This window comes from Amycolatopsis pithecellobii (assembly GCF_009707865.1).
In the GTDB taxonomy this organism is placed as follows: domain Bacteria; phylum Actinomycetota; class Actinomycetes; order Mycobacteriales; family Pseudonocardiaceae; genus Amycolatopsis_E; species Amycolatopsis_E pithecellobii.
On sequence record NZ_WMBA01000012.1, the window covers coordinates 1 to 57,671 of the forward strand.

51 protein-coding genes and 1 riboswitch (1 of these 52 running past the window's edge) are annotated in these 57,671 nt (G+C 68.4%); of the genes, 29 read left to right on the plus strand and 22 right to left on the minus strand.

Going from position 1 to position 57,671, the window contains the following annotated elements:
* Both GKO32_RS10530 and GKO32_RS10535 read right to left on the minus strand, forming a co-directional pair.
* Positions 1-362: oxidoreductase (locus GKO32_RS10530; protein ID WP_446680215.1), on the minus strand; the 362-nt coding region annotated here is incomplete at its 3' end.
* Entirely contained in the window at positions 359-1,156 is a 798-nt protein-coding gene (locus tag GKO32_RS10535) for an alpha/beta fold hydrolase (protein WP_154756636.1), read from the minus strand. The genes GKO32_RS10535 and GKO32_RS10530, both read right to left, overlap by 4 nt.
* A gap of 153 nt (positions 1,157-1,309) precedes the next feature.
* Between GKO32_RS10535 and GKO32_RS10540 the strand changes: the two genes are divergently transcribed.
* The gene (locus GKO32_RS10540) at positions 1,310-2,602 is read left to right on the plus strand and encodes an MFS transporter (protein WP_154756637.1); all 1,293 of its coding nucleotides are present in this window, start codon (positions 1,310-1,312) and stop codon (positions 2,600-2,602) included.
* Positions 2,603-2,656: 54 nt separating this feature from the next.
* On the opposite strand, the gene GKO32_RS10545 is transcribed toward GKO32_RS10540, so the two are convergent.
* Both GKO32_RS10545 and GKO32_RS10550 read right to left on the minus strand, forming a co-directional pair.
* A complete protein-coding gene (locus GKO32_RS10545; protein ID WP_154756638.1) occupies positions 2,657-4,066 on the minus strand; it encodes an amidase in 1,410 nt (469 codons plus the stop codon).
* Complete coding sequence (locus GKO32_RS10550; RefSeq protein WP_246243448.1) at positions 4,063-5,217, minus strand: pyridoxal phosphate-dependent aminotransferase; 1,155 nt, start codon at positions 5,215-5,217, stop codon at positions 4,063-4,065. Before GKO32_RS10550 ends, GKO32_RS10545 begins: the two co-directional genes overlap by 4 nt.
* Before the next feature lie 171 nt (positions 5,218-5,388).
* Between GKO32_RS10550 and GKO32_RS10555 the strand changes: the two genes are divergently transcribed.
* From GKO32_RS10555 to GKO32_RS10575, 5 genes are all read left to right on the plus strand, one after another.
* The gene (locus GKO32_RS10555; protein WP_154756639.1) at positions 5,389-6,522 is read left to right on the plus strand and encodes a CapA family protein; all 1,134 of its coding nucleotides are present in this window, start codon (positions 5,389-5,391) and stop codon (positions 6,520-6,522) included.
* Positions 6,519-7,412, plus strand: coding sequence for a polysaccharide deacetylase family protein (locus tag GKO32_RS10560; RefSeq protein WP_312867778.1), 894 nt, complete (start codon positions 6,519-6,521; stop codon positions 7,410-7,412). Before GKO32_RS10555 ends, GKO32_RS10560 begins: the two co-directional genes overlap by 4 nt.
* Positions 7,409-8,599: a M20 family metallopeptidase gene (locus tag GKO32_RS10565; protein ID WP_154756640.1), complete on the plus strand. Its 1,191-nt coding sequence runs from the start codon at positions 7,409-7,411 to the stop codon at positions 8,597-8,599. The genes GKO32_RS10560 and GKO32_RS10565 overlap by 4 nt, the downstream gene beginning before the upstream one ends.
* A gap of 36 nt (positions 8,600-8,635) precedes the next feature.
* The gene (locus GKO32_RS10570) at positions 8,636-9,412 is read left to right on the plus strand and encodes an IclR family transcriptional regulator (RefSeq protein ID WP_312867779.1); all 777 of its coding nucleotides are present in this window, start codon (positions 8,636-8,638) and stop codon (positions 9,410-9,412) included.
* A gap of 77 nt (positions 9,413-9,489) precedes the next feature.
* On the plus strand, positions 9,490-10,320 hold the full coding sequence (locus tag GKO32_RS10575; protein ID WP_312867780.1) for an HTD2 family dehydratase: 831 nt from the start codon (positions 9,490-9,492) through the stop codon (positions 10,318-10,320).
* Between the two features lie 3 nt (positions 10,321-10,323).
* Here the strand turns inward: GKO32_RS10575 and GKO32_RS10580 are convergent, their stop codons facing one another.
* Positions 10,324-11,268, minus strand: coding sequence for a LysR family transcriptional regulator (locus GKO32_RS10580; protein WP_154756642.1), 945 nt, complete (start codon positions 11,266-11,268; stop codon positions 10,324-10,326).
* A gap of 87 nt (positions 11,269-11,355) precedes the next feature.
* On the opposite strand from GKO32_RS10580, the gene GKO32_RS10585 reads away from it, so the two are divergent.
* The 11 genes from GKO32_RS10585 to GKO32_RS10635 all read left to right on the plus strand — a co-directional run bounded on the left by GKO32_RS10585 (position 11,356) and on the right by GKO32_RS10635 (position 26,769).
* On the plus strand, positions 11,356-12,513 hold the full coding sequence (locus GKO32_RS10585) for an acyl-CoA dehydrogenase family protein (protein ID WP_154756643.1): 1,158 nt from the start codon (positions 11,356-11,358) through the stop codon (positions 12,511-12,513).
* Between the two features lie 24 nt (positions 12,514-12,537).
* A complete protein-coding gene (locus GKO32_RS10590; RefSeq protein WP_154756644.1) occupies positions 12,538-13,671 on the plus strand; it encodes a CaiB/BaiF CoA transferase family protein in 1,134 nt (377 codons plus the stop codon).
* 124 nt (positions 13,672-13,795) lie between these two features.
* Positions 13,796-14,554, plus strand: a complete 759-nt coding sequence (locus tag GKO32_RS10595) for a DUF899 family protein (RefSeq protein ID WP_208024362.1) — start codon at positions 13,796-13,798, stop codon at positions 14,552-14,554.
* Between the two features lie 148 nt (positions 14,555-14,702).
* Positions 14,703-15,509: a type I methionyl aminopeptidase gene (gene map, locus GKO32_RS10600; protein WP_312867781.1), complete on the plus strand. Its 807-nt coding sequence runs from the start codon at positions 14,703-14,705 to the stop codon at positions 15,507-15,509.
* Positions 15,510-15,653: 144 nt separating this feature from the next.
* Positions 15,654-17,666 carry an alpha/beta hydrolase gene (locus tag GKO32_RS10605; RefSeq protein ID WP_154756646.1) on the plus strand — a complete coding sequence of 671 codons (2,013 nt, stop codon included), beginning with the start codon at positions 15,654-15,656 and terminating at the stop codon, positions 17,664-17,666.
* Between the two features lie 65 nt (positions 17,667-17,731).
* A riboswitch (S-adenosyl-L-homocysteine riboswitch) is annotated at positions 17,732-17,802 on the plus strand.
* 16 nt (positions 17,803-17,818) lie between these two features.
* Positions 17,819-21,424, plus strand: a complete 3,606-nt coding sequence (gene metH, locus GKO32_RS10610) for a methionine synthase (RefSeq protein ID WP_312867782.1) — start codon at positions 17,819-17,821, stop codon at positions 21,422-21,424.
* Between the two features lie 155 nt (positions 21,425-21,579).
* Positions 21,580-23,058: an MFS transporter gene (locus GKO32_RS10615; protein WP_312867783.1), complete on the plus strand. Its 1,479-nt coding sequence runs from the start codon at positions 21,580-21,582 to the stop codon at positions 23,056-23,058.
* A 170-nt stretch (positions 23,059-23,228) separates the two neighbouring features.
* Positions 23,229-23,786 carry a nucleoside 2-deoxyribosyltransferase gene (locus GKO32_RS10620; protein ID WP_154756648.1) on the plus strand — a complete coding sequence of 186 codons (558 nt, stop codon included), beginning with the start codon at positions 23,229-23,231 and terminating at the stop codon, positions 23,784-23,786.
* 16 nt (positions 23,787-23,802) lie between these two features.
* Complete coding sequence (locus GKO32_RS10625) at positions 23,803-24,666, plus strand: beta/alpha barrel domain-containing protein (protein ID WP_208024363.1); 864 nt, start codon at positions 23,803-23,805, stop codon at positions 24,664-24,666.
* Positions 24,663-25,433: a creatininase family protein gene (locus GKO32_RS10630; protein ID WP_154756649.1), complete on the plus strand. Its 771-nt coding sequence runs from the start codon at positions 24,663-24,665 to the stop codon at positions 25,431-25,433. Before GKO32_RS10625 ends, GKO32_RS10630 begins: the two co-directional genes overlap by 4 nt.
* A 22-nt stretch (positions 25,434-25,455) precedes the next feature.
* Positions 25,456-26,769, plus strand: a complete 1,314-nt coding sequence (locus tag GKO32_RS10635) for an NtaA/DmoA family FMN-dependent monooxygenase (RefSeq protein WP_154756650.1) — start codon at positions 25,456-25,458, stop codon at positions 26,767-26,769.
* Positions 26,770-26,979: 210 nt separating this feature from the next.
* On the opposite strand, the gene GKO32_RS10640 is transcribed toward GKO32_RS10635, so the two are convergent.
* From GKO32_RS10640 to GKO32_RS10695, 12 genes are all read right to left on the minus strand, one after another.
* Positions 26,980-27,159 carry a hypothetical protein gene (locus GKO32_RS10640; RefSeq protein WP_154756651.1) on the minus strand — a complete coding sequence of 60 codons (180 nt, stop codon included), beginning with the start codon at positions 27,157-27,159 and terminating at the stop codon, positions 26,980-26,982.
* A gap of 12 nt (positions 27,160-27,171) precedes the next feature.
* A complete protein-coding gene (locus GKO32_RS10645; protein WP_154756652.1) occupies positions 27,172-28,548 on the minus strand; it encodes an amidase in 1,377 nt (458 codons plus the stop codon).
* Between the two features lie 11 nt (positions 28,549-28,559).
* Complete coding sequence (locus GKO32_RS10650) at positions 28,560-29,969, minus strand: amidase (protein WP_154756653.1); 1,410 nt, start codon at positions 29,967-29,969, stop codon at positions 28,560-28,562.
* Complete coding sequence (locus GKO32_RS10655; protein ID WP_154756654.1) at positions 29,966-31,384, minus strand: MFS transporter; 1,419 nt, start codon at positions 31,382-31,384, stop codon at positions 29,966-29,968. Before GKO32_RS10655 ends, GKO32_RS10650 begins: the two co-directional genes overlap by 4 nt.
* Positions 31,381-32,970 (minus strand): amidase family protein, encoded by a 1,590-nt coding sequence (locus GKO32_RS10660; protein WP_154756655.1) that lies wholly within the window; start codon positions 32,968-32,970, stop codon positions 31,381-31,383. The genes GKO32_RS10655 and GKO32_RS10660 overlap by 4 nt, the downstream gene beginning before the upstream one ends.
* 29 nt (positions 32,971-32,999) lie before the next feature.
* Positions 33,000-34,607, minus strand: coding sequence for an ABC transporter substrate-binding protein (locus GKO32_RS10665; RefSeq protein ID WP_312867784.1), 1,608 nt, complete (start codon positions 34,605-34,607; stop codon positions 33,000-33,002).
* Between the two features lie 213 nt (positions 34,608-34,820).
* The gene (locus tag GKO32_RS10670) at positions 34,821-35,771 is read right to left on the minus strand and encodes an ABC transporter ATP-binding protein (RefSeq protein ID WP_154756656.1); all 951 of its coding nucleotides are present in this window, start codon (positions 35,769-35,771) and stop codon (positions 34,821-34,823) included.
* Positions 35,771-36,757 (minus strand): ABC transporter ATP-binding protein, encoded by a 987-nt coding sequence (locus tag GKO32_RS10675; RefSeq protein WP_154756657.1) that lies wholly within the window; start codon positions 36,755-36,757, stop codon positions 35,771-35,773. Before GKO32_RS10675 ends, GKO32_RS10670 begins: the two co-directional genes overlap by 1 nt.
* Positions 36,754-37,632, minus strand: a complete 879-nt coding sequence (locus tag GKO32_RS10680) for an ABC transporter permease (protein ID WP_154756658.1) — start codon at positions 37,630-37,632, stop codon at positions 36,754-36,756. The genes GKO32_RS10675 and GKO32_RS10680 overlap by 4 nt, the downstream gene beginning before the upstream one ends.
* A gap of 43 nt (positions 37,633-37,675) precedes the next feature.
* On the minus strand, positions 37,676-38,620 hold the full coding sequence (locus GKO32_RS10685; RefSeq protein WP_154756659.1) for an ABC transporter permease: 945 nt from the start codon (positions 38,618-38,620) through the stop codon (positions 37,676-37,678).
* On the minus strand, positions 38,620-39,384 hold the full coding sequence (locus GKO32_RS10690) for a GntR family transcriptional regulator (RefSeq protein WP_154756660.1): 765 nt from the start codon (positions 39,382-39,384) through the stop codon (positions 38,620-38,622). Before GKO32_RS10690 ends, GKO32_RS10685 begins: the two co-directional genes overlap by 1 nt.
* A 233-nt stretch (positions 39,385-39,617) precedes the next feature.
* Positions 39,618-40,451 carry an alpha/beta fold hydrolase gene (locus GKO32_RS10695; protein WP_154756661.1) on the minus strand — a complete coding sequence of 278 codons (834 nt, stop codon included), beginning with the start codon at positions 40,449-40,451 and terminating at the stop codon, positions 39,618-39,620.
* 150 nt (positions 40,452-40,601) lie between these two features.
* On the opposite strand from GKO32_RS10695, the gene GKO32_RS10700 reads away from it, so the two are divergent.
* From GKO32_RS10700 to GKO32_RS10710, 3 genes are read left to right on the plus strand one after another with little or no spacing between them, the layout of a single operon-like run.
* Positions 40,602-41,366, plus strand: a complete 765-nt coding sequence (locus tag GKO32_RS10700; protein WP_154756662.1) for a FadR/GntR family transcriptional regulator — start codon at positions 40,602-40,604, stop codon at positions 41,364-41,366.
* A 13-nt stretch (positions 41,367-41,379) separates the two neighbouring features.
* Positions 41,380-41,736 (plus strand): 2Fe-2S iron-sulfur cluster-binding protein, encoded by a 357-nt coding sequence (locus GKO32_RS10705; RefSeq protein ID WP_154756663.1) that lies wholly within the window; start codon positions 41,380-41,382, stop codon positions 41,734-41,736.
* A 10-nt stretch (positions 41,737-41,746) separates the two neighbouring features.
* Positions 41,747-42,658, plus strand: a complete 912-nt coding sequence (locus tag GKO32_RS10710) for a catechol 2,3-dioxygenase (RefSeq protein ID WP_154756664.1) — start codon at positions 41,747-41,749, stop codon at positions 42,656-42,658.
* Between the two features lie 27 nt (positions 42,659-42,685).
* Here the strand turns inward: GKO32_RS10710 and GKO32_RS10715 are convergent, their stop codons facing one another.
* Positions 42,686-43,687 carry an alpha/beta fold hydrolase gene (locus GKO32_RS10715; protein WP_312867785.1) on the minus strand — a complete coding sequence of 334 codons (1,002 nt, stop codon included), beginning with the start codon at positions 43,685-43,687 and terminating at the stop codon, positions 42,686-42,688.
* 81 nt (positions 43,688-43,768) lie between these two features.
* Here GKO32_RS10715 and GKO32_RS10720 point away from each other — a divergent pair, with 81 nt between their 5' ends.
* The gene (locus GKO32_RS10720; RefSeq protein ID WP_312867786.1) at positions 43,769-44,674 is read left to right on the plus strand and encodes a LysR family transcriptional regulator; all 906 of its coding nucleotides are present in this window, start codon (positions 43,769-43,771) and stop codon (positions 44,672-44,674) included.
* Between the two features lie 158 nt (positions 44,675-44,832).
* A complete protein-coding gene (locus GKO32_RS37945; protein ID WP_166459483.1) occupies positions 44,833-44,988 on the plus strand; it encodes a DUF6131 family protein in 156 nt (51 codons plus the stop codon).
* A gap of 101 nt (positions 44,989-45,089) precedes the next feature.
* On the opposite strand, the gene GKO32_RS10725 is transcribed toward GKO32_RS37945, so the two are convergent.
* Positions 45,090-45,887: an enoyl-CoA hydratase-related protein gene (locus tag GKO32_RS10725; protein WP_154756666.1), complete on the minus strand. Its 798-nt coding sequence runs from the start codon at positions 45,885-45,887 to the stop codon at positions 45,090-45,092.
* A gap of 155 nt (positions 45,888-46,042) precedes the next feature.
* Here GKO32_RS10725 and GKO32_RS10730 point away from each other — a divergent pair, with 155 nt between their 5' ends.
* Positions 46,043-46,849, plus strand: a complete 807-nt coding sequence (locus tag GKO32_RS10730) for a TIGR03084 family metal-binding protein (protein ID WP_312867787.1) — start codon at positions 46,043-46,045, stop codon at positions 46,847-46,849.
* On the opposite strand, the gene GKO32_RS10735 is transcribed toward GKO32_RS10730, so the two are convergent.
* Complete coding sequence (locus tag GKO32_RS10735) at positions 46,846-49,728, minus strand: amidohydrolase family protein (RefSeq protein ID WP_246243446.1); 2,883 nt, start codon at positions 49,726-49,728, stop codon at positions 46,846-46,848. The genes GKO32_RS10730 and GKO32_RS10735 overlap by 4 nt on opposite strands.
* Positions 49,729-49,811: 83 nt before the next feature.
* Between GKO32_RS10735 and GKO32_RS10740 the strand changes: the two genes are divergently transcribed.
* Positions 49,812-50,450, plus strand: coding sequence for an 8-oxoguanine DNA glycosylase OGG fold protein (locus GKO32_RS10740; RefSeq protein ID WP_154756667.1), 639 nt, complete (start codon positions 49,812-49,814; stop codon positions 50,448-50,450).
* 182 nt (positions 50,451-50,632) lie between these two features.
* On the opposite strand, the gene GKO32_RS10745 is transcribed toward GKO32_RS10740, so the two are convergent.
* Both GKO32_RS10745 and GKO32_RS10750 read right to left on the minus strand, forming a co-directional pair.
* Positions 50,633-50,950 (minus strand): antibiotic biosynthesis monooxygenase family protein, encoded by a 318-nt coding sequence (locus GKO32_RS10745; protein WP_154756668.1) that lies wholly within the window; start codon positions 50,948-50,950, stop codon positions 50,633-50,635.
* A complete protein-coding gene (locus tag GKO32_RS10750) occupies positions 50,947-51,777 on the minus strand; it encodes a mycofactocin-coupled SDR family oxidoreductase (RefSeq protein ID WP_154756669.1) in 831 nt (276 codons plus the stop codon). Before GKO32_RS10750 ends, GKO32_RS10745 begins: the two co-directional genes overlap by 4 nt.
* Before the next feature lie 309 nt (positions 51,778-52,086).
* Between GKO32_RS10750 and GKO32_RS10755 the strand changes: the two genes are divergently transcribed.
* The 5 genes in view from GKO32_RS10755 to GKO32_RS10775 are tightly spaced (at most 56 nt apart) and all read left to right on the plus strand, a layout consistent with a single transcriptional unit that may run on beyond the window.
* Positions 52,087-52,461 carry a nuclear transport factor 2 family protein gene (locus tag GKO32_RS10755; protein WP_154756670.1) on the plus strand — a complete coding sequence of 125 codons (375 nt, stop codon included), beginning with the start codon at positions 52,087-52,089 and terminating at the stop codon, positions 52,459-52,461.
* Entirely contained in the window at positions 52,458-53,165 is a 708-nt protein-coding gene (locus tag GKO32_RS10760) for an ABC transporter ATP-binding protein (protein WP_154756671.1), read from the plus strand. The genes GKO32_RS10755 and GKO32_RS10760 overlap by 4 nt, the downstream gene beginning before the upstream one ends.
* Positions 53,166-53,201: 36 nt before the next feature.
* Positions 53,202-55,889 (plus strand): branched-chain amino acid ABC transporter permease/ATP-binding protein, encoded by a 2,688-nt coding sequence (locus tag GKO32_RS10765; protein WP_154756672.1) that lies wholly within the window; start codon positions 53,202-53,204, stop codon positions 55,887-55,889.
* Between the two features lie 56 nt (positions 55,890-55,945).
* Positions 55,946-57,154, plus strand: a complete 1,209-nt coding sequence (locus GKO32_RS10770; RefSeq protein WP_154756673.1) for an ABC transporter substrate-binding protein — start codon at positions 55,946-55,948, stop codon at positions 57,152-57,154.
* Positions 57,155-57,187: 33 nt separating this feature from the next.
* Positions 57,188-57,671, plus strand: partial view of an SDR family NAD(P)-dependent oxidoreductase gene (locus GKO32_RS10775; RefSeq protein WP_312867788.1) — the 5' portion only. Its footprint extends 293 nt past the window's final position; the window shows 484 of its 777 coding nt (coding positions 1-484); its start codon is at positions 57,188-57,190; the stop codon falls past the right edge of the window.

The window sequence follows — 57,671 nt, forward strand, 5'->3', positions numbered from 1 at the left end:
GGGGTGCGGGGGCGGGCGTTGTCCCAGGGCGCGCCGTGGGAGCTTTTGCGTCCCGCGACGCCGAGCTGGACCGCGGGGATCGAGCCGATGGACCGGATGGCCGCCGCGAGCCGGTGATGGCCGGCCACTTGGTCCCCGGTGTACAGGCCGAGATCCCGGGCGGTGGTGCGCATATCGGGGGCGACGCCGGTGCATTCGACGACGACCATGCCCACTCCGCCGGCCGCCCTGGACCCGTAGTGGGCGAGGTGCCAGTCGGTGGGGGTGCCGTCGTCGGCGGAGTACTGGCACATCGGGGAGAGCCACACCCTGTTCGGGATCGTCAGCTCCCTGAGGCGAAGCGCGGACCAAGCCGTCGTCATCGGATGGCGGCCATGAGCAGCTTGGCGGTTTCTTCGGGTTGTTCGATGAGGAAGTGGTGGCTGCCGAGCTCGTGGACGACGAAGTCGATCCGGTCGCCGTAACGCGCGACGGCCTCCGGGTCGAGCAGGCCACGGACGGCGAGTGTGGTGACCGGTTGCGACACGGCTTGCAATGCTTCGTCCATGTCCCAGCGCAACATCCCCGCGAGGGCCGCGACGCCGACGGACTGCGGGATGCCGGACATTTTCCGGAAGATCGTTTCGCCGAATTCGGGGTCTGTCCCGGGAATGGAGCCCATGGTGACCAAGCCCCGTACGGCTGCGGGGAAGTCGGTCTCGAAGCCTTCGAGGAGGGGACGGGCCGCGGCGTCGTCGATGGCGGGGTAGAGCGCGAGGTAGTGGTAGGCGTCGAGCCCGATGACCCGGGTGACCACGTCGGGCCTCAGCCGCGCGTATTCGATGGCGACGGCGCCGCCGAGGGAGTGCCCGACCACCACACAGCGATCGACGTGTTCGGCGTCCGTGACCGCCGCGACGTCGCGGGCGAACTCCTCCATCGTCCAGCTGTCGCGTGCCGTGCGGGAGCCGCCGTGCCCGGGGAGATCGATCGTGATCACCCGGTGGTCGGCGGGGAGAAAGGCCGCGACGGGAGCGAAATCGGTGCGCCGGCATCCCCAGCCGTGGATGAAGACCCAGGTCAGGCCCGTGGGCGGACCTGTCACCGAGTAGCAGATCGACGTTTCCCCGGTGCGCCGCACCGTGCGGACGGTGCCGGTATCGGTCGGTAGGGACATGGTGCCTCGTTCCGTAATAGTGAACGACGTCTCGATTCACGGGACGATAAGACACGGTTGCCGGACCGTCAACCGTCGACACCGGCCCTACACTGACGTACCGTTTCGCAGCACATTGTTCCGTGATGCAGTACATCACGTTGAGGAGCTGTGATGCACAAGAAAATCCTCGGCGCCGCAATGTTCGGGCACGCCGTTGAGTCCTACGACTTCGTGATCTACGGGTCGTCGGCGACGATCATCGCCAGACATTTCTTTCCCGCCGGAAACCCCACCTTGGCGATCCTGTCGACGCTGGCCGTCTACGGCATCGCCTTCGTGGTGCGCCCGCTCGGCGCCGCCGTATTCGGCAGCATCGGCGACCGCCTCGGCCGGCGCACCGCACTGTCCACAGTGGTCCTGATCATGGCGGTGTCGACGATCGCCATCGCGGTACTGCCCAACTACGCACAGGCCGGGATCGTGGCCCCGTTACTGTTGCTGTGTTGCCGGCTCGCCCAGGGGATCTCGATGGGGGCCGAGTACACCAGCGCCGCTTCGTACGTGATGGAACAAGCACCCCCCGACAAGCGCGGACTGTGGATCAGCGCCGTCGGGAGCGCCACCTTCGTCGGTTCCGCGCTGGCCACGTTCGCGCTGCTCGCCCTTCAACTCGCGTCGCCGGCGGCCTACGCGGACTGGAGCTGGCGGATCGCGTTCCTCTTCGGGGGCCTCATGGCGCTCGTCGGGCTCTACATGCGCCTGCGCCTGGAGGAGACCAGTACCTTCCGGGCACTCGAGGCGCAGGGCGAGACGTCGACGAGGCCGGTCCGGGAGTCGTTCCATAACTGGCGCGTGTTCCTCCTGCTGTTCGCGGTCTTCGCGCTGCTGGCCGTGGTCGTCCACAATTTGCTGGGCTATCTGCCCACCTATCTCATGACCACCGGCGGCATTCCCGGAACCACGGTGCTGGTCGCCGGTGGCGTCGCGCTCCTGTTGTGCACCGGTCTTTCCGTCCTCACTGGTGCCCTTTCCGACCGGCTCGGGCGCAAACCGCTGCTGATCGCCGGCGTCGCCATCGCGGTCGGTGGTTCGGTTCCGGCGTATGTCCTGGCGCGGGGCGGCACGCTGGTGTCCACATTGGGCGCAGAGTTCCTGCTGGTCATCCCGGCCGCGGTGGTCGGCATGGCGGCGACGATCGTGGCGGTGGAACTCGTCCCGCCGCGGGTACGGGCGACCAGCACGGCCCTGGCGTACAACGTCGCTTATGCGGTGTTCGGCGGCACCGCACCCGTGATCGGCGCGTTGCTGACCGCGCGGTTCGGCAAGCTGGCGCCCGGCGGTTACATCACCGTGGTGGCGGCGATCGCGCTCGTCATCGTGCTCGTCGCACTGCCGGAAACCCGTAACCGCGCCGCGGTCGTGCCCGGGGTTCGGGCGCCGGAGCGCCTGCCCGAAGCTTCCTGATATGCGACTCTGCCCACCAGTGCACGCACTGGTGGGCAGAGTCGCACTGGAGAATCAGCCGCTGACCGGGGTCAACGTCGTCCCGATCCAGCGCGCGATGGCGGCCATTTTCGCGTCCGTACCCGGCTGTCCCATCACCTGGAGGCCGAACGGGAGACCGCCGACCGCCATCAGCGGCACGTTCACCGCCGGTGCGCCCAGCAGCGAACTCGGGAAGTTGAAGGCCGGATCCCCGGTCGGCCACCGCGCGGGCTCGTGGCCAGGTATGTCGCCCAGCCACTGCGGCGCGGAGCCACTCGACGTCGGCGCGATGACCGCGTCCACCCGTGGGCCGAGGAGCGCATAAGCGGATTTCACGGCGGCGCGATCGCGCAATGCCTCCTCATAGCCCGCCGCACCCAGCTTTTCCGCCGCCTCGATGAAGAACCGCTTGCCGCGCGCACTCACCCCGTCGGGATTGTTCGCCACCACGTCGCGGAACGCCCAGAAGTGTTCCCACGCCAGGATCGCGCTGCCGAGATCGGTCACGCCCCGCAACGCGCGCTCGAATCGTGCCACGACCGCGTCCTGGCTCCGGCGCAGTACGGTCACCCCGCGCGATTCGAGCTGTGCGAGGACCTGTTCGAAGACGCCACGGCTGACGTCGTCCAGGCGTTCCCAGCCTTCGGTTTCCATCACCGCCAGGGTGCCGGGCTGCCGTGCCGCCGGGGGTGCGGCCGGGCCGGAAAGCGCCGGCCAACCGGGGTCACCTCCGGCGCGTGAGGCGATCGCGATCGCGACCAGCCACATGTCCTCGGGACAGGCGGCGAGCACGCCGTGGGAGGTCATGCTCGCGGTCTGCCGTTCACCACGGTTGATGGCTCCCTGAGACGGTTTCAGACCCCAGTTCCCGTTGAAGCTCGCCGGCCGCATGAGCGAGCCGCCGGTCTGCGTCGCGATGGTGACCGGAACCATCCGGGCCCCGACGGCGGCTCCCGAACCCGACGACGAACCGCCGGGAGTGTGCTTCGGATTGAACGGGTTCCGCGTCGGACTGGGTTCCGGACCGCCCAGTTCCGTGGTCACCGTTTTCCCGAGGATGACCGCGCCTGCCTGACGTAGTGCCCACACCGCGGCGTTGTCCCGCTTCGGAAAGTTGCCGGTGAACGCGGCGCATCCCATCTGGGTCGGCATATCCCGGGTTTCGAGGAGATCCTTGATACCCATCGGGATGCCGTCGATCGGCGAACGCGGTTCCCCGTTGCGCCACCGCGCGGTGCTGGCATCCGCCTGCTTGCGTGCCTCCTGTTCGTTGAGCACGACCCAGGCCCGTACGGCGGGTTCACGCTCGGAAATCGTGGCGAGGCACCGTTCCAGATATTCGCGCGGTGAGTCGGTGCCGTCGCGGAAGGCGCTGACCGCGGTGTGGAAGCGCAGGCCTTCGAAGGTGGCCGGATCGTATTCGACGACGTCGTCAGTGCTCATCGGTGCTCTCCTTGGATAGCGATGCGGTGGTCCCGGCCGGGCAGGTGGCGTCCGAGGCGGTCGAGCGCTTCACGGATGTCTTCGGTCGCGCCGGCGAACGAAAGCCGGATCCAGCTATGACCGTCGACCGGATCGAAATCGATGCCCGGCGCCACCGCGACCCCGGTCTCGGCGAGAAGCCGCCGTCCGAAGGCGAGGGTGTCGCCGGTGAGGTGGGCGATGTCGGCGTACACGTAGAACGCCCCGTCGGCCGGTGCGAGCCGCGTCAACCCGATCGAGGGCAGCCCGTCCAGGAGCAGCTTGCGGTTCACGGCGTATCGCGCGACATGCGCGTCAGCCTCGGCATACGACGAATCGGTGAACGCGCCGAGTGCCGCCCGTTGCGCCGGCACGGGAGGGCAGATGGTGAAGTTCCCGGAGATGACCTCGACGGCTCGCCGCAGCCGCTCGGGCACCAGCAGCCAGCCGAGCCGCCAGCCGGTCATGGACCAGTACTTGGAGAACGAATTCACGACGATCGCCTCGTGGCTCGTACTCCACGCGCTCGCCGACGGCGGCCCGTAGCCGTACTCGATGCCGTGGTAGATCTCGTCGCTGACGAACTGGGTGCCGTGCTCGTCGCACCACTGCGCGAGCGCGGCCAGCTCGGCCGGTTCGATGACCGAGCCGGTGGGGTTGGCTGGGCTCGCGACGATCAATCCGGCCGGCACCTCGTCGAGTTCCTCCAGCATCGCGACGGTCGGTTGGAAGCCGGTCTCCGGCCCGCACGGCAGTTCCACGACGCGGCAGCCGAGACTCGAAAGAACGTTGCGGTAGCAGGGATATCCCGGCCGCGCGAGCACGACGGTGTCGCCCGCGTCGAAGGTGGCGAGGAAGCTCAGCAGGAACCCGCCCGACCCGCCGGTGGTGACGACGACATCGTCGGCCGTGACCGTGTCGTCGCCGTAGCGGCGGCGGTGATGACCGGCGATGGCCTCGCGCAACTCGCGGACCCCGAGCGGGTCGGAGTAGCCCAGCACCTGCCGGTCGATCGCCCGGATTCCGGCGGCGCGGACATCGGCCGGGGCCGGGGTGGAGGGCTGGCCCGCGGAGAGGTTGACCACGTCGCCGTGCGTACGCCCGCGCTCGGCGGCGGCTGCCCAGACCTTCATGACGTGAAAGGGCGGTACCTGGGCGCGGAGGGCCGAAGCGTTCAGTCTTGTTTCGTAATACGGCACGCCGTGCATCATAATGGAACGATCGCCGATATCCACGGCTCTTTACCGAAGCTCATCGTCGGTCTACTATCCAGCACATCGTGTCGCATTGTGGAACGGAGTCGTATGGATCTGACCATCGTGGGAGACGTCGTCGTCTCGGGGTGGCCACGGCGGCCAGTCCTCGATCCGGCCGGCCCCGGGAGTTCGGCGCTCGGGCTGCTGCGCGACGGCGACCTGACGATCGGCAACCTCGAGGTGCCCCTCACCGAATCCGGGCAGCGCGCCGAGAAGCTGGTCGCCATGCGTGCGCCTGCTTCGGGGGCGGCTGAGCTGGCGGGCTTCGGCTTCGATCTGGTGTCACTGGCCATGAATCATGCGCTCGACTACGGCGTGCAGGGCATGCGTGACACGGTGCGCGCGCTGGACGCCGCGGGCGTGGGGCACGCCGGGTTCGGCGAGACGATCACGGAGGCGAGGACCCCCCGTGTGGTGTCCGCCGCGGGAAAAAGCTTGGCCTTCTTCAGTTTCTGCTCCGCGCTTCCGCTGGGCTTCAACGCGACCGCGGACCGGGCGGGCATCGGCGCGATCAGGGTGCGCCAGAAGTTCGAGTACGACAGCGGCTTCCTCGACGAAACTCCAGGCACGCCACCGTTCGTGCACTCCAGCGCCCATGAACCGGATGTCCGTGCGGCCGAGTCACTGATCCGCGAAGCCAAGCGGCGCAACGACTTTGTCGCCGTCGCGCTGCATTGGGGCGTTCCGTTCTGCTACCTGCCCGAGGCGCAGGGACCGCTCGCGCGGTACCAGCAACCGTTGGCGCGGCGCCTGATCGACGCCGGGGCGGACCTGATCATCGGGCATCACCCGCATTGCCTGCACCCGGTCGAGTTCTACGCACACGGCCTGATCCTGTATTCCACGGGAAACTTCGTCTTCGACTGGTGCGACGGGTGGAGCCGGGATTCCATGGTGGCGAAGGAAGACGCGCACCCGTTCGCCCCCTACAAACCCGCGCTGCTGCAAGGGCCCTGGTTCGAGAGCGCCGTGTTCCGGGTGGGGCTGGGCGGGGCCGGCGGGCCGACACTTCGCCTTGACCCGATCGAGCTCGACTCCGACAGCCAGCCGATCTTGCCGAGGCCCGAGGTGGCGGCGTCGATTCTGGCCAAGTTCGCGGCGGCGTCACGGGAACTGGATCCGTCCATTGTGGTCGAAGACGACGGGCGGGTACTGCGGAACACCATTGTGGAGGAAGCGTGACCGAGCAACAGCCGTGGCAGTGGACCGAGCCGACCTGGCGCGGTCACGTCGAGCGAGTGCGGGCCGGGCGCCCGTTGCGGCCGGAGTCGTGGCCGGGTGGCGCGAAAGTCGCCGTGGCGCTGTCGTTCGACTCCGACCACGAGACACCCGCCTTGCGGGACGGCGACGTGCTGCCCGGCAAGTTGTCGCAGGGGGAGTACGGCGCACGCGCCGGCGTGCCGCGGATCTGGAAGCTGCTCGAACGGTTCGAAGCACCGTCGACCTTCTTCATGCCCGCGGTGTCCGCACTCCTGCACGACGACGAAGCGAAGTCCTATGTGGACGGTGGGCACGAGGTCGCGCTGCACGGCTGGATCCACGAACGCAACACCCAGCTGCCGCCCGGCGTCGAGCGCGACCTGATGTTCCGGGCCGCCGACACGCTCGAGAAGCTCACCGGGACGCGGCCGGCCGGCATCCGCACCCCGTCGTGGGATCTGTCCCCGGACACCCTGGAAATCACCCGCGAACTGGGCTTGACCTACGACTCGTCGCTGATGGCCGACGACGACTGCTACGAGATCCTCGCCGACGGCGAACCCACCGGCCTCGTCGAGCTGCCCGTCGAATGGATCCGGGACGACATGCCGTACTTCATGATGGAGCGGTTCGGCCCCCACCGGCCGTACACGCCGCCGCGGGGGGTGCTGTCGATCTGGCGCGACGAATTCGACGTCGCCTACGCGGAAGGCGGGGTCTTCCAGCTGACGTTGCATCCGCACGTCATCGGCCACCGTTCGCGGATCACGATCCTCGCCGAACTGCTCGAACACATCGCGGCGCACGAAGGGGTCTGGTTCGCCACGCACGCCCAGATCGCCGAGCACGTCCTCGCCGGGGGTGCCCGATGACCGACTTCACCGCGCGCATCGAGCGCGAGTTCGAACGGAATCTGGACTCGGTTGTCGAGCTGTCCCACCGGATCAACGCCAACCCCGAGCTCGCTTTCGAGGAGCACGAAACCTCGGCGTCGATCATCGCGTGCCTCGAGCGCGGCGGGCTGTTCACCGTCGAGAAAGGGGTGGCCGGTCTGCCGACGGCGTTCGTGGCGTCCGCGGGATCCGGTGATCTGGTGTTCGGGCTCTGCGCGGAGATGGACGCCCTTCCCGGTATCGGGCACGGTTGTGGCCACAACGTCATCGCCGCGGCGGCCGTGGGTGCCGCGCTGGCGCTGGCCCCATTCGCCGCCGAACTCGGCCTGACGGTCCGGGTTTTCGGCACTCCCGCCGAGGAAAGCGGGACCGGTAAGGAAATCATGGTCAACCGTGGCGTCTTCGACGGGACCCACGCGGCGATGATGGTCCACCCGTCGCTCAAGGACGTCGTCACCCCGCAGCTGCGCGCCTCGCGGTCATGGCAGGTCACCTACAGCGGCCGTGGCGGGCACGCGTCGCGACCGTGGAACGCGCTGAACGCCGGGGACGCCGCGGTCGTCGCGCAGACCGCGATCGGCTTGCTGCGCCAGCAGTTGCGCGACGGGATCCGGGTGCACCACGTCGTGCGGGAAGCCGGGGCTGCCGTCAACGTCATCCCGCACCGTGCGGTGGTCGATTGCATGATCCGCTGCGACACCATCGCCGAGGTCGACGAGGTGTGGGAGAAGGTGCGGCGGTGCTTCGACGCGGGAGCCGTCGCCACCGGGACCGGCGTCGAGTACACGTCGCTGCCGTCGATCTACCGCGAGTTCCGGCACGACCGGGATCTGGCGTCCGTGTTCGAAGCCAGCGCGACGGCCGTCGGGCGGACGTTCCCGGACTACCCGGACAAGATGTTCGGGTCGACCGACATGGGGAACGTTTCGCTGCGCATCCCCGCGATCCACCCGATGCTCTCGTTCGACCTGCCGCCCGAGGACGGTAACCACACCGCCGCCTTCGCGGCCGCCGCGGCGGGCCCGGAGGGCGATCGGTTCGTCCGCGACGGGGGACTGGCGATGGCGCTCACCATCGCGGACATCGCCCGCTCCGAACCGATCCGGTCACGCCTGAGGTCCCGGCGCGGCGTGCCGGGATGCGAGACAGCATCCCGCGCCGGTTGATAAGGTTCAGGTCCGATCGGCAGCGAGGGCGTCAAGGTGACCGCGACGGACAAGACCAGCAGCAGCGCGATGAACAGCGTGTTGAGCACGCTCCGGGTCCTCGAGGAGGTCGCCGCACGACAACCGATCGGTGTCTCCGAACTCGCGCGCGTCACCGGCATCCCGAAAAGCTCCGTTCAGCGGTGCCTGGTGACGCTCCAGCAGGCCGGCTGGCTGCGGATCGTCGACCCCGAGCGCACCCGGTGGGGTGTGACGATGAAGGCGCTGGCCATCGGGCTGCGCGGGGCCGGTGAGGAGGATCTGCGCGAGCTCGCCCGTCCGGTGATCAAGCGCCTCGCCGCGGACACCGACGAGACCGTCCACTTCGCACTGCGCGACGGCGACGACGTGATCATCACCCTGCGCGAGGACAGCACCCACGCCGTCCGGGTGTTCGTGGAGATCGGCGCGCGGCTGCCGCTGCAGGCCACCTCGGCGGGCGTCGCGATACTGGCGCGGCTCGAGCCCGACGAGGCCGACGAAGTACTCAAGCGCGACGTCAAGGGTTTCCCGGAACCGCTGCCGAGTACCCGCGAGCTCCGGAAGGAGATCGCCAGGACCGCCGAGCGCGGGTATGCGGTGAACATGTCCGCCTGGTACCGCCCGCATGTCGCGTCGATCGGCGCCGCGGTCACCAGCTCGGCGGGACGGCCCATCGCCGCGATCACCTTGTCCATCCCGGAGCTGCGCTTCGACCCGGCGCGGGAGAGTGAGCTGGCGCAGCTCGTGGTCGCCGCCGCCGACGAGGTCAGCCGGCAGGTCTCGGCGGTCTGACCTCCATCAGGGGGGCGAATGCCGGCATGCCGGATCGGTATTTCCCCTCACCGGCCATCTCCGCGAATGATGGCGGGGTGGGAAACACAGAAACGGGTGTCGCGACCCGCACGGAGTTCCTCCTCCCGGGGCCGGCCGAGGCGCTGGGCTCGCTGCTCGGGGTGCCGGTGCCGGACCTGGCCGGCGAGGGACTTCCGTTGCTCTGGCACTGGATCTACCTCCTCGACCGGCCCGCGCAACGCGATCTCGGTGTGGACGGCCATCCGGTGCGCAACGCGGTGCCCGCCCCGCCAGGACCGGGGCGCCGCCGGATGTGGGCGGGCGGCCGGGTCCGCACCCTGGGGCCACTTCGGTGCGGGGAAGAAGCCACCAAGCACACCCAGGTTCTTTCGGTACGGGAAAAGAACGGCCGATCGGGTCCGCTGACCTTCGTCGTGGTGGGACACCGGATCGAACAGCGCGGGCAGGTCGTGGTGGACGAGGAGCAGGACATCGTCTACCGGCCGTCCGCGACCGGACCGTCCACATCGGACGGTGATGCCCCGGTGGTGCCTGTCGCCGCGGACGAGTGGTCGATCGAAGTGTCACCGACGTTGCTGTTCCGCTTCTCGGCGTTGACCTACAACGCACACCGCATCCATTACGACCGGGACTACGCCCGCGACGTCGAGGGATATCCGGGTTTGCTGACCCACGGCCCGTTGCAGGCCATCGCCATGGCGGAAGCGGTGCGGCGTAACGGGATCGCGGGCGGCCGACGGTTCGAGTACCGGCTGACCGCGCCGTTGTTCGACCATCAGGGCCTGGTGGTGAAGGCGACCCCGGAAGCCGGCTCGGTGCAGACCGCCGTGCGGAACAGGTACGGCCGGCAGACCGCCGCCGGCACGCTGTGGCCACTGGACGGATAACCGTTACGGGGCACCATTTCCCGGGACTGGTTCGGTGGAGGGCCAGCGGCCCGCGCCGGCGACCAGGCGTACCTGCCTGATCAGCTCGCGCGCCACCACGTCGACGGCGGTGGGCACGCGTCCCGTCCGTGGGATGCCCAGCACGATCGACCGCCAGATCTCGGGTTCGCACACGGGTGCCGAGCTGAACGCGCCCGTCCCGGCGTCGTCGGCGAGCCCGGACGGCGGCAGGATCGTCCAGCCGTGTCCGGCGAGCACCAGTTGTTTCTGCAAGGCCATGGAGTTGGTCTGCACGCGCGTATCGAGGTCGGCGCCGGCCTGTCCGGCGGCGGCCTCGATGAGGGTCCGCAGGCCGTGGCCCGCCGAGGGCATGATGAAGGCGCGGCCCGTGAGGTCGGCGAACGGCACGGGATGCGCGGGGTCGAGGCCCTCGGCTGCCGGGGCCACCACCCACAACCGTTCTCGCACCAGCGGGGTCACGTTCAGCGAAGGCGAACTGCTGAGGTTGTACAGGAGACTCACGTCGAGGTCGCCCTCGTCGAGCCACCGTTGCAGGTGCCCGGAATAGGCGGTGTGCAGCCGAAGTTCGATGCCCGGGTGGTCGCGCCGGACCGCCGAGACGAGGGGTTCGGCGATGAGGACGGCGACGCTTTCCAGGAGGCCGACGGTGACGATGCCGGATACGACGTCCGGCGCGGGACTCACTTCGGCACGCGCGCGCTCCAGTTCGGTCAGTGCCCGCCGTGCCCGCTCGACCATGGTGGCCCCGGCCGCGGTCGGGCGCATGCCCTGACGGGTGCGCTCGAACAGCGGCACCCCCAGTTCCTGCTCCAGCATCTTGATCTGCCGGGTCACCGCGGGCTGGACCAGGTGCAGCAGCTCCGCCGCCCGCGTCACGCTCCCCACCTCGGCCACGGTGACCAGAGCCTTGAGCTGCTTGAAATCCATCGTCGTCCCCTGGACATCGCGTGGGTGCATGGAAGTATCAGGAACTGCTATTTCACTCCGACTGTCATGAGGACTCATGATAGGACAATGGACGGTTTGACTGAGGAAGAGCACGCGATCGTCGAGACGGTCGGCGAGTGGGTCGACCGCGAGGTCCGGCCCGTGGTCCAGGAACTGGACCACACCAACACTTATCCCGAGAAGCTCATCGAGCAGATGAAGCAGATGGGCGTCTTCGGCCTGGCGATCCCCGAGCCGTGGGGCGAAGCGTCGGTGTCGGCCCAGTGCTATGCGGCGGTGGTCGAGGAGCTGGCGCGCGGCTGGATGAGCCTCGCCGGCGCGATGGGCGGCCACAGTGTGGTCTCCAAGCTGCTCGTGGCGTTCGGCACGCCGGAGCAGCGTGACAAGTACCTGCCGAGAATGGCCACGGGAGCGCTGCGGGCCACCATGGCGCTGACCGAGCCGGGAGGCGGATCGGACCTGCAGGCGTTGCGCACCACGGCCCGCCGCGACGGCGACGAATACGTGCTGAACGGCTCGAAGACGTGGATCTCCAACGCGCGCCGGTCGGATCTGGTGGCGGTGCTGTGCAAGACCGACCCGAAAGCCGATCCGCCACACCGTGGGATCAGCGTGCTGCTCGTGGAGAAGGGCCCTGGCTTCTCGGTGTCCCGCGATCTGCCCAAGCTCGGCTACAAGGGCGTCGAAAGCTGTGAACTGTCCTTTGAGGACCTACGAGTGCCGGCGACGGCCGTACTCGGCGGGGTGGAGGGCAAAGGGTTCGCGCACATGATGCGCGGTCTGGAGATCGGCCGCATCCAGGTCGCCTGCCGGGCGCTCGGAGTGGGGCGCGCCGCGTTCGAGGATTCGCTGAAGTACGCCCAGGAACGCGAGACGTTCGGCAAGCCGATCTGGCAGCACCAGTCGATCGGCAACTACCTGGCCGATATGGGTACCAAACTGGAGGCCGCGCGGCAGCTCGTGCACCACGCCGCCCGCCGTTACGACTCGGGGGAGCGGGCCGATCTGGAGTGCGGCATGGCGAAGCTGTTCGCCTCCGAAACGGCGATGGAGATCGCGCTGAACGCGGTGCGCATCCACGGTGGTTACGGCTACTCCACGGAGTTCGACGTCGAACGGTATTTCCGCGACGCGCCGCTGATGATCGTGGGCGAAGGCACCAACGAGATCCAGCGCAACGTCATCGCCAGGCAACTGGTGGGCCGGCACCGCATCGCGTCCTGACCGGATCCGGGAAAGGAACCCGATATGCGCCACCCGCTCGACGGCATCACCGTCGTCGCGCTCGAACAGGCCGTCGCCGCACCGTTCACGACCCGCCAGCTCGCGGACCTCGGCGCCAGGGTGATCAAGGTGGAACGCCGCGGTGCGGGAGACTTCGCCCGCGGCTACGACCGCACCGTGCACGGCGAGTCGAGCTACTTCGTGTGGCTCAACCGCGGCAAGGAAAGCATCGAGCTCGACATCAAGGATCCGGCCGATCGGAGCCTGCTCGACGCGATACTGGCGACCGCGGACGTCTTCGTGCAGAACCTGATTCCCGGCGCGGTGGAACGCCTCGGCCTGGATGCCGACTCGCTGCGCGCCACCCGGCCCGAGCTGATCCACTGTTCGATCTCCGGTTATGGACCCGAGGGGCCGTACCGGTCGAAGAAGGCCTACGACCTGCTGGTGCAATGTGAAACCGGGCTCGTGATGTCGACGGGCACGGCGGAGGCGCCGGCCAAAGCGGGGATCTCGATCGCCGATATCGCCACCGGGATGTATGCCTACAGCGGGATCCTGACCGCGCTGTACGACCGGCAGTGCACCGGAAACGGCGCGAGCCTGCACGTCGCGATGATCGACGCGCTCGGCGAGTGGATGAGCCAGCCCGCGTATTTCGCGCGTTACGGTGACGAGCCGCCCCGCCGGACCGGCGCCAGGCACCCGTCGATCTCGCCCTACGGTCCTTATCGGACGGGAGACGGCCAGGTTTTCCTTGCGGTGCAGAACGATCGCGAGTGGACAGTCCTGTGCCGGGACATTCTCCGGCGGCCGGAACTCGTGGCAGACCCACGTTTCGTGACCAATCCGGAGCGGGTGGCGCACGACGCCGATCTGGCCTCGATCCTGGAGAGCGTCTTCGCGACCCACAGTGCCGAGGACGTCGCGGGGCTGCTCGACGCGGCCGGCATCGCGAACGCCCGGCTGCGCACGCCGGAGGAACTCACCCGCCACCCGCAGTTGCAGGCGCGGGACCGGTTCCGCCCGGTGGACACCCCGGGCGGACCGATGTTCGCGTTGCTGCCGCCCGTCGAGGTGGCCGGCCAGGAGCCGGTCATGCGCGCGGTGCCGGCGCTGGGTGAACACACCGCCGCGATCCGCGCCGAGTTCGGCTGATTCCGCCTCGCCGCCCTCGTGTGCGAGCTCCCGGAACCGGGCCGGGATCTCGGCGCGATGAGTTTCGACCGGGCCGCGGGTCTGTTCTGGTGACCGGCCCATGACGAGAGATCCCGGAGGACTCATGACGACCACGCCGGACCGCCCGCCTGTAGTCGACCTGGAGACCTGGCAAGCCGCCCGTGACGAGCTGCTGGTCCGCGAGAAGGCCCACACGCGGGAGGGCGACGCCATCGCCGCGGCCCGGCGCCGGCTGCCGATGGTGGAGTTCGACGGAACGGTCGAGGTCGTCGGACCCGACGGCCCGGTCCCGTTCCTGCAGCTGTTCGAGGGCCGCGACGAGCTCGTGGTCTACAAACACATGTGGTACGACGGCGCACCGCACCAGGGGCAGTGCGAGGGCTGCACCACCGTGGCCTGGCACCTCAAGGACGCGGTCTACCTCAATGCCCGTGGGGTATCGTTCGCCATCCTGACCACCGGCCGGTGGGACGAGGTGGCCGCGTACGTCGAGTTCATGGGCTACACCCAGCCTTGGTACTCGGTACGCGACGTGCCCGCGCCGGTCGGGGACAACATGGGGTACCTCACCAGCTATCTGCGCGACGGCGACCGTGCGTTCCTCACCTACTCCACCACCGGCCGCGGCGACGAGCGCGCCAACGCCTCCCTCGGCCTGCTCGACATGACCCCCTACGGCCGCGGCGAAGCGTGGGAGGACAACCCCGAGGGCTGGCCCAAGGGACGCGACGCGTGCTGGTTCTGGCGTACGGACGCGGACGGCAATCCCGCCTGGGGGCCGACGAGCCGCCCCGTGCCGCAATGGACCCGGCCCGGCGCGACCCCCGTGCAGACCCTCGGCCGCGAAGGCCACCACCACTGACCGCCTCCTTGAGCCGGCTCCATGATGCGCACGCCGAGTTGCATTACGCGACTCACCACTCGTGATCACCAGGCGATCGGTATTACTATACCGGCACATGCTACGGTTCCGGTATAACTATACCAACAGTCTGTGAAGCGAGGTATTCGTGATCGAGCTCAAGACGCCTGCGGAGATCCAGCGCATGCAGGTGACCGGCCGTTTTGTCGCCGAGGTGCTCACCGAGGTCGGCCGGCTCGCGGACGTGGGCGTCAACCTGCTGGACCTGGAGCACCACGCGCGCGGCATGATCAAACGGCGTGGCGCGGAGTCGTGCTACTGGGACTACGCCCCCTCGTTCGGCAAGGGCCCGTTCCGCAACGTCATCTGCTTGTCGGTCAACGACGCCGTGCTGCACGGCCTGCCACACGACTACACGCTGCGCGACGGGGACGTGCTCACCGCGGACCTCGCGGTCACCATCGACGGCTGGGCGGCGGACTCGGCGCGCACGATTGTCGTCGGCACCGCCGCCGAGGAGGACCTGCGGATCATCCGGGCCACCGAGGAAGCACTGGAGGCGGCGATCGAGGCGGCGCGTCCGGGCAACCGCGTCGGCGACATCTCGGCGGCGATCTATGCGGTGGCGAGCGACTACGGGTACCCGGTCAACACCGAGTTCGGTGGGCACGGCATCGGCCGCACCATGCACGAGGACATCCACGTTTCCAACAAGGGCAAGGCAGGCCGCGGCTTGAAACTCCGGCCGGGGCTGACCCTCGCGCTCGAACCCTGGTTCGCCCGCACGACGGACCGGATCAGCTATGACGAAGACGGCTGGACCATCCGGTCGGCCGACGGCTCCCGCACGGCCCACTCCGAGCACACGGTCGCCATCACCGAGGACGGCCCGTTGGTGCTCACCCGCCGCGCACAGGAGAACCCCGCCGCTCGTCCATCCACAAAGGACGCCTAGCCGGGGCCGGCGCCGGCGTCTTGACGGGGCAACGGGGCAACGGGGCAGTGCGCGTTCTCCTATTGTGCCTGTCGCGGAGGAGTTCGCCAGTTTCTCACTACGATCGCCTCGATCACCATCACTGCGGCGGCCGAGGAGAATCCGATGCGCAACAAGGGCCTTACCCGGCCGAGGATCGTGGCTCTGGTGGTGATCGGGCTGGTCCTGCTCGGTCTTGTCTACATCGGACTCCCGAGTGGACCGAAAGCCGTGGTACCGGAGGGCGCGCGGGCCGGGGACCTGAGCATGCACTCGTGCAGCTACGACACGGAGAAGGGCACCCTCGGCGCCGACTGTGGCACGTTGGTCGTCCCCGAGAACCGCGACAAAGCCAACTCGCGTCTCATCGCCCTGCCGGTCGTGCGGATCCGGGCCACCGGCGCGAACCCCGCCGAACCCGTTTTCCGGCTGACCGGCGGTCCCGGCGCCACCAACATGTCCTTCCCACAGGCCGGCCGCCTGACCGCCAACCACGACGTCGTCCTCGTCGGCTACCGCGGCGTCGACGGCTCGACGGTCTTGGACTGTCCCGAGGTGACGGCGGAACTACGCAAGTCGGCCGATCTCGTGAGCCAGGAATCGTTCGACCGCCGCGGTGACGCGCTTGCGTTGTGCGCCAAGCGGTTGACCGCGCAGGGCGCCGACCTCGACGGATATTCACTGCCGCAGCGGGTCGACGACCTGGAGGCCGTGCGCACCGCACTCGGGTACCAGCAGATCGACCTGGTCAGCACGAGCGCCGGAACCCGCACCGCGATGATCTACTCCTGGCGCCATCCCGAGTCGATCCGCCGGTCGGCGATGATCGGCGTGAACCCGCCCGGCCACTTCCTGTGGGACCCGAAGGTCACCGACGAGGAGCTCGGCTACTACTCGCAGCTGTGCGCCCGCGACGCCGGATGTGCGGCCCGTACCAACGATCTCGCCGGCTCGATGCGTGCCACCGCCGCGAATCTGCCGGGCCACTGGCTGTTCCTGCCGATCAAGGACGGCAACGTCCGCGCCGCCGCGATGTGGGGTTTGTTCCACGCGACCGACGCGGCCGCGCCGCTGTACGCACCGGCGACGTTCGATGCGTGGCTGTCCGCAAAGGACGGTGACGCGAGCGGATTATGGGGTATGTCGACGTTGGCCGATTTGATGTTCCCGGAAATGGCCGTGTGGGGCGAGTTCGCCGCGACGAGTTCGATCGACTCGGAGGCGGCGAAGGCGTACTACAACGCCGGTGGTGACCCGGGTTCCATCCTTGGCAACGCGGGCGCGGATTTCCTGTGGGCCGGTGGGAAGGTGACCGGCGCGTGGCCGGCGAGCCCCGACTACGCCGGTTATCGCCAGGTCCAGCCGACGAACGTGGAGACGTTGCTCGTCAGCGGCACCGTCGACTTCTCCACCCCGAGGCAGGTGTCCGCCAAGGAGTTGCTGCCGGCGCTGCCGAACGGGCATCAGGTCGTGCTGTCGGAAATCGGGCACAACACCGACTTCTGGGCCTTCCAGCCCGCGGCGAGCGAACAGATGCTGACCGCGTTCTTCGACCGCGGCCAGATCGACACCTCCGCCTACCAGTCCCGCCCGGTCGATTTCGATCCCGGCTTCCTCAACTGGTCCACGATCGCCTGGACCATTCTCGGTGTCATGGCCGGTTTCGCCGTCGCCGCGCTCGCGCTGCTCGCCGGGATGGCGCGCCGCGTCCGTCGCCGCAGGAGCCTCGGGGAGAAGGCGAGTATCTGGCTGCGCACGCTGGCACCGGTCGTGCTGGGTCTGGGCGGCTGGTTCCTGGCCATCCTGGTGGTGCGGTCGCTGTTCCCCGGCACGTTCCTCGGCAACCGGCTGCTGGTGAGCGTCTCCATGGGAATCGCCATCGGGCTCGGTGTTTTCCTGGCCTGGGTCAACCTCGACTGGGCGCGCGCCCGGCGCCGCCGTGGTCTGACGGTGGCGTTGGCCGGCTCGCTGCTCGGTGCGTGGCTCGGTGGCTTCGCGGGTGACGGGCTGATCGGCGTGCCGACGGCGCTCGTCTGCGCGGCCGCAACGAGCAACCTCGCGCTCATCGTGTTCGACATCATCACGGACGCGCGCACCCCGCGCGTCGCGCCCGAGCCGGTCACCGCCGAGATCGCATGATCCGCGGGACAGTTGTGCTGCCCGGACGCCGGTGGCCCTGACGGACTTCGTTCAGTATCGTGGGTCGGGCCGAGAGGCGCTGCAACGGACCTCGCGTCCGCCACGCTCGGCCACGGAACAAGGGCGCCTTCCTTGAGACGAGGGAGGCGTGGGTGGACAAGACCGCGACATTGCGCGAGCTGCTGGACCAGCGGGTGGCGGTGCTGGACGGCGCGTGGGGCACGATGTTGCAGGCCGAGAACCTGACCCCGGCCGACTACCGCGGGAATGTCATCACCGACCACCCCCGGGATGTCACCGGCGACCCGGACCTGCTCAATCTCGCCCGGCCCGATCTCATCCTCGACGTGCATCGCCGGTATCTGGCGGCGGGCGCGGACATCACCACCACCAACACGTTCACCGCGACGAGTATCGGCCAGGCCGACTACGGACTGCAGCCGCTCGTGCGCGAGATGAACATCCGCGGTGCGCAGCTGGCGCGCCAGGCGGCGGACGAGGCCGGCGGCCGGTTCGTCGCGGGCTCGATCGGGCCGCTGAACGTGACGTTGTCGCTGTCGCCGAAGGTCGACGAACCGGCCTACCGCGCGGTCAGCTTCGACGAGGTCCGGGACGCCTACGCCGAGCAGATCGCGGCACTCGCCGAGGGCGGCGTGGACCTGCTGCTCGTCGAGACCATCTTCGACACGCTCAACGCGAAGGCCGCGATCGCCGCCGCCCGTGAGGTCGCCCCGCAGCTGCCACTGTGGATCTCGGTCACGATCGTCGATCTGTCGGGCCGCACGCTGTCGGGGCAGACCGTCGAGGCGTTCTGGAGCGCCGTCGAACACGCGCACCCGCTGGTCGTCGGGGTGAACTGCTCGCTGGGCGCGGCGGAGATGCGCCCGCATGTCGAGCAGCTGTCCCGGCTCGCGGGCACCTACGTCGCCTGCCATCCGAATGCCGGGCTGCCCAATGCGTTCGGTGGTTACGACCAGACCCCCGACGAGACCGCGGGAATGCTGCGTGACTTCGCGGGCAGCGGGCTGGTCAACATCGTCGGCGGCTGCTGCGGCACAGGCCCCGGCCATATCGCCGCGATCGCGCGAGCGGTGTCGGACGCCGCGCCGCGCGCCGTCCCGCCGCGGCGCGCCGGCACCCGGTTCAGCGGCCTGGAACCGTTCGAGATCGGCGCCGACACCGGTTTCGTGATGATCGGTGAGCGCACGAACGTCACCGGCTCCGCGAAGTTCCGGCGGCTGATCGAGTCCGATGACCACCAGGCCGCCGTCGGCGTCGCGCTCGATCAGGTGCGGGGCGGCGCGAACCTGCTCGACGTCAACATGGACGCCGATCTGCTCGACAGCGAGCAGGCCATGACGACGTTCCTGAACCTGATCGCGACCGAGCCCGAGGTCGCGCGCATTCCGATCATGATCGACAGTTCGCGCTGGAGCGTGCTGGAAGCCGGCCTCAAATGCGTGCAGGGCAAGGGCGTGGTCAATTCGATCAGCCTCAAGGAAGGCGAGGACGAATTCCTGCGCCAGGCCCGGCGGATCCGCGACTACGGGGCCGGTGTGGTCGTGATGGCCTTCGACGAACAGGGCCAGGCCGACACCGTGGAGCGCAAGGTCGAAATCTGTGGCCGTGCCTACGATCTGCTCACCGGGGAAGCGGGTTTTCCGCCTGAGGACGTCGTTTTCGACCCCAACGTGCTCGCGGTCGCGACCGGCATCTCCGAGCACAACGGGTACGCGAAGGCGTTCATCGACGCGCTTCCGCTGATCAAGCGGCGGTGTCCGGGCGCGCGCACCAGCGGTGGGATCTCGAACCTGTCGTTTTCCTTCCGTGGCAACGATGTCGTGCGTGAGGCGATGCACTCGGCGTTCCTGTTCCACGCGGTGCGCGCGGGGCTGGACATGGGCATCGTCAATGCCGGTCAGCTCACCGTGTACGAGGACATCCCGGCCGATCTGCTCGAACTGGTCGAGGACGTGTTGTTCGACCGCCGCGAAGACGCCACCGACCGGCTCGTCGCGTTCGCCGAGACGGTCAGCGGGCGCGGCCGCAAGCGCACGGTGGACCTGTCCTGGCGTGACGCGCCGGTCGAGCAGCGGCTGCGGCACGCGCTGGTGCACGGAATCGTCGACTACATCGAGGAGGACACCGAAGAAGCGCGGCTGGCCTTCGCCCGTCCGCTGGAGGTCATCGAAGGTCCGCTGATGGACGGGATGAAGACCGTCGGCGACCTGTTCGGCTCGGGCAAGATGTTCCTGCCTCAGGTGGTCAAGAGCGCGCGGGTGATGAAGCGTTCGGTGGCCTACCTGGAGCCGTTCATGGAGGCGGAAAAGGAACAGGCGCGGCTGACCGGGGTCGTCCAGGAGCGGCAGGGGCAGGGAAAGGTCGTGCTGGCCACGGTCAAGGGCGACGTGCACGACATCGGCAAGAACATCGTCGGCGTCGTGCTGGGCTGCAACAACTATGAGGTCATCGACCTCGGCGTGATGGTGCCCGCGTCGGTCATCCTGGACACCGCGGTCGCCGAAAACGCCGACGCGATCGGGCTTTCCGGGCTGATCACGCCGTCGCTGGACGAGATGGTGAACGTCGCGACCGAGATGCGGCGGCGCGAGCTGAAGCAGCCGTTGCTGATCGGTGGTGCCACGACTTCCCGTCAGCACACGGCGGTGCGCATCGCCCCGGCCTACGACGAGACGACCGTGCACGTACTCGACGCCTCGCGGGTGGTCGGGGTGGTGTCGGATCTGCTCGATCCCGACCGCGCCGCCGTGCTCGACAAGGAGAACCGCGCCGAGCAGGAACGCTTGCGGGAACAGCATTCCGCGAAGCAGCGCCGCCCGATGTTGACGCTGGAACGGGCGCGGGCCAACCCGGAGCGGGTGCCGTTCGACGAGCTGCCGGTACCGACGTTCACCGGCGTGCGGATTGTGGAGCCGACGCTGGGCGAGCTGCGTGCGCTGATCGACTGGCAGTTCCTGTTCCTGGCATGGGAACTGAAAGGCAAGTATCCCGCGATCCTCGACCAGCCGGTGGCGCGGGAACTGTTCGACGACGCGAACACGCTGCTGGACGAGATCGTCGCCGCCGAGAGCTTGCAAGCCCGTGGTGCGTACGGTTTCTGGTCCGCGCACAGCGAGGGTGACGACATCGTGCTGGACAACGGGGTGCGGTTCCCGATGCTGCGGCAGCAGACGTCCAAACCGGACGGACGCGCGAACCGTTGCCTCGCCGACTATGTCGCCCCGGCCGGTGATCACCTCGGCGGCTTCGCGGTGACCGTGCACGGCGCCGATGAGCTGGCGCGCCACTACGAGTCCGAGCATGACGACTACCGGGCGATCATGGTGAAGGCACTGGCCGACCGGCTCGCGGAAGCCTTCGCCGAGCATATCCACCTGCAAGCGCGGCGAGACTGGTTCGAACCCGACGTGCAGCCGTCACTGGAGGACCTTCATGCCGAGCGGTTCCGCGGCATCCGCCCGGCACTCGGGTACCCGGCAAGTCCGGACCACAGCCAGAAACGCGAGCTGTTCGACCTCCTCGGCGCGGACCGGCTCGGGATCGGCCTGACCGAATCGTTCGCCATGACACCGGCCGCGAGCGTCAGCGGCCTGATCTTCGCGCACCCGGCGTCGCGGTACTTCACCGTGGGCCGCTTGGGGCGCGACCAGGTCGAAGACTACGCGATCCGCCGGGGCATCGCGCGCGCCGAGGTGGAGAAATGGTTGCGTGCCAACCTGGACTACAGCCCGGGATAGTTCCGCCTGGTAAACCAAAAACACGCGAACGTCTGCACGATGTGACATTGACAGTGCACGCCTGAATGCGCGACAAATGCAGGGTGCGCAAGCCGTTTCCAACCGGTGCGGATAGCCCTGGAACCCCGTCGGACCGCCGTTGGCCGGTACTCGCCGTGCTGTGCACCAGCCTGCTGCTCGCCGGTCTGGACCTCACGGTTCTCCATGTGGCGGTGCCGAGTCTGTCGCGTGAGCTGACTCCGAGCGGGCCCACATTGCTGTGGATCGTCGATGTCTACTCGCTCGTGGTGGCCACGTTCTTGATCGTGTGCGGCGCGCTGGCCGACAAGCTCGGGCGCAAACGGATCGCGTTGAGCGGGTTCGCCCTGTTCGGTCTGTCCTCGCTGGCCGCGGCGTTCGCGCCGAACGCGGAACTGCTGATCGCCGCGCGCGCGGTACTGGGCCTGGGGACCGCGCTCATCATGGCCGCTACGGTGGCCATCATCCGCAACGTCTTCACCGATGACCGGGAGCGGGCGTTCGCGATCGGCGTGTGGACGGCGTCGCACAGCGTCGGCACCACGCTCGGCCCGCTCATCGGCGGGGTGCTCGTGGAGCATTTCCGGTGGGGCACGGTGTTTCTGGTCAACGTGCCGATCGTGGCGGTGGTGCTGGTCGCCGGTGTGATCGTGATCCCCGAGTCCTACAACCCGCAACCGCGGCCGTGGGACGCGCCCAGTGTGGTGGTGTCGGTGCTGGGACTGGCCGGCTTCGTCTACGGCTTGAAACAGGCCGCCTCGCCGGGCGATCTGACCCCGTTCGCGGTGATCGCCGGTGTTGCCGGGCTCGCCATGCTGGTGTGGTTCGTGCTGCGGCAGCGGCGGGTGCGCCACCCGCTGATGGACCTGACCCTGTTCCGCAACCGGCGTTTTTCGGTGGCGGTGCTCGCGGTGTTCGGCTGCTTCGGTTCGTATGTGGCGATGCTTTTCCTGCTGATGCAATGGTTGCAGCAGACGCGTGAGTTCAGTCCACTGGACGCCGGGCTGGCGATCGTGCCGCTTGCGGTGGCGAACGCGCTGGGCGCGACACTCGCGCCCGCGATCGCCGACCGGCTGGGGCATCGCGCGACCATGACCGTCGCGCTGGCGGCGTTCGGTGTCGCGCTCGCCTTCTTCGCGCTGAGTTCCACCGGATACCCCATGCTGGTCGCGGTATTGGTGGTGGCCGGATTCGGCGCGGGAATCATCATGACCTCGGGCGCGGATTCCATCACGGCGGCGGTGCGCCCGGAACGCGCCGGGGAGGCCGCGGCCATTCAGGAAACGTCGTTCGAGCTGTCTTCGGGAGCCGGGGTGGCGGTACTGGGCAGCGTGCTTGCCCTGGTTTACCAATGGCGATTCTCGGCGCCGGTTTCGCCGGACGTCGCGGCGTCCGCGCGTGAGACGATCGGCAACGCCGAGCGGGTCGCCGCCGGGTTGCCGGCACGTGACGCGGGCCTGGTGCTGAGCGCGGCGGAACACGCCTATGACGACGGAATCCGGGTGGCACTGGGCATGGCGGCGGTGGTGCTGCTGGTCATGGCCGCGGTGGTCGCCGTGTTGCTGCGACCGCCGGCGTGGTCGAAATCGAGACCGGGGGAGCCGCTTCCGGCTTGATTCACGCGGTGTGATTCCCGCTTCGCGCAGTGGAGCGGGAATTTCGGCGCGCATTTTTTCTTTTCGGAATCAGGGTGAACTAATTGGTCCGATCGGTGGTTTTCCGCTCATTTCGGTGAACTTAACATTCTTTTCCCGGGGTTGCCGGGCGGTGAGCCGAAAGGAAACTCATGTTTTCAGCAGACAAAACGGTTTCCGGCGTGTTGTCCGGACTGGACTTGTTCGTGGGCGGCCCCATTCAGCACGCCATCCGGCCGGATGGCTTCACGGTTGCCTTGCAGGAGACCATTCAGCTGGCGTTGTCCACTTTGGGCGGCCACGGCGCGCACCTGTTTTCCGCGCACACGGTCGAAGAATTCGGCGACCGCACCGCGCATTACACGCCGGAGCAGGTGGCGGCGCGGGACCTGCGGTGGATGTCGAAATGCGACGTGTTCGTGCCGGTGCTGCCGGTCGGGGCGGACGGGGTGCTCATGCGCACCGACGGCACCCATGTCGAACTGGGCTGGGCCACCGCGCTGGGCAGACCGATCGTGCTGCTGACCCGGCAGCCGGTGGTCGAGTCGGCGAGCCACCTGCTCAAGGGGCTGCCGGTGATCGGTGACGTCCAGCTGCTGGACATCGACCGGTTCGCGCGCTCGCCGTTCCTGCTCGTCGAATGTGTCCTGCGGGCCACCCAGCGGCAGCGCGAGGCCGTGCTGAGCAGCCGGCTCGCCGTCCACGCCTGAGCGGCCGGGAGAAACCGTGTACACACCCGATGAGGTCGATGTGCTGGGTCTGCGACTGGAGAACCCGGTCGTGGTCGGTTCGGGTCTGCTGACCGACCAGGCCCGCACCATCCGGCGGCTGCTGGAAACCGGCGCGGGCGCGGTGGTGACGAAGACGATCCATCCGAGCCCGCCGCAGGGTCTCGACGAGCGAATTTTCCGGCTGCCGACCGGAATGCTCAACAGCACCACCTACTCGAAACGTCCGGTCGAGGAGTGGCTGGGCCACCTGCGTTCCTTCGCCGGTGACCGGCTACCGGTGATCGCCTCGGTGCACGCGGACACGCCCGCGGAGCTGGCCGAGCTGGCGTCGGCGGTCACCGGGGCGGGCAGTCCCGCGCTGGAACTGGGCATTTCGTGCCTGAACGAGGAGGACGGGCTGCAGGACACGCCGGAACGGGTCGCGGCCTACACCGCGGCGGTGCGGCGGGTGACAGACCGGCCGTTGTCGGTGAAGCTCGCGGTCGGTGAGGGACTGCTGAGCCGGGCGCGTGCCGCGGTGGCGGCGGGCGCGGACGCGCTGAGTATCAGCGACACGATCCCGGGCGCGGCGGTCGCCGCCGGGGGCGGGCTGGAACTGGGCGGGGTGTTCGGTTACTCGGGCCCGGCGATCAAGCCGCTGGTGCTGGCGGCGTTGTGGACGTTGCGGCGGCAGGGAATCACGGTGCCGGTGCTCGCCATCGGCGGGGTGAACACCGCCGAGGACGTGCGGGACTATCTCGCGGTCGGTGCGTGTGTGGCACAGGTCTATACCGCGCTGCACACCGACATGTACGGCACGCTCGCCCGGATCGTCGCGGGTGTCCGCGCGCTGGCGGATCCCGCGCGGGTGGGCGCATGACGGCGCGAATCTACGCCGAGTTCACCAGCGCCGAGGTGGTCGAGGCGGTACGCGGGGCGACGCTGGTGTGGCCGGTCGGCAGCACCGAACAACACGGACCGCATCTGCCGCTGAGCGTGGACGCGGTGCTGGCCGAGTCGTTCGCGTACGGTCTGGCGGACCGGCTGGACGCGATCGTGCTGCCCACTGTCACCGTCGGCGCCCGATCCCTGCCACAGAGCGGAGGCGGGCTCGCGTTCCCCGGCACGCTCTACGCGGCGGGCCCGGAACTGATCCGGTACCTGGCCGAGGTGCTGCGCTCGCTGGCGCGGTTGCCGTTCGCACGGTTGGTGGTGCTCAACGGCCACTTCGAGAACGAGGCCCTGCTGCTGGAGGCGCTCGACGAGGCCTGCCGCGACGGCGGGCTCGCCGACCGTGAGGTCCTCGCGTTCTCGTGGTGGAGCCTGGTGGACGAGCAGTGGGCGCGCGCTCAGGACGAGCATTTCCCGGGCTGGCACGCCGAACACGCCGGCCACACCGAGACCAGCCTGATGTTGCACCTGCGCCCGGACCTGGTGCGCCCGGCGCGGCCCGAGCACAAGAACCCGCCACCCGCGGGCGTGTACGTCCACCCGATCGACGTGGCGGCGGCGAGTACCGACGGGGTGCTGTCCCGCACCTCCGGCGCGAGCGCCGAAGCCGGGGCGGCGCTGTTCGAGCATGTGGTGCGCCGCGCCACCGAACGAATCGCCACCGGCTTCGACCTCATCCGGCGCGCCCACTCCTGATCCCGAAAGGAAGCCGCACACGATGGCCTCTCCCTTCCACCTGGCGTTCATCCTGAACTTCACCACCGACGACTGGCGTGGCCCGTTCGGCACCGGCGGCAGGCCATGGGACGGTGATTTCCACATCGGGGTGGCGCAAGCGCTCGAACGGGCCTGCCTCGACTACGTGATCATCGAAGACAAACTGATGGTGCCGGAGATCTACGGCGGCAGTGCGGCCGCGTCGCTGCGGCAGGCGGCGATCGCGCCCAAACACGACCCGGTGCCACTCGCCGCGGCGATGGGCAAGGCCACCACGGAGCTGGGCATCGTCGCCACACTGTCCACAATGGCCTATCCGCCGTTCATGACCGCCCGTCTTTCGTCTACAATGGACAGCTTGTTGCGTGGGCGCTTCGGGTGGAACATCGTGACCAGCGCGGAGGACCTGGCCGCGCAGAACTTCGGGATGGACCGGCTGCCCTCCCGTGAGGAACGCTATGAGATGGCCGACGAATACGTCGACCTGGTGCGGCAGCTGTTCGAATCGTGGGACGCAGACGCGCTCGTGATCGACCGGGAGAAGGGGATCTACGCCGATCCGGACAAGGTCCGGCCGATCAACTTCCGCGGCAAGTACTTCTCCTCGCGCGGTCCGCTGAACACGGTGCCTTCGCCGCAGCACCGGCCCGCGTTCGTGCAGGCGGGTGCCTCACCGCGGGGACGCCGGTTCGCGGCGCGCAACGCGGACTCCGTCATCGCCATCGCCAACGGTGTCGAGGAGATGAAACGGTTCCGGGACGACGTGCGCGCCGAGGCGGTGAACCAGGGCCGCGACCCGGACGGTATCAAGATCCTGTTCTGCGTCACGCCCGCGCTCGGGGAGACCGACCGGGAGGCGCGGGAACGGCATGAGCGGATGGTGCAGGCCGACGAGTTCATCCAGGACGTGCTGGTACAGGTCTCCGCGCTGACCCAGATCGACTTCGCGCGGTTCCCGCTCGATGAACCGTTGCCCCGCAAGCTGGAGACCAACGGGGAGAAGGGGACGCTGGACCAGTTCCAGCAGTGGGGCAGCGGGAAGACGTTGCGGCAGCTGGTCACCGACAACGCGGGCGGGCTGGTGTCGTCGGTCGAGCTGATCGGCACGCCCGACACGGTGGCCGCCCGCATGGGCGAGGTGATGGCCGAGGTCGGCGGGGACGGGTTCATGCTGACCACCCCGCTGCTGCGACTGAACCGCCGCTACATCGCCGACCTGACCGACGGCCTGATCCCGGCCCTCCAGCGCCGCGGCCTCGCCCGCGCCGCCTACGAACCGGGCCGGACACTGCGGCAACGCCTGCTGGAATTCTGACCGCGGCCTCCGGGCCGGACTTGACCTCAAGCCGACAACCTCGCCGGTTTCGTGTGGGCGGCAAGTTCGTCCTCGGCCCGGTGGTCGACCGGTTCGGCATACGACGGCCCGGGCACTGTCGCGTGGCGATAACCAGTCCGGGTTTGCCCGGAAGGCCAAGGAAATCCGGCCGGAAGCCACCCTCCGTGGGCCCGGAGGGTGACGCGGCGGTCAGAGTTCGGCGCGGAAGATCAGACCCGGCTCCTCGTACCTCGCTTCCGCGACCGCGTACAGTTTGTCGATTTCGGTGGCCCTGGCGGGGAAGCTCGCGATCATCAGCGCGACTTCCTCGGTCAACGGGTTCAGTCCGGCCGCGGCGAGCAGAGCCGGGACGACGACCGTGGGATCCATGCGTTTTCCTTTCTACAGCGCGGGTGTCCGCAGATGCCACGAAGTACGTTGCTGGTAGGCGTAACCGGCGGCCAGCACCGCCGCCTCGTCGAACGGCCGGCCGATGATCTGCAGACCCAGCGGCAAACCATCGCCGGTGAAACCCATCGGCACCGACATCGCCGGGTTGCCCAGCGCGTTCCAGTACGCCGTGTGCAGCGCGCCGACGATGTCGTCCAAGGTCAGCTTGTCGACTTCGGGGGCCCCGCACGCGCTGGTCGGTGTCAGGATCAGGTCCACGTCGTCGAACACGGCCGAGACCTGGCGTTGCCCGGCCCGGCGAACCCGTTGTGCCTGCACATAATCGCCGGCACTGACGAGCGCACCGGTGGCGACCGCCAGCCGGGTGCCGGCGCCGTAGTCCAGCCACCGGCTGCGCAGGTCCGGCCGGTGATAGGCGTAGGCCTCGGCGGTCAACCCGATCATGGTGGCCGACGTGAGCTCGTCGTAGAGCGGCAATCGCACGTCGACGACCGTCGCGCCGGCGGCCGTCAGCTCGCCGACCGCGGCCTCCAGTGCCGGGGCAAGCTCCGGCACCGTCATCGGCGAGCGGTCCAGCAGCATGTCGATCCCGATCCGCATTCCTTGCAGGGAACCGGTAAGCGCGCCCGTGTAGTCGCCGACCGGACGGTCGACGGAGGTCGCGTCGCTGGTGTCGTGTCCCGCCAGCACCGCCAGCATCACCGCGCAGTCCTCGGCACTGCGCGCCATCGGTCCAATGTGGTCATAGCTGTAGCCGAGCGGCACGCAGCCTGCCTTGGGTACCCGGCCGAAGGTCTGCTTGAGTCCGGTGATCCCGCAACTCGTTGCAGGGTAACGGATACTGCCGCCGGTGTCGGTGCCGAGGCCGCCGAGGAACAACCCGGCCGCCACGCCGTTGCCGGTACCCGAGCTGGAGCCGCCGGGATAATGCTTGGTATTCCACGGGTTGCGCGGGATCGGGAACGGTTTTTCCGGATCTGGCGTGCCGATCGCGTATTCCATCGTCGTGGTCTTGCCGGTGATGACCGCGCCCGCGGCCCGCAGCCGCGCCACCACCGGGGCGTCACCGCCGGCACCCCACGCACGGTCCAGGACGAGGCTTTGCGCGGTGGTTTCGCCCTCTTCGGTGGCGATGATGTCCTTGACTCCCAACGGGATTCCGTGCAACGGCCCGCGGTCGGTGCCATCGGCCAGCTCCGCGTCCGCCTTCGCCGCGGCTGCGAGCGCGCTCTCGTCGAACCGTGACAGGTACACGCCGAGCTTCTCGTCGTGCGCGTCGGCGGTCGCGAACGCCGCTTCGGTGAGCGCGACCGACGTCGTCTCTCCCGTGCGCAGCGCGGCCGCCGCTTCGGTGATGGTCAGATACATGACATTCCTCCTCAGGCGGCGGCGGGCAGGGCCGGCCGGCGCAGGTGATGGGCGGTGGCGGCCTGGTAGGCACCGCCGAGCGCGAACAGACTCGCCTCGTCCCGGGGGCGCCCGACGAACTGCAGGCTCACCGGCAGCCCGTCCACCTCACCCGAGGGCACCACGAGCGCGGGGGACCCGGTGAGGTTGAACGGGACGCTGACCCGGCAGGCGGCGTCCAGCCACGGCACTTCCCGGTCCCCGAGATCGGATGTCATCTCCGGGGCGATGAGCGGAGGGAGCGCCGTCATCGCGGGGCTGACGAGCGCGGCGCAACCGTCCATTGCGGACTCCAGCTCCCGCTGGAAGACCGGGCGCAGGCGCAGGGCCCGCAGGTAGTCGGCGGCGCTGACGAACGGGGCCGCGCCGAGCAGCGAGGCACCCATCTCGTCACGGTCCTCTATTGTGGACAGATGTTCTTCGTGCAGGGACAGCATTTCCGCGTAGATGATCCACCAGCCGGCGACCGCGGCGAGGTCGAACGAGGGTAGCTCGACGTCCACGATCTCCACCCCGAGCGCAGCCAGCTCACCGAGCGCCGCCTCGTACGCGGCGGCCACCGCCGGGTGCATCTCGGCTTCGAGGAAACCGCGGTCACGCGCCACCCGCATCCCGGCGACGTCCTGGCCGAGCGCCGCGGTGAACGGGACCTTCTCGGCCGGTAATGCCGTGGGGTCAAGGGGATCCGGCCCGGCGATCACGTCGAGCATCAGCGCGGCGTCGGCGACGCTGCGGGTCATCGGCCCGGCGTGGTCCATCGTCCACGACAGACCCATCACGCCGTGCCGCGGCACCCGCCCGTAGGTGGCCTTGATCCCGGTGATCCCGCAGAACGAGCTCGGGATGCGGATCGAGCCACCGGTGTCGGTGCCGATGGCGAGCGGGACCTGGCCCAGCGCCACCGCGGCGCCGGACCCGGACGACGAGCCACCGGTGGTGCGCCGGTGATCCCACGGGTTCAGCGTGGGCCCGAACGTCTTGTTCACCGCGCCACCACAGGCGAACTCGAACGTCGCGAGCTTCGCCAGCAGCACGCCGCCCGCCTCGGCCAGCCGGGTGGCGAGCACGGCGTCGGTTTCGGGCACGTAATCGCGGTACAGCGCGGAACCACCGGTGGTGGGAATCCCCGCGGTGGCCACGATGTCCTTGAGCCCGTAGGGAATTCCTTCCAGCGGCCGCGGCGTGCCGTCGCGCCAGCGCGCGTCGGACTCGGCCGCTCGCCCGAGCGCGGATTCGGCGAGCAGCGTGATGATCGAGTTGACGCCGGGGTCGGTGGCTTCGATGCGGGCGAGGCAAGCGGCGGTGGCTTCGCTGGGCGTGGCGGTCCCGGCGGCGAACGCGGCGAGCAGTTCGGTCGCGGTGAGATCGGCGAGGTCGCTCATTCCTTGTCTCCTCCTGAAATCCAGGCGAGCGCGGTCGCGGGCTCGGTGACCGGTTCGGTGAACGGCAACGGGAGTGCCCGCAGCCGCTCCAGGTCCGGCCGGTACCGCGCATGTGTCGCGTACGCCTGGGAAAGTCGTTGCGGGGTAAGGGAAATGTCCGAATTCGTGGCGAGCGCGGTGAATTCCTCGGGGCTGGGCATGGGCACGAGTTCCTCCTGGGGTGCGGGCAGCGTTTCACGGACGGAAAGGGTGAGCAGCAGACCGCCGAACAACAGGGCGGCCGTGGCCGCGAGCGCGGTGTGCACCCCGCCCACGGCGATCCCGGCGCCGGCGAACAGCCCGCCGGCGAGCATCCCGATATCGCAGGCGATCCGGTAAGCGGCGACCGCGGTTTCCGGTGTTTCGGCCAGATCGATCGTCATCGTGGCCGGGACCACCCACGTCGCGCCGACCGTGACGCCGGTGGCGAGCGCGCCGAACGTGAACGCGACCGGCCCGCGTACGACGGTGGCGAGCGCGGTGACCGCGACCGTGCCCCACGCCAGTGCCGCGGCCAGCGGCAGCAGCCTGCCGTACCGGTCGGACAGCCCGCCGCCGAAATGCATCGTGGCCACATCGGTGACCGCCAGCGCGAACAGTGCGAGGCCGAGCGGGACCCAGCCCATCCCGAGCTGTTCGCCCAGCAGCGGCACCAGCGTGAGTGCGAGGCCCGCTCGCACGGCCTGGCCGAGCCCGGTGAGCACCAGCACCGACCACATCCGCCGCCCGCGCACGCCGAGCCCGGCGGGCAGCCCGAGCCGCGGCCGGACGGCGGAAACCCAGCGGGGCGCCAGAAACCACGCCGCCACCGCACCGGCAAGGTTCACCGCCCCGCACACGCCGAACAGCAGCCGCAGCCCGTCCGGCCCCGGCGCGGCCGCCGCGATCAGCCCGCCGCCGAGCGGCCCGGTGGCCACGCCGAGGAACCAGAACGCATTGAACGTGCCGATCGCGCGACCGCGGGTGTGCTCGCCGACCAGCCGGACCGCGAGCGCGATCCCGCCGCCCATGAACAGCGAGGTGCCGAAGCCCTGCAGCACCCGTGCGAGCCCGACGACCTCCCAGCTGGTGGTGGCCGCCGAAAACAGGCACCCGACGCCGAACACCAGCAGCGAGACGGTCAGCGCGGTGCGCGAGGACACCCGCGGCACGAACCGGGTGCCGAGGAAATCCACCAGCAGCAAGGACAATCCGATCGAGGACACCACATAGGCCGCCCAGGACGGGGAGCCGCCGAGACCCACCACGAGCAGCGCGGTGAACGGCGCGGTGAGCCCGAAGCCGACCCCGGCCACGAGGACGACGAGGTGGAACCGTTGCCGGGCGCCCAGTTCGACGGGCGCCCGGACGGGCAGTTCCGCCGCGACGTCGATCACCGCGACCCGGCGGGTGCGACGTCCGCCGCCGCGCCGCCGGGCATGACCCCGGCCGCGTCCTCGATCACCGCACCGGCGCGGAAGGTCAGCGCGTCCTGCCACAGCGGCGCGATGATCTGGATCGACGTGGGCATCGCGGTTTCCGGGTCGACCCCGCTGGGCACCGCGAGCGCCGGGTGCCCGGACAGGTTGAGCACACACGTGTTGGCGACCATCGTGGTGCCGCGCGCGAGCAGTTCCGGGTCCTCGGCGGGACGGTCGAGCAGCACGGGCGCGACCTGCGGGGTGGTCGGTGTGACGAGCAGGTCGAACTGCCCGAATGCCGCGTCGATCTGCGCCATGAGGGCACGGCGCAGGTTGGCCGCCTTGGCGAAGTAGGTGGAGAAGTACTTGTCGTGCAGGTACCGGCCACCCATCAGCCACACCTTGAAGAACGGCGGGAACGAATCGGCTTCCATGCGCCGCACGAGGCCGAACGCGTGGGTCCGCTCGACGTCGACCTCACCGAGATGCGAGTAGCCGGTCCCGTCCGACTGCGCGGTCAGCCACGCCAGATGCAGCAGCAGCGTGGTTTCGATCGCCCATGCGTCCGTCCACAGCGGAATGGAAACCGGGGACACGGTCGCCCCGGCCGCGTCCAGCGCCGCGCACGAGGACTCGAACGCGGCGAGCACACCCGGTTCGCACAGCCCCGGGTCCCGACCCTCGGTGACGACGCCGATCCGCAGGCCCGCCACGCCTTCGCCGAGAGTGGCGGCGGCGCTCGTCGGCGACGGTTTGCCCCGGACCCACTGCGGATCCCGGTCGGAGTGCCCGCTCATCACGTCGAGCATCCGGGCGGTCAGCTCCACAGTGGACGCCATCGGGCAGACGGCGTCGATCGTGTGGTCCATGTAGGTCAGCCCGTGCGAAGGCACCAGACCCTGGCTGGGCTTGATGCTCACGATCCCGTTGAAGGACGCGGGAATCCGGGCCGAGCCGCCCTCATCGACCCCGATCGCGAGATCGACCGCGCCGGAGCGGACGGCCGAGCCGGACCCACCGGACGAGCCGCCCGCCGACCGGGTCGGATCGACGGCGTTGCGTGCCGGGCCGTACCAGCTCGACTCGCCGGTGCCGGACGTGGAGAAATCGTCCAAATTGGTCTTGCCGACGATATCCGCACCGGCGGCCAGTAACCGCGACACCACGACCGCATCCGTCGTCGGCGTGTAGCTCAGGGTCCGCGACGCGTTCGTGACCGGCACCCCCGCGACCGCCAGATTGTCCTTGACGCCTACGGTCAGTCCATTGAGGACACCCTCGGCCGCACCTTTGACGTGACAGCGCCGGATGAACGCGTGGAACGGGTCGTCGGTGTCGCTGACCGGACCACCGGGATCGCGGTCGGTGTAGATCAGCGGCGGGGTCGGCGCGGGCAGTTCGTCGACCCGGTCCACCCCGGCGAAGGTCTGGTCGAGAATCCGCGCGTACTGCTCGGCTTCGCGTTCGGTGAGGTTCAGATACTCGGCCGCACCGAGCCCGGTGACCTCTTCCGGGGTGGGGCGCCGCACGAAACCACGGATGCGTCCACGAGGCATCGCCATGGGAATCTCCTTTCACTGGCGGGAAAAGCTCAGCCGACCGTCAGCTGGGTCAGATCGGCGAACCACGACTGGGGTTGCACGAACCCGTGCACGCTGGAGGCGAGGACCCGCGGGTTTCGGTCGTCGACCACGACGAGCCACGGGGAGTCCTTGCCGAGGATCTGCGCGACCTGCGAGTACAGGCTCGCCCTCGCCTTGTCGTCGCCGACCGTCCTCGCCTTGGCGAACAGGGCGTCCACCTGCGGGTTGGAGTACTTTCCGGCGTTGATCCCGGAATCGGTGCCGAACCAGCTGCGCCAGAAGCCTTCCTGCTGGTAGCTCAACGAGATGTTGAGTGCGTCGGCGTTGTCCGGGATCTTGCCTGCGAAGTAGTCGTTCAGCATGGCCGCCCATTCGATGGGCTTGAGCTCCACCTTGACGCCCACCGCGGCCAGATCGGTCTGCAGCGCGGTGTTCATCGGGGTGGGCACCATGTTGCCCGAGCCGCTCGTCGGATAGGACAGCGTCATCGAGAAACCGTTGGGGTATCCCGCTTCCGCGAGCAGCTGCTTGGCTTTCGCCGGGTCGTAGCCGTACACGTCGTCGGCGGGTTGGTAGGCGGCGTTGGCGTGCGGCACGTAGCCCAGCGCCGGTTCCGCGGTGCCCTTGAGGATGTTGTCCACCAGGGCTTGCCGGTTGATGGCCCAGTTCAGCGCTTCGCGCACCTTCACGTTGTCGAACGGCGCTTTCGTCATGTTGTAGACCCACGGCCAGATGTGGTCGTAGGAGTTGGTGAGCACCTGGAACCCTTGCGACTTCAGGTTCGGCACGTCGTCCGGCGGCGGCACCTCGATCCAGTTGACCTCACCGGACCGCAGCGCCGCGACGCGCGCGGTCGGGTCCGGGATCGGGCGGAGGATCACTTTGTCCACTTTGGGCTTTCCGTTCCAGTACTTGTCGTTGGCCAGCAAGACAAGGCGCTGGCCGCGCACCAGCGAGTCGAACTTGAACGGCCCGGTGCCGACCGGCTTGTCGGCGAAGCCCTGGTTGCCTTCGGCCTTGATCGCGGTGGGGCTGCCGAAGTAGACGGTCGCGAGGTCACTCGGCAGGTACGCCCACGGCCCGTTGGTGTCGATCTGGAGGGTGAGATCGTCGATCTTCTGGTAGCTCTTGACACCGGCGATCGAGAGCCCGCCCTGTGCGTTGAGTTCCTGGTAGAAGTCCGGGCTCTTCTTGTTGAGGTAGCGGTCGAGATTGAAGATCGCGGCGTCGGCGTTCCACGGGGTGCCGTCGTGGAAGGTGACTCCGGGGCGCAGCTTGAACGTCCAGCTGGTCAACTCGGCGTTGGGCGTCCACGACTCGGCCAGATCCGGGATGATCTTCGGGATCTCGTCGCCTTTGGACAGATCGAATTTCGTGAGACCGTCGTAGAGCTGGTTGCCGACGAAGCGCAGACCCTCGTAGCCCTGCCCCTGGGCGAGCCCGGTGTCCAGGACGGGGATGTCGGACGCGGTCATCCCGATGATCAGCGTGTTCCCACCGGCGCCGCCGGCGGAGGTGGCGCTGCCGCCGCACGCGGACACCACGAGGGACAGCACGGCGAGCAGCGCGCCGACGACAGTGAATCGTCTCTTACGACGGGTGGGGTAACGGGGCACGGACTTTTCCTCTCAGGGCAGGTTTTCGGAGCAGGTAACCAACGCGCGAGTTGCGCGTTCCGGTGGTGCGAGTTGCGTGTTCCGGTGGCGCGAGTTGCGCGTTGCGGTGGCGCGAGTTGCGTGTTCCGGTCGCACGGAACGCACAACTCGCGCGCGTGGAACGTGCGACTCACACGCAGGGAACGCACAACTCGCGCGCACGGAACGTGCGACTCACGCGCGTGGAACGTGCGACTCGCGCGGGCGCACGTGGACACAGGACGCGAGCTGTCCCGGTGCCGCTTCGGCGAGTGGCGGCCATTCGGTCTGGCAGGCGTTTTCCGCGACGGGGCAACGGGTTCGGAACCCGCAGCCGGACGGCGGGTCGGCGGGGTTGGGCAGGTCACCGGTGAGCACGATGCGTTCGCGTCCCTGTCCCGGGGTCGCCGAAAGCAGGGCCTGCGTGTACGGGTGCCGCGGATCGGCCCACAGTTGCCGCGCCGGGGCGAGTTCCACGACCCGGCCCAGATACATCACCGCGACGCGATCGGAGATGTGCTCCACCACGGCCAGGTCATGGGAGACGAACAGGAACGCCACCCCGGTCTCGGCCTGCAGGTCCGCCAGCAGGTTCAGCACCTGCGCCTGCACGCTTTTGTCCAAAGCGGACACTGCCTCGTCGCACACCACGAGATCCGGCGAGGTGGCCAAGGCCCGCGCGATCGCGACCCGTTGGAGCTGACCACCGGACAGTTCGTGCGGGAACCGCTCGGCGTGCGCGGCGGTCAGCCCGACCCGTTCCAGCAGCTCCAGCACCCGAGGGCGCCGGGCCGGGCGCTCGGCCCCGTGTGCCCGCAGGTTGAACTCGATCGACTGGCGCACCCGCAGCCGGGGGTTGAGCGAGGTCTGCGGGTTCTGCGGCACGACCTGCAACCGCGCGCGCAGCGCCCGCATCCGGGCTCGCGGCAGCCCGGCGAGCGGCACGCCGTCGAACGTCACCGAGCCGCTGTCCGGTGCGAGCAGGCCCAACAGCATCTTCCCGGTGGTCGACTTCCCGCAGCCGGACTCACCGACCACGCCGAGCGTCTCTCCTTTGTGGACGGTCAAGGACACGTCGGACACGGCGCGCACCCCGTTGCCGAACGTCTTGGTCAGGTTCTCCGCTTCCAGCAGAACGTCGCTCATCACGCCACCACCCGTTCGGTATTCACCACAGGACACGCGGCGACCCGGTCGTGCGCGATGGTGACCAGCAGCGGGTCGTCGTAACGACACGAAGGACGCACGTGCGGGCAGCGCGGCGCGAACGCGCATCCGGCAGGGAACGCGCCGACCGGGGGCGGGGAACCGACGATCGAGCGTAGTGAACCACGTGCCGCGCCGGGCATCGGCAGCGAGTCCAGCAGCCCTTCGGTGTAGGGATGCCTTGGGCTGGAAAGGACTTCGCTCGCCGGGCCCTCTTCCACCAGGCGCCCGGCGTACATCACGCCGACCCGGCCACCGAAGTCCGCGGCCACCCCGACGTCGTGGGTGACCATGAGCACCGCCATCCCCAGGCGCTGCTGGAGTTCCGCGAGCAGCTCCAGGATCTGGGCCTGCACCGTCACGTCGAGCGCGGTGGTCGGCTCGTCGGCGATGAGCACCTGCGGATCACAGCTGACCGCGATGGCGATCACCGCCCGCTGCCGCATCCCGCCGGACAGCTCGTGCGGGTAACTGCCGGCCACCCGCTTCGGATCCGGGATGCCAACCATCGCCAGCAGCTCCTCCGCGCGCCGGTGTGCGGCGGTCTTCACCCGCTCCACGCCGTGCACGGCGAGCACCTCGGCCAGCTGGGAACCGATGCGGCGCAACGGATCCAGCGCCCCCGTCGGGTCCTGGGGCACGAGCGCGATCTGCCCGCCTCGAATGGCCCGCAGCTTCGGTTCCGCCAGCCCGACCAGTTCCTGTCCTGCCACCCGGACGCTGCCGCCGAGTTCGGCCGACGAGCCGTAGAGCCGCATGATGGAGCGCGCGGTGACGGATTTCCCGCTGCCGCTTTCGCCCAGCAGCATCATGGTTTCGCCGCGGCCGATGGTGAACGACACCCCGCGCACGACTTCCGTCCGGCGGCGCCGGGACACGAACGTGGTGGTCAGGTCGGTGACTTCCAGCGGTGGGATCACCGTCATGCCCGCACCTCCCCGCGCACGTCGAGAAGGTCGCGCAGGCCGTCCCCGAGCACGTTGAAAGCGACCGACGCGATGAGGATCGCCAGCGCCGGAATCGCGGCCAGGAACGGGGCCGAGTAGATGTACTGGGTGTGCTCGCTGACCATCAGGCCCCATTCCGCGGTCGGCGGCGAGATGCCGAGCCCGAGAAAACTGAGTCCCGCCGCGTACACAATGGACAGTCCAATGAGGGCGGTGCAGTAGACCACGACGGGCGGTGCCACGTTGGGCAGCACCTGCCGTAGTGCGATCGCCGAGCGGCGCGCACCGCTGGCCCGCGCCGCCTCCATGTAGTCGAGATCGACCAGTCGCCGCGTCTCGGTCTCGGCGACCCTGGCCACCGGTGGCACCAGGATCACTGCCAGCGCGATGATCGCGTTGGACAGCCCGGAGCCGAGCGCCGCCGCGATCGCGACCGCCAGCAGCACTGCCGGGAACGCGTAGAACACGTCCAGCGTGCGCATGATCAGCCGCTGGCCCCATTTGCCGGAAAGCCCCGCCGTCACCCCGAGCGCGGTGCCCACGAGTGCGGCGAACAGCACCGGAATCAGCCCGGCCAGCAAGGAAAGCCGGGTGCCGTCCACGAGCCGCGCGAGCACGTCGCGGCCCTGGCCGTCGGTGCCGAGCACGTGCCCGGCGGTCCCGGCCGGCAGCAGCCGGTGCGCCGTGTCACCGGCCAGCGGGTCGCCGGCCAGCAGCGGCCCGATCAGTGCGGTGAGCGCGATCAGCAGGACCACCGCACCGGCGACGGTGGCACTCATGGTCATCCGGCGGCGCCGGGGTTTGCTCGCGGTCGTGGTATCGGGCAGGGACGCCGCTTCGGTCAGTGCGGTCATCGGGACTCCTCGTTGACGGGGACGGGGATCGGCTGCACTGCCGTCAGGTGCGGATGCGCGGGTCGACGAGCCCGTGCAGCGCGTCGACCACGAGGTTGATGAGCACGAACGCGAACGCGGACACGAGCACCCCGGCCTGGATCACCGGCAGGTCCCGCTGGGTGATCGACTGGTAGACCAGCAACCCGATCCCGGGCCAGGCGAACACCGCCTCGACGAACACGACCCCGCCGAGCAGGTACCCGATCTGTAGTCCCGCGACCGTCAGCAGCGACGGCACGGTGTTGTGGAAGGCGTGGCGCATGACCCTGGCCCGTGACAGCCCCCGCGCGGTGAGCGCCTCGATGAAGTCCATGCCCATCACGTCGAGCACCGATGAACGGAACATCCGCGCGATGATCCCGGCCGGCACGAGCGCCGCCGTGATCGCCGGCAGGATGAGATGGTTGAACAGATCGGTGAAACCGCCGTTGCCGCCGGGATTGTGCATACCGCTGACCGGGAACAGGCCCGCGTTCGAGGCCAGGTAGATGATCAGCAGCAGGCCGATGGAGTATTGCGGGACGGAAATCGAGAACAGCGCGAACGCGTTCCCGATCCGTGCCGCGATACCGGTGCGGCGCAGTCCGGTCACTGCCCCGATGAGCAGTCCGAGCACGATGGCGAGCGCCCCGGCGGCGACGGTGAGGATGAGGGTGTTCACCAGCGCGTCGAACACGATCGGCGCGACCGCGTCATGCCGGGCGAGGCTCGTGCCGAAGTCGCCGGTGACGCTGTGCGAAAGCCACGAAAAGTATTGCACCGGAAGGGGATCGTCGAGCCCGAGGCGGGCGTGCAGCGCGGCCCTGGCCTCGGGGCTGCCGGTCGGGCCGAGCATCGAGGCGACCGGGTCACCGGGAATGATCTTGATGGTGATGAAGATGACGATGGACACGCCGACGAGGATCGGGATCGTCATCAGCAGCCGTCGTCCGAGATAGCCGGCCATCAATCCTCCAAAGTGGACGGATGCGGGCGGCGTTGCCTGCGGTGACGGGGAAGTTGCGCCAGTAGCGCCATGCGATCGCCGCGCACCCTGGCGAAGGCGTATTCCAGTGGGCGGCCGGTGTGATCGCGGACGAGCCGTTCGAACAGCATCAGCGGGGCCCCGGGCAGCACATCGAGCAGCGCGGCTGCGTCGTCGTCGGCGAGGATCGCTTCCACCGCCTGGTCGGTGACGCCGAGCTCGAACCCGGCGGCCTCGTAGACGGCGTACCACTCGGTGACTTCCTGCCCGTGCTTGACCACGCCCACCAGCGGCAGCGGTACGTAGGCGGTGCAGGCGTAGTACGGTTCGGCGCCGAGCACGGCGAGGTATTCGATGACGCCGCATTCGGTGCCGGGCGGGAGGCAGAGCCGGTCCGCGACACGCGGCGCGGCGATCTCCTTGCTGATCGCGAGAATCCGGTGGGACACCCGCTCCATCGCGGGTTCCGGCCCGTGCAGGTGACTGAAGGAATGCCGCACCTTGGAGGCGACCGAGAAGGTACCCGTTCCCTGCACACGCTTGACGAGGCCCTCCTCCCGCAGTAGCGCCAGCGCGTCGCGAACCACCTGGCGGCTGGCGGAAAAGGACAGCATGAGTTCGGCTTCGCCGGGCAGCGCGCCGGCGGGGAACTCCTCGTGCACAATTGCCGCCCGGAGCAGATCTCGTACCCGGCGGGCAGCACTCAGGCGGCGTTTGGTCCGGGGATCCATCCTGGCCTGCTTCATGCCGGTAGCGTGCGCCGCAAGCCAATTCGACCGGAAGGCCGAACGCGTAACGCCGTCGTTAAGCCGGGAGAAGCAGCACGCCGCACGGCCTGACCTGCGTGAACCCTGGCGGCGGCGCGCCGAAACGCCGGATGGCCACCCCGTCCGGCCGGAAGATCAGTCCCGCCGCGACGGTGGTGGCCGCTTTGTGTTGGCCCGCCTTATCCGGCTGGTTTATTGCCGTCAGCCGCGGATCATGCCGGCAGGAACCCCCGCAGTAGATGCACGAACTCGGCGCGCTTCTCGATCTGCGCCCAGTGCCCGCACTGCCCGAACACGTGCAGCTGTGCCCGCTCGATCAGCTCCGCCAGTCGCAACGACGACGACAGCGGGATCACCTTGTCCTCCCGGCCATGCACGATCAGCGTCTCGTGCGGCAGCGCCCGGATCCCGTCTTCCGGCAGGGCAAGCGCGTCGACCCCGGCCTGGCGTGGGGCGGGGAACATCGCGGAGTACGACTCGTGCACGCCCGCGCGGATCGACGCCTCGTAACGCAGCCGCGCGAGATCCGGGCTCAGCAGCGACTGGTCGTAGGCGAACAATTCCAGCAGCCGCGCCATGTTCGCGACCGACGGCTGGTAACCCCACACCGCGTCGAGGCCGGGGGTGAGGTCGAAACGCGTGCCGGCACTGCCCATCAGGACCAGTTTCGCCACCCGCTCCGGGTGCCGGCCGGCGAGCCACAATGCCAGCGCACCGCCGAAACTGTTGCCCACCACGGAAACCGTCGGCAAGTCGAGCGCGTCGAGGAACGCGACGAGGTGGTCGACCCATGCCTGCTGGGAAAACACGAAGCCGGCCGGGCGCTCGGTGTACCCGAAACCGACGATGTCCGGCGCGAGCACCCGCCGGCCGGCCGCCAGCTCCGGCAGCACGCCGCGCCAGTTGGCCCAGGCGGACACCCCCGGCCCGGAACCGTGGATGAGCAGCACCGGTTCGCCGGTGCCGTGGTCGTGGTAGTTGGTGCGGATCCCGGCCGCATCGATCGTCCGGCCGATCTCGGGATTGGTGGCCACGGTCTGCGTCATGAGGCGAACAATAGCAAGAAATATGACGGCTGCCAGCGGGTGTCTACCGGTGCTGATCCAGAGAATCTGCTGGTAGCAGCGATATTTGACACCTTAGGACAGTCGCCATATTGTTAATGCAGGATTGCAAACCTTCGCTGGAGGGCTTCGATGAGTAAGGACGCTGGCGCGAAGGCAGGGTCACGTGCGGAGGACGTCGCGGCCAGGCTGGAGATGGAGATCCTGCGCGCCGGTCATCCCGAGGGCACCCGGCTCGGGCTGCGCACCGAGCTGATCAACCGGTTCGAGGTCAGCCCCGGCGTGATGAACGAGGCGCTACGGCTGCTGCGGGACCGGGAGCTGATCACGGTCAAACCCGGGCCCAGCGGTGGGGTCTTCACCGCCGATCAGCCGCCGGGCGTCCGGCTGGGCGCGCTCGATTTGTGGTTCCAGGGGCTGACCCTGCCACCGCTGGAAATCTTCGAGTCACGCATGCTGCTCGAGGAGATGTTCAACAACCTGGCGTTGGCGAACTCCACCCCGGCCGACCATGCGGAGATCGAGCGCGCGCTGCAGCGGATGAACGTCAACGCCGGTGATCCGCGCGGGTTCTTCGAGTCCAATGTGGACTTTCATCGTGCCATCGCGAAATCCACCAGGGTCACCGTCCTCACCGGCATCTACGACAGCCTCGTCACGGTGCTGATGGGAGCGCTGGTCCGCGCGGCCTGGACCACCGGCCACGAGCAGGTCGTCGACCACAACCTCCGCGTGCACGGGCAGATCTTCGAGGCCATCCGGGCGAAGGACCGCAAACGACTCGAGACGGCCGCGCGGCTGCATCGGGTCGACATGGTGAGCCTGGCCCAGCCGGAGAAATCCCCGGTGCGCCGTCACGAACTCGACGCGGTCGGCGACGACACGCGGGCCGGCTGAGGAAAAGGAAGACATGAGCGACGACATCGAGGTCACCGTCAATCCCTCGGGCACGGTGCTGACCGTGCGGCCCGGTGAGGCGCTTCTCGACGGTATGCGCCGCAACGGTTATTCCCACCGGCACGGCTGCCGTCGCGGCGGCTGCGGCCAGTGCAAGCTCGACCTGCTTTCCGGTGAAGTCGAGTACGAGAGTGTCGTCGCCGAATCTGTTTTGAGTGCGGAAGACCGTGCCGCGGGCACCGCTCTGTCCTGCCGGGCGCTGGCCCGGCGCGGACCCATCGTCGTCGCCCTGCGAGACGAGACCATCCGCCGTTTCGCGCCGTGGGTCACGTCCGCGGCGCGCTCCGGTTCCACCCCCACCACCACGTAAGGAGCTCGTCATGGGCGTCATGCGACTCGGCTATGTGCACGTACGGGTCACCGATCTCGACGAGGCGCGCGGCCACTATGGCGACACCCTCGGCATGGGTGTCGCCGCCGAGACCCAGGGCCGGATCTACTTCAAGGCCTGGGACGAGTACGACCACCATTCCGTCGTGCTGGAGGAAGGCGGGGTCGGGCTGGTGAAACTCGGCTACAAGGTGGCCCGGTCCGAAGATCTGGATGTTTTCGAGAAACGCAGCCAGCAGTTCGGCTGCACCGTCGAGCGGATGAGCGAGGGGGACAACCTGGCCGTCGGTGACGGGCTGCGGATCACCCTGCCGTCGGAGCATACTCTCGAGCTATATCACGAGATCGAATACGTGGGCACCGAAACCGGCGCGTTCAACCCCGACCCCGAACCGCGCCACCCGCGCGGGGTTTCCGTCCCGCACATCGACCACGCGCTCGTCACCACCGAAGACCCTGCGCTACTCGAGCGGTATTTCGCGGAATGCCTGGACTTCCGGCCCGCCGAGCGTCTCGTCACCGACGCCTCGAACCCCGAACTGCTCGGCTCCTGGATGTTCTGCGGAAACTCCCCGCATGACATCGCGTTCGTCAACGGGCCCAACGGAAAGCTGCACCATTTCGCCTACCACCTGCAGGACTGGAGCAAGCTGCTGCGCGCCGGTGACCTGTTCGCCATGGACGATGTGCCGGTCGACATCGGCCCCACCCGCCACGGCATCACGCGCGGCACGACGATCTATTTCTTCGACCCCGCCGGAAACCGCAACGAGGTTTTCGCGGGCGGCTACACGACTTATGAAGATTTCCCCACCATCACCTGGACGGCCGACCAGCTCACCAAGGGCATCTTCTACATCGGCCGCGAAATGAAGGACACTTTCCTGTCGGCGCTCACCTGACAACGGTTTGACTTTCAAAGCTCCACCTCAGCCCAGCACCTTGCGCAGCAGGGCACTGGCCTCCGCGGGGCTTTCCAGCGGCCAGAAATGTCCACCGGTGATGTAGCGAACGTCGACGTCGGCCGCATACGGAATGCGTTCACGGGCGTCGGCGAAGAACTCGCGGGGTTGCGTGCGCGAGTCCCAGCCCTGGATCAGGGTGATCGGTGAGCGCCAGCGCGAAATCAGGTCCCGGCGCCGCTCGATCCACTCCTTCCGGAAGGTCGAGCCCATGTTGTATCGCGGGACGGCGCGGGTGATCCCGGGATAGGAGTACTCCTGGATCACGCGGCGCATGTCCTCGTCGGCAACCGGAAGGCCGCCGACCATGGTGTAGCTCGCGACGACGAACCGCTTCGGGTCCTCCATCATCCCGGACCACGGGGCCTCGGCGATCAGATCGTCGTGCGGCGCGAGGGCCGGGTTGAAGTGGTAGAGGTGCTGTTCGCCGCGCACGTAATGGCGGACGCGCGTGGGATGGGCCGCGGCGATGTGATCACCCTGCACGGTGCCGCGGTCATGGGTCACCAGCACGAACTCGTGCACCCCGATCGCGTCCAGCAATTCGACGAGCTGCTGTGCCGCGCCCACGTGCCGGTAGTCGCCCCGCCCCTTTTCCGACTGTCCATAGCCTTTGAGGTCGATCGCGATGCAGCGGCGGGAGTCCGACAGCGCGGCCATCTGGTGATGCCACATGAACCACGAGTCGGGCATCCCGTGCAGGAACACCACCGGTTCCCCGCTCCCGGTTTCGACGTAGTGCCAGCGGACTGTTTCCTGATCGCCCGGGATTTCGGCGAAGTGGTGGGTGAACACGGCTCCGTCGAGTTCTTCGGTGTCCCCATCGTGATCAGCCGGGCGCGGCCGCACATCGGCGTAGCGTGCCAGCCGCTCTGTCACGAGCTCCTCGGGCGGCACGAAGTTCTCGATCGCCTCGCGTGCCCGAGCCGGTAGTTCGGTGTATTCCCAGGGGGATTCGTCGTAACTCACGACTCCACTGCAGCACCGCCGCCGCATCATGTCCAACGATGTCTGATGCTGGCTGCCAGCACGATCAGTGATAATGGTGTCGTGGAACTCCGTCACCTCGAATACTTCCTCGCGGTCGCCGAGACCGGCAGCTTCACCCACGCCGCGAAACGGCTGCACGTAGTCCAATCAGGAGTGTCGGCGACGGTGAAGGCACTGGAACGGGAGCTGGGATCGGCTCTGTTCACCCGCAGCCCGCAGGAGATCACCTTGACCGCGGCCGGGCGCGCCTTGCTGCCCCGGGCGCGCGAAACGCTCGACGCCGCGCGCGCCGCCAAGGACGCCGTCTACCAGACGCAGGGCGCGTTGCGCGGCACGGTCACGGTCGGCACGCTGACTTCGATCGACTTCGTCAACCTGCCGGAGTTGCTGGCCGCACTGCGCGCCGAGCATCCGGGAGTGACGGTGCGGCTGCGGGCCGCGATGGCGGGTTCGGCGGGGCTGGCGGAGCAGTTGCGCGAGGGCCGGCTCGACGTCGCCTTCCTGTCCTTTCCCGGCCCGACGCCGGCCGATCTGGACATCAGGGTGCTGGAGACCGCACCCATGGTCCTGTACGTGCCCAGCGAGCACCCGCTGGCCGGTGCGGGAGAGGTGACCATGGCTCAACTGGCCCAGTTCCCGTTCGTCGACACCCCACCGGGTTTCGCCACGCGCACCATGCTCGACCAGGCTTTCGCCGCCGCGGGGGTGGACCGTGAGGTGACCGTCGAGATCGCTGACGTCGGTACCGCGGTCAGCTTCATCCGGGCGGGGCTGGGAATCGGTTTTCTCGGCGATTTCCTCGTCCAGGACCGGACCGGTCTGGTCACCGTGCCGGTCGCCGACCACCAACCGCAGTGGCAGCTCGCCGTCGCCACCGCCACGACCCGCCGCCCGAGCGCGGCGACCGAAGCGTTCTTGAAACTGCTCGCCGAACGCCATCCGGCACCGCACCGGCACGGACGGTAACGGGTGACGCCGAACTGCGCACCGGGCTAGGCCATTCGGTCCACTTCGGTCAGTGCGCGAGTCCAAATCGTTGGCAGGGCGCCATTTTGACCGTTTACCGCGCATCGGATCCGGGTATTGCCAGACGGTCCCCATCGGACTTCGCAGAAGGAGTTCCCATGATCGTGCTTGGCGTCATCCTGCTCATCGCCGGTCTGCTGACCGGTATCTCCATCCTGTGGACGATCGGCATCGTGCTGCTCGTAGTCGGCGCGGTGCTGGCGATCCTCGGCGGCACGGGCCGCAAGGTCGGCGGACGCGCGCACTGGTACTGACCGGCACATCATGAGTTCGTGACGGACCCGGCCGGGCCGGTGCCACCACCGAGCCCGGCCGGGTGGCTGGGGGGACGGCAGTTTCCAGACATAGTCCGGTTTTAACGGTTCCGCCAGCTGGGCACGCGTTTCTCGGCGAAGGCGCGTGGTCCCTCGGCGGCATCCCACGTTTTCGCGAGCGCCGCGCCTTCCGCGGCCGACAACTCCCACCGCGCGCTTTCCGCGGCGATGGCGCCGTCGACGATGCCCAGCGCGACGCGCTTGCTGGTTTGTACCGCCAGCGGTGCGTTCTCGCTGATCTGCTCGGCGAGCGCGAGTGCGGCCGGCAGGACGTCCGGTTGCGCAACGACGCGGTTGATGAGGTTCAGTTCCAGCGCGCGAGCCGCGGTGATGGGCGCGCCCGTCAGGATCAGCTCCATGGCGATCTTGCGCGGTAGCTGGTCCACCAACCGGAACAGCCCGCCGGCGCCCGCGGCGACGCCACGCCTGACCTCGGGCAACCCGAAGGTCGCGGTGTCCGCCGCCACGATGAGATCACTGGCGAGGCAGATCTCGGTTCCGCCGCCGAGGGCCGGCCCGTTGACCGCGGCGATGGTCGGCTTGCTGATGTGATGGCGCACGTACCCGGCGAAACCCCAGGCCGCGCGGTGCGGTTCGGCCGGCTTGAGCGACTCGCCGCGCGCGATGGCCTTGAGATCGGCACCGGAGCAGAAAGCTTTGTCCCCGGCTCCGGTGAGCACGACCGCCCGGATCTCCGGGTCGTGCTCGGCGAGTTCGAGCGCGTCACCGACGCCGAGAGTGACGGCGAGGTTGACCGCGTTGCGCACCTGCGGACGGTTCAACGTGATGAGCAGAACATGACCGTGCCGGCGCACCTGTACCACATTCTCCTGGTGCAAAGAAAACTCCCCTGTGACGGAAAAAAGCACTCGGGCGCGCCATTCTAACCGTTGATATTCGACGTGGGGAATTTTGGGCAGAACGTGCTGGCCGAAACGTTCCGAAATGACGGCGAATATTTGCCGGCGCCGGATCTGTGGGTACAAGAAGAGACGTGGCTGACCTCGGTGCGATCCTCGCTGATCTGACTGTCGAAACACAGGAGCTGGACGACATCGTCGCCAATCTGTCCGAAGTGGACTGGAAAAGACCGACCCCGGCCGACGGCTGGACCATCGCCCATCAGATCGGTCATCTGTCTTGGACCGACCGGCAACTCGTGACGTCACTCACCGAGCCGGAAAAATGGCCGGCCGAAGTCGAGAAACTGCGTCGCGAAGGTGACGATTATCTCGATCGTGCAGCAGCCGAGGAAGCGGCGAAATCGCCGGGCGTTTTGCTGGAAGAATGGCGCGCCCACCGCGGCGCGGCCGCTTCCGCGCTCGCCGCGGTGCCGCCGGGGGAGAAGGTGCACTGGTACGGCCCGTCGATGAGCGTCGCGTCGATGGCGACCTCACGGCTGATGGAGGCGTGGGCACACGGCCAGGACGTCTTCGACACACTCGGCCTGCGGCGCGAGCCGACCCGGCGGCTGTGGCACATCGCGCGGCTGGGGGCCCGCAGCCGCGACTTCGCGTTCAAGCTGCACTCGCGTATCCCGCCGGTCGAAGAGTTCCGGATCGAGTTGGTCGCGCCGGACAGATCGATGTGGACCTTCGGGCCGGAAGACGCCCCGCAGCGGCTGACGGGCAAGGCGACGGACTTCTGCTTGCTCGTCACCCAGCGCCGCCACCGCAGCGACACCGAACTCGTCGCGACCGGCAGGGATGTCGAGGAGTGGCTGCGAATCGCGCAAGCGTATGCGGGCCCGCTCGGCCACGGCCGGGAGCCGAAGGGGAAGCCGCAGAAAAGCCGCCGTTAGCCCGAAAACGGGGCCAGCAGGTCCTCGACGGTGTGCGCCACGCCGCCGATGATGACCTGGTGTACTGCGGCGGCGGCGTTGATGTCGGTGAGCGGGTCGCCGGTGACGAAGGTCAGGTCGGCCAGTGCGCCGGGCACGATGCGGCCGAGCTGGTGCTCCATGCCGAGTGCGCGGGCCGCGTTCACGGTCGCCGTCCGCAGGGCCTCGTACGGCGTGAAACCGTAGCGCACCATGGCACGCAGGTTGCCGTGCAAGGAAATGGCCAGGTCGTCCAGTGGCGCGTCGGTCCCGGCGATGACGAACCCGCCGTCTCGGTGGATCCGTAGCACCATATCGACATTCGCGGCGAGGATCTCCCGGACCGCGGCCGCGGGGGCGAGCGTCGCCTCGTCGGCCTTGGCGAGCAGCCGTTCGTACTCCCACGCCGGAAACAGCGCCCTGGTCCGCGGATCGTCCACCAGCGAACGGTCTTCGGCGAACCGGGCGATGGCGCGATACAGCGTCGGCGTGATCGACATGCCCGAGGTGACGAACAGTGTGACCACATCAGCGTAGGCACGGCCGAGTCGGCTGGTCGTGTGGGAATAGCCCAGCCGGTTCGCGGAACCCGTGTGCTCCATACCGTCCATACCCACCCGCGCGGCCGGGTAGAGGTAGTGCGACGCCAGCGGCAGGCCGGCCTGATGAGCCTGCCGCACCAGTTCGCGCTGACGGTCCACCGGCAGTCGCACATAGGTCTTGACCAGTTCGTAGCCGAGGGCGCGGGCCCGGTCCATTTCGTCGTCCAGCTGCGCCGCGGACCGGGTCGGGCGCATGAAGTTGTAGTACACGCGCGAACCGTCGATGGGCTCTCCCGTGGCGAAATAGCGCGGCCCGATCCGCCGCCCGCTGGCGATCGCCTCGCGGTTTTCGACCATCTGGTACGCGGGATCGCCCGGGGATCGGGTACTGGTGATCCCGTACGCCAGCCACGTCCGGCCCTGCCGGTCACCCCATTGCCGCCCGCGCAGGAACCAGTGGTTGTGCGTGTCGATGAGGCCCGGGATGACGGTCAGCCCCGAAGCGTCCACAGTGGACCGTCCAGGCCGGTGTGGCAGCACGGCTTCGATGCGATCCCCGTCGAGCACGATGTCCACGTCACGGCGCAACGCGGTGGCTTCCCCGTCCCACACCGCACCGGCGTGGATGACCGCCGCGCCGGTCGCCCTTGCCGGGCGCCAGTGCAGCTCCACCGGGATCGTCCGCGGCTCGCCGCCCGCGACCGGCACGGCCCGCAGCCGGCCGTTGTTCAAGTACAGCAACCGATCCCGGCCCAGCCAGGACGGTGAGTCGGTGACCTCCGAGGTGACCTGCCGCGCGTCGCCGACCGGGCGCCCGGCGGCGTCGACGTCGCTCACCCACGCCCTCGACTCGACGACGAACGCCAGCATCCGCCCGTCCGGCGACCACACCGGCCCGTCGTCGCCCCGGGTGGCGATGGACCGCCCTGGCACCGGTTCGTGATAGGTCAGCCCGCCGGTGCCCGGGTCCACGATCAGGATCTGGTTGGTGCCTTCCCGGAAACGCTTCGAAAACGGCTTCACGGCGGCCAGCGCGAGCAGCCGCCCGTCCGGTGACCAGCTCACCCGGCCCGGCAGGAACAGCGCCGGCGTCACCTGGCGCACGGCACCCGTTTCGACGTCGGCCACCCGGACGGCGCCGTCGTGATCGGTGTAGGCGATGCGGCTGCCGTCCGGGGACCAGCGCGGCGCCAGCTGCGCGCCCGGCGCGTCGGTCAGCCGCCGGTCCGCACCGGTGCCCAGTTCGTGTACCCACAGTTCGGTTTTCCCGGCTCGGTCACTGGTATAGACCATCGCGGTGCCGTCGGGGGAGAAATCGGGGTCCGACGCGAAGTAGCCGTCGTCCACCACCTTCACCGGCTTGCCGCCCGACGCCGGCAGCGACCACAAAGCGTTGAGCGCGCGGAACGCGATCCGGGTGCCGTCGGATGCGGCGACCGGGCCGGCGATTCCCCGCACCGGCCGCGGCTCGTCCGAGCCCAGGTCGGGCGCGGCGCGCGGGTACTCCCGGCGGGTCACGACAGGCACCTCGGCTTGGAACGGGATCGACCGGCCGGCACCGGCCGGTGTCCGGCGGCGGATCCGGCCGTCCGCGGTGTAGACCAGATCGCCGTCCGGCAGCCAGGAAACGGAAAACCCGAAGACATCCTCGCCGCTGGTGAGCACCGTCTTGCCGAGGACGAGTTCCGTGCGCGCGCCAGTGAGTCTCGTGTACGTGAGGTCCATGCCATCCGTGGTGAAGGCCGGGCCCAGCACGATGCTGCCGGGCACGGGTTCGACCTGGCGAACGATCTTCCCGGTGGCGATATCGATGACGTCGATGGCCGTGTCGTCGACGACGTAGGCGATCCGCGTGCCGTCCGGCGACCAGGCCGGCGCGGCTTCCTCCTGCGGCGACCGGGTGACCGCGCGGATGTCACCACTGGCCGCCTCGTAGCTGAACAACCCGTAGCTACCGGTGCCACCCCGATCCGAAGCGAACGCGATCTGCTTGCCATCCGGCGAGAATTTCGGCTCACGGTGATCGAACGGCCCGGTGGTGAGCTGCCGCAACCCGGTGCCGTCACGGTCGATCAGCCACAGGTGGTAGTGGCCGTCCCGATAGGACTGGAACACCAGCTGCCGCCCGTCGGGAGACCAGTGCGGCTGGGTGGCGTCCTGCAGGTCGCCGGTGAGCCGTCGCGCCGTGCCGCCGGTGATCGGCAGCACCCAGAGCGCGGTCAGCAGGTCCATGGCCAGCCACTGGCCGTCGGCCGATACCGTCACGGCGAAGTTGGTGCCTTCGGTGATGCGGACCTGCTCGGTCGCGGTGACTGGCAAGCCGCTCTCCCGAAAATCGTTGTGGCCGTGCGAAACGCCACCCTACTTGTAATGACACCGAGGTCTGCCGCGACCGGATATTCGTGACCTCGGTAACCACAGCCTTGCCCGGTGAGCCGGCGCCGATCCCGGTCGACGCCGCGCGATGGAAATCCTTGGTGCCCCTCGGAATGTGGCCGCACGGCTTCGCGTCGTCGGGGCTGGTGTGGCGGCGTGACGTGTTCGCCGTGGCCGAGCGTTGGCGCGCGGGGCAGATCCCGGCCACGCACCTTGCCGTCGCGGCTCTGGCGTGGGGATACGGTATCCGCGGCTACGGACCGTATCGCACGGCGCGGATTTTGCGGCACGAGCGGGCGGCCCGGCACCTGGACGAGGCGCTGACCGGACTGCGTACAACGCCAGAGGCGGCAGTCGAGGGTTACCGGGCTTTCCTGACCACCGCGAAACTTCCCGGGCTCGGGCCCGCGTTCTTCACGAAGATCCTGTATTTCGCCGGTTACCGCCGCGGACAGGGCGAGGTGCAACCACTGATCCTCGACAGCGTGGTCGCATCGAGACTGCCCGAGGAAGCCGGCGCCGCCCGGCGATACAGCTGGGGCTGGCGGGCCGGCACCTGGCGGGACTACCTGGTCTGGGCCGCAGAGCAGGCCGGGCGTGCGGAGTTCGCCGGTGAGCCCGACCAGGTGGAGATGGCGCTGTTCACCGGCACCTGGACGGCCTGATTCACTGCGCTGTCAACGGTTTACAACCAGCGCGGGCTTTCCGGCACACAAGAAGAACCACGGCGCGAACGTGAAGGCGGTGGCGACCGTGGCCGCGATACGGTGCCGAGCCCGATGAGGACTCGCCGGTGGAACCACACCCAGGACAAACGGTCCACCACCGGGGCCCTATACCCCGCGGGTCACTTTTCGGTGTACAGGGTGACGACCGGCGCGGCGGTCAGCTGCGGCCCGAGCCAGCCCAGGAACTTCTTCCCGATGTCGGAGGACACGGCCGCGTCGACGGCTTCCTTGCTGTCCCACCCGACGACGCCCGCGAAGTTTCCCGGCGCCTCGGTGGAGTGCAGCAACCGTACGCCGTGGCAGCCCGGCTGGCTGAAGTATTCCTTGCTGGCGTCGTGCCACGCCGCGGGAAACTGGTCCGCCTTGGCGGGATCGATGGACAGCTGGACGATTTCGGTGATCATGTCCTCGGGTCTCCGGTCTGAAAGGGGTTTCACTTCATCACGTTGGCGCCGCCGGCGACGGGCAAGGTGATGCCCGAAACCATGCGGGATTCGTCGGAACACAACCACAGCACGGCATTGCTCTGGTCTTCGACCTCGGTGAAGGGGCCGGGCAGCAGCTGCATCCCCTCCATCACGTCGAGCATGCCCTGCTCGGTCGGGTTGTCCGGGTTGAACAGCTTGTACTGCGCCGGAAAGTTGACCATCTTGGTGTTGACAGTGCCCGGGTTCAGTGCGTTGACCCTGATCCCGTACGGCCCGACTTCATTGGCCAGCGAGCGCATCAGGCCGACCACGGCATGTTTCGCGGCGACGTAATGGCCGATGTTCGGGTTTCCTTCGAGGCCGGCCATCGACGAGGTGAGCACGATGCTGCCGCTGCGCCGTTCCAGCATGTGCGGGACCGCGTATTTGATGGTCAGCCAGACGCCCTTGGCGTCGACGGCCATGGTCTCGTCGAAGCGTTGCTCGGAAATCTCCCACAGCGGGCCGCCGGGGGAGAAGATGCCCGCGTTGGCGACCACGAAGTCGATCCGGCCGAGTTCGGAGATGGTGGTGGAGACGAAGTCCTCCACCTCCGCGGCGACGGTGACGTCGGCTTTGACCGCCACGCAGCGCCGGCCCAGCTCCTCCACCAGTTTCTTGGTCTCGGCCAGATCGTCCTCGTCCGGCATGTCGTACAGGACGCTGTCGAACGGCCGGCACGCGTCGCATACGGCGATATCGGCGCCGGCCCTGGCCAGCGTCAGCGCGTGGGAACGGCCCTGACCACGGGCACCGCCGGTGATGAGCGCGACGCGTCCGGACAGGTCGGTGGCCATCAGATCAGGCCGGTTTCGTTGAACTGTGTGGTCATGTCCTCGTCCACCTGCCGTTTCGTCGTTGGTTCGGCTCGGTTCCCGGATACCCCGGCGTTCACATAACTGTATGCACTGGATCGGCCTTGAAGCAAGAAGCTGGGGTAACTCCTGGGGCAGAGGCTGGTTACTGCATACACTTTACTTGACGCTCCGACGTGGCGCGGGTTACGGTCTTTGCGGTTGTTTCCACCTGGGGACCAGGGAGTGACGAGCAATGACGATCGTTGTGTCCCAGCGGCACCGACGCGATCCGCGCGGGAGGGCCTAGCCATGGGCGAGCACTGGACGCGGGAGTTCTACCGCAAGGGCGATTCCTTCGACGTCGACGCAGCTACCGCGTCGTTCACGCCGGATGTCCGGCTGACCTTCGGCAACAACCCCACGGTGGAAGGCATCGAGGCCGTCCGCGAGGCGTATGCCGCCAGTGGTAACGCTTTCAAGAGCGTGCGGCACCATATCGATGAGGTCTGGGACCCGAAGCCCGGCGTCACCATCGTCGAGGCGCATGCGGACTATGTCCGCCACGACGACGAAAAGCTCACGCTGCCGGTGATGATGGTCATCCGCCATCACGGTGGCGGCGAAAAGATCTACGACTACCGCGTCTACATGGATATCGCGCCCGTTTTCGGTGACGCGCGATGACCGCGCCCGTGCTGGAAGTCGCCGGCCTGTGCGCCGGCTACGGCTCACTCACCGCCGTTTCCGGGGTATCGCTGTGCGTGGCGCCGGGCGAGGTCGTCGCCCTGTTCGGGCCCAACGGCGCGGGTAAGACCTCGACACTGCTGGCCACGGTCGGCGTGCTGCCGCGCAACGCGGGCCGGGTGCACTGGAACGGCGTACCCGCACCGAAGTCCTTGCACACCTTCACCCGTGCCGGTCTCGCCTTCGTGCCGGAGCAGCGTTCGACGATTTCTTCGTTGTCGGTACTCGATAATCTCCGTCTCGGGCGGGGAACGGTCGAACTGGCGCTGGAGTACTTCCCCGAGCTCGCCGATCACCTGCACCGGCCGGCCGGACTTCTTTCCGGTGGCCAGCAACAGATCCTGATGCTGGCCCGAGCACTGGCGGGGCGGCCCCGCATCCTGCTGGTGGACGAGTTGTCGATGGGGCTGGCTCCCCTTGTCGTGGAACGACTTCTCGGCGTGGTCCGGCGCGCCGCAGAAGAGGACGGCCTCGGGGTGCTGCTCGTGGAGCAGCAGATGCGCCGCGCGCTGTCCGTGGCCGACCGGTGGTATCTGCTCAGCCACGGGAAGGTCGCCGCGCAAGGCGACGCCCACGAATCGGGCGGTGCGGTACTGGAAGAGGCGTACCTGGAAAGCATGGGCATCACGCAGAGCGTGGCCTGACATCCCGTTGCCACAGCACACAAGTGAGGGACAACGATGTCCGACGAGATCATCAGATTCGCCCTCCTCGGTCTGGCGACCGGGGGCATATACGGCCTCATCGGGCTGGGTATCGTTTTCATCTACCGGGGCTCCGGGCTGCTGAACTTCGCCCAGGGCGCCATGGCGATGTTCGGCGCCTACGTGTACTACGCGCTGACTGTCCGATTTGGACTGCCGACCGTCGTATCGGCGGTCGTCGCCATTCTGCTCTCCGCCGGGCTCGGCGCGGTGATCCACCTGTTCGTGCTTCGCCCGATGCGACGGCGCAACGCTTCCCCGCTCGCGCGGGTGATCGCCACCCTCAGCGTGCTGCTCGTCCTGCAGTCCGCCGCGTTCCTGGGTTTCGGTTCGTATCCGTTGTCGGTACCGTCACTGCTGCCGACGACGGTGGTGCACGTGTTCTCCTCGCGGTTGTCGATTTCGGTTGACCGGCTGCTCATTCTCGGCATCACCGTCGCGCTCGGGCTCGCGCTGTATGTCGTGTACCGCCGGACTTCGTTCGGGCGCGTGACGGCCGCTGTCGCCGAAAACGAGCTGGCCGCCTCCAGTTTCGGTTATTCACCGGACACCATCGCCGCCGTCAACTGGGCCATCGGCTCGGCGCTGGCCGGGCTCGCCGGAATCCTGATCGCGCCGATCATTCTGCTCGAACCGACCACGCTGGCGCTGCTCGTCGTGCCCGGCCTTGCCGCGGCACTGTTCGGGAACTTCTCGTCGTTCCCCATCGTGCTGGTGGCCGCGCTGGGACTGGGTATCGCGCAGTCGGAGATCTCCCGATATGTGGCCCAACCGGGCTGGTCCACCGCGGCGCCGTTCCTCGCGATGATCATCTACATGGTGGTGCGCGGCCGGGCGCTTCCGCTGCGAGGTTTCGTCCTGGACCGGCTGCCGAAAGTCGGCACCGGGCGGGTGCGGCCGGTCATCGTCGCGCTGCTGTGGGGGATCGGGGCCTGGATCGCGCTGGGTGCCGGGGCGAACTGGGACACCGCACTCGTCACAACTTGTGGCGCGGCGATCATCTGCCTGTCGATCCTGCTGCTGACCGGATACACCGGGCAGCTTTCGCTCGCGCAGTACGTCGTCGCGGGCATCGGCGCGCTGGCGGCGGCGAAACTGGCCGCGACCATGTCGCTCGTGCCGGCGATCATTCTCGCGTGCCTGCTCGCCGGCGGTATCGGCGCGCTGGTCGGGATTCCGGCGTTGCGCAGCCGGGGCGCCACGCTCGCCGTCGCGACGCTGGGCCTCAGCAGTGCGATCGTCGCCGTCGCGTTCACCAACGAGAACCTGACCGGCGGGCTCACCGGAATCATGGTGCCGTCGCTGTCGATCTTTGGCTGGAGCGTCGATCCGACGTTGTACCCCGAACGCTACGCGCTGGTGACGTTCACGATCATGCTGCTGATCGCGGTGGCGATCTGCAACCTCCGGCGTGGGGACACCGGACGCCGGCTGCTCGCGGTCCGGTCCAATGAGCGTGCGGCGGCATCGCTGGGTGTGCCGGTCGCCGGGATGAAGATCTACGCGTTCTTCGTCGCGTCCGTCATCGCCGCACTGGGCGGGATTCTCATCGCGTTCTTCGCGCCGACCGTGCAGGTGGGTTCGTTCGACGTCTTCACCTGCATCCTGCTGGTGGGCCTGACCGTCATCGGTGGTATCGGATACGTGCCCGGCGCGCTTTTCGGGGCGGCGCTGCTTACCGGCGGCATTTTCAGCCAGATCTTCTCCGGCTGGTCGTCGATCAACAGTTATCTGCCGTTGATCGGTGCGGTCGGTCTCATGGTGACGCTGTTGACGAGCACCGACGGCTGGTTCGCGAGCGCCTTGTCGGCCGTGGCACCGCTTCGGGCCAGGCTCGACCGGATCAAGGTGCTGCGGGGATTGTCCGGCGCCGGCCGGAACATCGGTGCTTCCGAGTCGGTTGTCGTACCGCCGAAGGTGCTGTCGGTCGACGGGATTTCGGTCGCTTTCGGTGGTGTGCATGCCGTTCAGCGCGTCTCGATCGAGGTGCGCCCCGGCGAGGTGCACGGCCTGATCGGGCCGAACGGGGCCGGAAAGACGACGCTGATCGACGCGATCACCGGATTCGCGCCCGTCACGTCCGGCACCGTCAGGCTGGGCGACACCGACATCACGCACGCGAGTGCCCGCGCGCGGACGTTGCGGGGACTGTCGAGGTCCTTCCAGTCGCTGGAACTGTTCGAGGACCTGACGATCGAGGAAAACCTTGCTGTCGCGTCACAACGAGGTGGCGCCTGGCGCTACCTGACCGACCTCGTCGCCCCGGGCCGGGTGCGGCTCAGCGACGCGGCCAGGGTGGCGGTGCGCAGCCTGCACCTGGAGCACTTCCTCGGGGCGCGGCCGACGGAAATCTCCTTCGGTCAACGGAAAATCGTCACCATCGCGAGGGCGATCAGCGGGGCACCGTCGGTGCTGCTGCTGGACGAACCGGCCGCCGGCCTCGACGACGTCGAGGCCGGCGAGCTCGCGGTGCTGATCCGGCGCCTCGCGGATACCTGGGGTATCGGCATCCTGCTCGTCGAGCACAAAGTGGACATGATCATGTCGGTGAGCGACCGGGTCACCGTGCTCGAAGAAGGAAAGATCCTGGCCAGCGGGGAGCCGGCACACATCCAGTCCCGCCCGGAGGTACTGGATGCCTACCTCGGCGGAGCCCCGGCGTGATCCGCCGGCGGACCGCCCATGCGGAAGACGTTCGGAGTTTCAAAGGAGAAACTACCTTGAGAATCAAGCGTGGGCGCCAAGCCCTGGCAGCACTATCGGCATTGGCCCTGCTCGCCGGATGCGGCAGCACGGCGACATCGGGCAGCGGTGGCGGGTCCGAGATCAAGATCGGCAGCATGGCTTCACTGACCAGCTCGGTCTATCAGGTACCGGAGTACAAGGCGGGTTTCCAGGCCGCCGCCGACTCGGTCAACGCCGCGGGCGGGGTGAATGGCCGCAAGCTCAACGTGGTGAGTTTCTGTGACACCACCTATACCCAGAACGGTGAGCTGGGCTGCGCACGGTCCATTGTGGGCAGTAAAGCCGACGTCGTCGTCGGGCCCTACACCCAGATCGATCAGACCGGTTCGGTATGGAAAGTGTTCCAGGCGGCCAAGATTCCGGTGATCGGCGGTGACGGAGGGTCGGTCGCGGAGCTCAACGACCCGAACAGCTTCCCGCTCAGCAGCGGGTTCGCCGGCGGTTTCATCGGCACGGCGCAAGGCGTCGTGGACGCGGGCGCGAAGACCATCGCGATCGTGATCGACACGAACCCGGTCGGCCAGTTCGCCGCCGACATGATCACGAACTCGTTGAAGGACAAGGGAGTCACCAATGTGCGGACGGTGAAGGTCGACCCGAACGTCGACCCCACCTTCGCCACCTCGGTCGCGCGTGCGACGTCCGGCGGTGTGGACGGCGTCATCATCGCGGCCGCGCCCGTCAACGTCGCGAGGTTCGTCGACGCGTCGAAGGGCGCCGGCTATCAGGGCAAGATCGTGGTCACCTCGCAGATCTTCCCCACGCAGGTGATCCAGCAGCTCGGCCCGAAGGCCGACGGCGTCATCGTCGACAACAACCTGGCTTTCACCAATGACACGAACAACCCCGGCGTGCAGAAGTTCAAGGCGGACATGGCGAAATACGCGCCGCAGGCGCCGCTCAACACCGATTCGGAGACCGGCTGGGCCACGGTCCAGTTGTTCGCGAAGGCCGCGGCGGGCGCGAAAAGCTATGACAGCGCCGGACTTCTCGCGGCGTTCCAGGCGGTCGAGACTCCGATCGACATCGGGGTGACCGGGTCCTGGGCGGTGGTCGGCAGGGCCGGAACGGTGCCCAACCTGCCCCGGGTGCTCAACCCGGGTATCGCGTTCGGGGTCGTCAAGAACGGTGAGGTCGTACCGGACGGCAGGGGCTTCATCAATGTGTTTTCCAAGGCGCCTTGAGCGCGCCCTGACAGAGAAAGTCGAGGATCGCGAGTGGAAACTGGGCTGAGGGACAAGGCCGTGCTGGTGACCGGCGCGTCACGCGGGATCGGAAACGCCATCGCACGGGCGTTCACCGCGGAAGGCGCGCGGGTCGCGGCGACCTATCACTCGCACCGGGAGCCGGCCGAAGAAGCGGGTGAGCTTGCGGTGCAGCTCGATCTCACCCGCCCGGAGACCGTCGCGGACGTCGTCGCCGCGGTCATCGAGCAGTTGGGTGGCCTCGACGTCCTCGTGGTCAACGCGTCGCGTCAGCCTGCGGTTTTCCACGATCATCTGGAAGACCAGCCCGCAGAAGAGCTCGAGGAGCAGGTGCGCTTCACGCTGGAAAGCACGTTCAAACTGGTTTCCGCCGCCCTCCCGTCCCTGCGGAAAGCCGGCACCGGGCGCATCGTGTTCATGTCCTCGGGTGTCGCGGAGGAAGGCTTCCCCCGGTTCTGGGAATACGCCACCGTCAAAGCGGGACTCGCCGGGCTGG

Coding starts and splice junctions, on each gene's coding strand:
- GKO32_RS10535 (WP_154756636.1), bottom strand. CDS start 1,156: ATGTCCCTACCGACCGATACCGGCACCGTCCGCACGGTGCGGCGCACC.
- GKO32_RS10540 (WP_154756637.1), top strand. CDS start 1,310: ATGCACAAGAAAATCCTCGGCGCCGCAATGTTCGGGCACGCCGTTGAG.
- GKO32_RS10545 (WP_154756638.1), bottom strand. CDS start 4,066: ATGAGCACTGACGACGTCGTCGAATACGATCCGGCCACCTTCGAAGGC.
- GKO32_RS10550 (WP_246243448.1), bottom strand. CDS start 5,217: ATGAAGGTCTGGGCAGCCGCCGCCGAGCGCGGGCGTACGCACGGCGAC.
- GKO32_RS10555 (WP_154756639.1), top strand. CDS start 5,389: ATGGATCTGACCATCGTGGGAGACGTCGTCGTCTCGGGGTGGCCACGG.
- GKO32_RS10565 (WP_154756640.1), top strand. CDS start 7,409: ATGACCGACTTCACCGCGCGCATCGAGCGCGAGTTCGAACGGAATCTG.
- GKO32_RS10580 (WP_154756642.1), bottom strand. CDS start 11,268: ATGGATTTCAAGCAGCTCAAGGCTCTGGTCACCGTGGCCGAGGTGGGG.
- GKO32_RS10585 (WP_154756643.1), top strand. CDS start 11,356: ATGGACGGTTTGACTGAGGAAGAGCACGCGATCGTCGAGACGGTCGGC.
- GKO32_RS10590 (WP_154756644.1), top strand. CDS start 12,538: ATGCGCCACCCGCTCGACGGCATCACCGTCGTCGCGCTCGAACAGGCC.
- GKO32_RS10595 (WP_208024362.1), top strand. CDS start 13,796: ATGACGACCACGCCGGACCGCCCGCCTGTAGTCGACCTGGAGACCTGG.
- GKO32_RS10605 (WP_154756646.1), top strand. CDS start 15,654: ATGCGCAACAAGGGCCTTACCCGGCCGAGGATCGTGGCTCTGGTGGTG.
- GKO32_RS10620 (WP_154756648.1), top strand. CDS start 23,229: ATGTTTTCAGCAGACAAAACGGTTTCCGGCGTGTTGTCCGGACTGGAC.
- GKO32_RS10630 (WP_154756649.1), top strand. CDS start 24,663: ATGACGGCGCGAATCTACGCCGAGTTCACCAGCGCCGAGGTGGTCGAG.
- GKO32_RS10635 (WP_154756650.1), top strand. CDS start 25,456: ATGGCCTCTCCCTTCCACCTGGCGTTCATCCTGAACTTCACCACCGAC.
- GKO32_RS10640 (WP_154756651.1), bottom strand. CDS start 27,159: ATGGATCCCACGGTCGTCGTCCCGGCTCTGCTCGCCGCGGCCGGACTG.
- GKO32_RS10645 (WP_154756652.1), bottom strand. CDS start 28,548: ATGTATCTGACCATCACCGAAGCGGCGGCCGCGCTGCGCACGGGAGAG.
- GKO32_RS10650 (WP_154756653.1), bottom strand. CDS start 29,969: ATGAGCGACCTCGCCGATCTCACCGCGACCGAACTGCTCGCCGCGTTC.
- GKO32_RS10660 (WP_154756655.1), bottom strand. CDS start 32,970: ATGGCGATGCCTCGTGGACGCATCCGTGGTTTCGTGCGGCGCCCCACC.
- GKO32_RS10670 (WP_154756656.1), bottom strand. CDS start 35,771: ATGAGCGACGTTCTGCTGGAAGCGGAGAACCTGACCAAGACGTTCGGC.
- GKO32_RS10675 (WP_154756657.1), bottom strand. CDS start 36,757: ATGACGGTGATCCCACCGCTGGAAGTCACCGACCTGACCACCACGTTC.
- GKO32_RS10680 (WP_154756658.1), bottom strand. CDS start 37,632: ATGACCGCACTGACCGAAGCGGCGTCCCTGCCCGATACCACGACCGCG.
- GKO32_RS10685 (WP_154756659.1), bottom strand. CDS start 38,620: ATGGCCGGCTATCTCGGACGACGGCTGCTGATGACGATCCCGATCCTC.
- GKO32_RS10690 (WP_154756660.1), bottom strand. CDS start 39,384: ATGAAGCAGGCCAGGATGGATCCCCGGACCAAACGCCGCCTGAGTGCT.
- GKO32_RS10695 (WP_154756661.1), bottom strand. CDS start 40,451: ATGACGCAGACCGTGGCCACCAATCCCGAGATCGGCCGGACGATCGAT.
- GKO32_RS10700 (WP_154756662.1), top strand. CDS start 40,602: ATGAGTAAGGACGCTGGCGCGAAGGCAGGGTCACGTGCGGAGGACGTC.
- GKO32_RS10705 (WP_154756663.1), top strand. CDS start 41,380: ATGAGCGACGACATCGAGGTCACCGTCAATCCCTCGGGCACGGTGCTG.
- GKO32_RS10710 (WP_154756664.1), top strand. CDS start 41,747: ATGGGCGTCATGCGACTCGGCTATGTGCACGTACGGGTCACCGATCTC.
- GKO32_RS37945 (WP_166459483.1), top strand. CDS start 44,833: ATGATCGTGCTTGGCGTCATCCTGCTCATCGCCGGTCTGCTGACCGGT.
- GKO32_RS10750 (WP_154756669.1), bottom strand. CDS start 51,777: ATGGCCACCGACCTGTCCGGACGCGTCGCGCTCATCACCGGCGGTGCC.
- GKO32_RS10755 (WP_154756670.1), top strand. CDS start 52,087: ATGGGCGAGCACTGGACGCGGGAGTTCTACCGCAAGGGCGATTCCTTC.
- GKO32_RS10760 (WP_154756671.1), top strand. CDS start 52,458: ATGACCGCGCCCGTGCTGGAAGTCGCCGGCCTGTGCGCCGGCTACGGC.
- GKO32_RS10765 (WP_154756672.1), top strand. CDS start 53,202: ATGTCCGACGAGATCATCAGATTCGCCCTCCTCGGTCTGGCGACCGGG.